The 56,778-nt window shown below is 70.1% G+C and carries 51 protein-coding genes and 1 riboswitch (2 of these 52 running past the window's edge); of the genes, 24 read left to right on the forward strand and 27 right to left on the reverse strand.

Annotated elements, in window-relative coordinates; all coding sequences use genetic code 11:
- Together LR394_RS16485 and LR394_RS16490 are read left to right on the forward strand one after the other, a co-directional pair.
- Nucleotides 1–834 carry the 3' portion of an MFS transporter gene (locus LR394_RS16485; RefSeq protein ID WP_231442799.1) on the forward strand. It extends 696 nt beyond the left edge of the window, so 834 of the gene's 1,530 nt are visible here — the last part of the coding sequence; the start codon falls outside the window, past its left edge; its stop codon occupies nt 832–834.
- The gene (locus tag LR394_RS16490; protein WP_231442801.1) at nt 821–1,492 is read left to right on the forward strand and encodes a TetR/AcrR family transcriptional regulator; all 672 of its coding nucleotides are present in this window, start codon (nt 821–823) and stop codon (nt 1,490–1,492) included. Before LR394_RS16485 ends, LR394_RS16490 begins: the two co-directional genes overlap by 14 nt.
- 15 nt (nt 1,493–1,507) lie before the next feature.
- On the opposite strand, the gene LR394_RS16495 is transcribed toward LR394_RS16490, so the two are convergent.
- The 5 genes from LR394_RS16495 to LR394_RS16515 form a co-directional block, all read right to left on the reverse strand.
- Entirely contained in the window at nt 1,508–2,029 is a 522-nt protein-coding gene (locus LR394_RS16495) for a hypothetical protein (protein ID WP_231442804.1), read from the reverse strand.
- Nucleotides 2,026–2,856, reverse strand: coding sequence for a CheR family methyltransferase (locus tag LR394_RS16500; protein WP_231442806.1), 831 nt, complete (start codon nt 2,854–2,856; stop codon nt 2,026–2,028). The genes LR394_RS16495 and LR394_RS16500 overlap by 4 nt, the downstream gene beginning before the upstream one ends.
- Before the next feature lie 43 nt (nt 2,857–2,899).
- Nucleotides 2,900–3,271, reverse strand: coding sequence for a response regulator (locus LR394_RS16505; protein WP_231442809.1), 372 nt, complete (start codon nt 3,269–3,271; stop codon nt 2,900–2,902).
- A gap of 48 nt (nt 3,272–3,319) precedes the next feature.
- Nucleotides 3,320–4,999, reverse strand: a complete 1,680-nt coding sequence (locus tag LR394_RS16510) for a methyl-accepting chemotaxis protein (RefSeq protein ID WP_231442812.1) — start codon at nt 4,997–4,999, stop codon at nt 3,320–3,322.
- A gap of 290 nt (nt 5,000–5,289) precedes the next feature.
- Nucleotides 5,290–7,470 carry an MMPL family transporter gene (locus tag LR394_RS16515; protein ID WP_231442815.1) on the reverse strand — a complete coding sequence of 727 codons (2,181 nt, stop codon included), beginning with the start codon at nt 7,468–7,470 and terminating at the stop codon, nt 5,290–5,292.
- Between the two features lie 234 nt (nt 7,471–7,704).
- On the opposite strand from LR394_RS16515, the gene LR394_RS16520 reads away from it, so the two are divergent.
- The 5 genes from LR394_RS16520 (at nt 7,705) to LR394_RS16540 (ending at nt 13,643) form a co-directional block, all read left to right on the forward strand.
- Nucleotides 7,705–8,373 (forward strand): TetR/AcrR family transcriptional regulator, encoded by a 669-nt coding sequence (locus LR394_RS16520; RefSeq protein ID WP_231442817.1) that lies wholly within the window; start codon nt 7,705–7,707, stop codon nt 8,371–8,373.
- A 159-nt stretch (nt 8,374–8,532) separates the two neighbouring features.
- Nucleotides 8,533–8,787, forward strand: coding sequence for a DUF3311 domain-containing protein (locus LR394_RS16525; protein WP_231442819.1), 255 nt, complete (start codon nt 8,533–8,535; stop codon nt 8,785–8,787).
- A gap of 3 nt (nt 8,788–8,790) precedes the next feature.
- The gene (gene mctP / locus LR394_RS16530) at nt 8,791–10,434 is read left to right on the forward strand and encodes a monocarboxylate uptake permease MctP (protein WP_269329287.1); all 1,644 of its coding nucleotides are present in this window, start codon (nt 8,791–8,793) and stop codon (nt 10,432–10,434) included.
- Between the two features lie 185 nt (nt 10,435–10,619).
- Complete coding sequence (locus LR394_RS16535; protein WP_231442821.1) at nt 10,620–12,431, forward strand: DEAD/DEAH box helicase; 1,812 nt, start codon at nt 10,620–10,622, stop codon at nt 12,429–12,431.
- Nucleotides 12,432–12,470: 39 nt separating this feature from the next.
- A complete protein-coding gene (locus tag LR394_RS16540) occupies nt 12,471–13,643 on the forward strand; it encodes a hypothetical protein (protein ID WP_231442824.1) in 1,173 nt (390 codons plus the stop codon).
- Here LR394_RS16540 and LR394_RS16545 read toward each other — a convergent pair.
- Nucleotides 13,633–14,487, reverse strand: a complete 855-nt coding sequence (locus LR394_RS16545; protein WP_231442826.1) for an NUDIX hydrolase — start codon at nt 14,485–14,487, stop codon at nt 13,633–13,635. The two genes, LR394_RS16540 and LR394_RS16545, sit on opposite strands and share 11 nt — an antisense overlap.
- 81 nt (nt 14,488–14,568) lie before the next feature.
- Between LR394_RS16545 and LR394_RS16550 the strand changes: the two genes are divergently transcribed.
- Genes LR394_RS16550 through LR394_RS16560 form a run of 3 tightly spaced genes read left to right on the forward strand, consistent with a single transcriptional unit; the run spans nt 14,569 to nt 16,674 of the window.
- On the forward strand, nt 14,569–15,264 hold the full coding sequence (locus LR394_RS16550; protein WP_231442828.1) for a 7-carboxy-7-deazaguanine synthase QueE: 696 nt from the start codon (nt 14,569–14,571) through the stop codon (nt 15,262–15,264).
- 4 nt (nt 15,265–15,268) lie between these two features.
- Nucleotides 15,269–15,865, forward strand: coding sequence for a suppressor of fused domain protein (locus LR394_RS16555; RefSeq protein ID WP_231442830.1), 597 nt, complete (start codon nt 15,269–15,271; stop codon nt 15,863–15,865).
- The gene (locus LR394_RS16560; RefSeq protein ID WP_231442832.1) at nt 15,862–16,674 is read left to right on the forward strand and encodes a sulfite exporter TauE/SafE family protein; all 813 of its coding nucleotides are present in this window, start codon (nt 15,862–15,864) and stop codon (nt 16,672–16,674) included. Before LR394_RS16555 ends, LR394_RS16560 begins: the two co-directional genes overlap by 4 nt.
- 53 nt (nt 16,675–16,727) lie before the next feature.
- Here LR394_RS16560 and LR394_RS16565 read toward each other — a convergent pair whose 3' ends face one another.
- From LR394_RS16565 to LR394_RS16585, 5 genes are all read right to left on the reverse strand, one after another.
- Nucleotides 16,728–17,798, reverse strand: coding sequence for an ABC transporter ATP-binding protein (locus LR394_RS16565; protein ID WP_231442834.1), 1,071 nt, complete (start codon nt 17,796–17,798; stop codon nt 16,728–16,730).
- Between the two features lie 2 nt (nt 17,799–17,800).
- A complete protein-coding gene (locus LR394_RS16570) occupies nt 17,801–18,667 on the reverse strand; it encodes an ABC transporter permease (protein ID WP_231442837.1) in 867 nt (288 codons plus the stop codon).
- Nucleotides 18,655–19,542: an ABC transporter permease gene (locus LR394_RS16575; protein WP_231442839.1), complete on the reverse strand. Its 888-nt coding sequence runs from the start codon at nt 19,540–19,542 to the stop codon at nt 18,655–18,657. The genes LR394_RS16570 and LR394_RS16575 overlap by 13 nt, the downstream gene beginning before the upstream one ends.
- A gap of 1 nt (nt 19,543) precedes the next feature.
- Nucleotides 19,544–20,662, reverse strand: coding sequence for an ABC transporter substrate-binding protein (locus LR394_RS16580; RefSeq protein WP_231443203.1), 1,119 nt, complete (start codon nt 20,660–20,662; stop codon nt 19,544–19,546).
- Between the two features lie 263 nt (nt 20,663–20,925).
- The gene (locus LR394_RS16585; protein ID WP_231442842.1) at nt 20,926–21,897 is read right to left on the reverse strand and encodes an aldo/keto reductase; all 972 of its coding nucleotides are present in this window, start codon (nt 21,895–21,897) and stop codon (nt 20,926–20,928) included.
- 66 nt (nt 21,898–21,963) lie between these two features.
- Between LR394_RS16585 and LR394_RS16590 the strand changes: the two genes are divergently transcribed.
- Complete coding sequence (locus LR394_RS16590; protein WP_231442844.1) at nt 21,964–23,490, forward strand: MFS transporter; 1,527 nt, start codon at nt 21,964–21,966, stop codon at nt 23,488–23,490.
- On the opposite strand, the gene LR394_RS16595 is transcribed toward LR394_RS16590, so the two are convergent.
- Nucleotides 23,450–24,241, reverse strand: coding sequence for an ArsR/SmtB family transcription factor (locus LR394_RS16595; protein ID WP_231442846.1), 792 nt, complete (start codon nt 24,239–24,241; stop codon nt 23,450–23,452). The genes LR394_RS16590 and LR394_RS16595 overlap by 41 nt on opposite strands.
- A 111-nt stretch (nt 24,242–24,352) precedes the next feature.
- Between LR394_RS16595 and LR394_RS16600 the strand changes: the two genes are divergently transcribed.
- Nucleotides 24,353–24,760: a DUF6157 family protein gene (locus LR394_RS16600; RefSeq protein WP_231442849.1), complete on the forward strand. Its 408-nt coding sequence runs from the start codon at nt 24,353–24,355 to the stop codon at nt 24,758–24,760.
- Nucleotides 24,761–25,112: 352 nt separating this feature from the next.
- Here LR394_RS16600 and LR394_RS16605 read toward each other — a convergent pair whose 3' ends face one another.
- Nucleotides 25,113–26,486 carry a lytic transglycosylase domain-containing protein gene (locus tag LR394_RS16605; protein ID WP_231442851.1) on the reverse strand — a complete coding sequence of 458 codons (1,374 nt, stop codon included), beginning with the start codon at nt 26,484–26,486 and terminating at the stop codon, nt 25,113–25,115.
- Between the two features lie 91 nt (nt 26,487–26,577).
- On the opposite strand from LR394_RS16605, the gene LR394_RS16610 reads away from it, so the two are divergent.
- Nucleotides 26,578–26,859 (forward strand): DUF427 domain-containing protein, encoded by a 282-nt coding sequence (locus LR394_RS16610; RefSeq protein WP_231442853.1) that lies wholly within the window; start codon nt 26,578–26,580, stop codon nt 26,857–26,859.
- 1 nt (nt 26,860) lies between these two features.
- Here LR394_RS16610 and LR394_RS16615 read toward each other — a convergent pair whose 3' ends face one another.
- Genes LR394_RS16615 through LR394_RS16625 form a run of 3 tightly spaced genes read right to left on the reverse strand, consistent with a single transcriptional unit; the run spans nt 26,861 to nt 31,134 of the window.
- Entirely contained in the window at nt 26,861–27,550 is a 690-nt protein-coding gene (locus tag LR394_RS16615; RefSeq protein WP_231442855.1) for a response regulator transcription factor, read from the reverse strand.
- Nucleotides 27,550–28,914, reverse strand: a complete 1,365-nt coding sequence (locus LR394_RS16620; protein WP_231442857.1) for a sensor histidine kinase — start codon at nt 28,912–28,914, stop codon at nt 27,550–27,552. The genes LR394_RS16615 and LR394_RS16620 overlap by 1 nt, the downstream gene beginning before the upstream one ends.
- Before the next feature lie 21 nt (nt 28,915–28,935).
- On the reverse strand, nt 28,936–31,134 hold the full coding sequence (locus tag LR394_RS16625; protein ID WP_231442859.1) for an MMPL family transporter: 2,199 nt from the start codon (nt 31,132–31,134) through the stop codon (nt 28,936–28,938).
- Nucleotides 31,135–31,379: 245 nt separating this feature from the next.
- On the opposite strand from LR394_RS16625, the gene LR394_RS16630 reads away from it, so the two are divergent.
- Both LR394_RS16630 and LR394_RS16635 read left to right on the forward strand, forming a co-directional pair.
- Nucleotides 31,380–32,534 carry a TDT family transporter gene (locus tag LR394_RS16630; RefSeq protein ID WP_231442862.1) on the forward strand — a complete coding sequence of 385 codons (1,155 nt, stop codon included), beginning with the start codon at nt 31,380–31,382 and terminating at the stop codon, nt 32,532–32,534.
- Nucleotides 32,535–32,679: 145 nt separating this feature from the next.
- Complete coding sequence (locus LR394_RS16635) at nt 32,680–33,708, forward strand: isopenicillin N synthase family dioxygenase (RefSeq protein WP_231442864.1); 1,029 nt, start codon at nt 32,680–32,682, stop codon at nt 33,706–33,708.
- A gap of 8 nt (nt 33,709–33,716) precedes the next feature.
- Here the strand turns inward: LR394_RS16635 and LR394_RS16640 are convergent, their stop codons facing one another.
- From LR394_RS16640 to LR394_RS16650, 3 genes are all read right to left on the reverse strand, one after another.
- Entirely contained in the window at nt 33,717–33,947 is a 231-nt protein-coding gene (locus LR394_RS16640) for a hypothetical protein (RefSeq protein ID WP_231442865.1), read from the reverse strand.
- Between the two features lie 126 nt (nt 33,948–34,073).
- Nucleotides 34,074–34,550, reverse strand: a complete 477-nt coding sequence (locus LR394_RS16645) for a MarR family winged helix-turn-helix transcriptional regulator (RefSeq protein WP_231442867.1) — start codon at nt 34,548–34,550, stop codon at nt 34,074–34,076.
- A 289-nt stretch (nt 34,551–34,839) separates the two neighbouring features.
- The gene (locus LR394_RS16650) at nt 34,840–35,013 is read right to left on the reverse strand and encodes a CsbD family protein (RefSeq protein WP_231442869.1); all 174 of its coding nucleotides are present in this window, start codon (nt 35,011–35,013) and stop codon (nt 34,840–34,842) included.
- A gap of 173 nt (nt 35,014–35,186) precedes the next feature.
- On the opposite strand from LR394_RS16650, the gene LR394_RS16655 reads away from it, so the two are divergent.
- Together LR394_RS16655 and LR394_RS16660 are read left to right on the forward strand one after the other, a co-directional pair.
- Nucleotides 35,187–36,086 carry a hypothetical protein gene (locus tag LR394_RS16655; RefSeq protein ID WP_231442871.1) on the forward strand — a complete coding sequence of 300 codons (900 nt, stop codon included), beginning with the start codon at nt 35,187–35,189 and terminating at the stop codon, nt 36,084–36,086.
- The gene (locus LR394_RS16660; protein ID WP_231442873.1) at nt 36,083–36,541 is read left to right on the forward strand and encodes a DUF2089 domain-containing protein; all 459 of its coding nucleotides are present in this window, start codon (nt 36,083–36,085) and stop codon (nt 36,539–36,541) included. The genes LR394_RS16655 and LR394_RS16660 overlap by 4 nt, the downstream gene beginning before the upstream one ends.
- A gap of 1,456 nt (nt 36,542–37,997) precedes the next feature.
- Here the strand turns inward: LR394_RS16660 and LR394_RS16665 are convergent.
- From LR394_RS16665 to LR394_RS16675, 3 genes are all read right to left on the reverse strand, one after another.
- Nucleotides 37,998–39,026: a polyadenylate binding domain-containing protein gene (locus tag LR394_RS16665; RefSeq protein ID WP_231442875.1), complete on the reverse strand. Its 1,029-nt coding sequence runs from the start codon at nt 39,024–39,026 to the stop codon at nt 37,998–38,000.
- 171 nt (nt 39,027–39,197) lie between these two features.
- Nucleotides 39,198–39,983, reverse strand: a complete 786-nt coding sequence (locus LR394_RS16670) for an ABC transporter permease (protein ID WP_231442877.1) — start codon at nt 39,981–39,983, stop codon at nt 39,198–39,200.
- Nucleotides 39,980–40,918, reverse strand: coding sequence for an ABC transporter ATP-binding protein (locus tag LR394_RS16675; protein ID WP_231442879.1), 939 nt, complete (start codon nt 40,916–40,918; stop codon nt 39,980–39,982). The genes LR394_RS16670 and LR394_RS16675 overlap by 4 nt, the downstream gene beginning before the upstream one ends.
- A 163-nt stretch (nt 40,919–41,081) precedes the next feature.
- Between LR394_RS16675 and LR394_RS42995 the strand changes: the two genes are divergently transcribed.
- Together LR394_RS42995 and LR394_RS16685 are read left to right on the forward strand one after the other, a co-directional pair.
- Complete coding sequence (locus LR394_RS42995) at nt 41,082–42,383, forward strand: sensor histidine kinase (protein WP_231442881.1); 1,302 nt, start codon at nt 41,082–41,084, stop codon at nt 42,381–42,383.
- Between the two features lie 31 nt (nt 42,384–42,414).
- The gene (locus tag LR394_RS16685) at nt 42,415–43,089 is read left to right on the forward strand and encodes a response regulator transcription factor (RefSeq protein ID WP_231442883.1); all 675 of its coding nucleotides are present in this window, start codon (nt 42,415–42,417) and stop codon (nt 43,087–43,089) included.
- Nucleotides 43,090–43,101: 12 nt separating this feature from the next.
- Here the strand turns inward: LR394_RS16685 and LR394_RS16690 are convergent, their stop codons facing one another.
- Nucleotides 43,102–46,644 carry a hypothetical protein gene (locus LR394_RS16690; RefSeq protein WP_231442885.1) on the reverse strand — a complete coding sequence of 1,181 codons (3,543 nt, stop codon included), beginning with the start codon at nt 46,642–46,644 and terminating at the stop codon, nt 43,102–43,104.
- Nucleotides 46,645–47,149: 505 nt separating this feature from the next.
- On the opposite strand from LR394_RS16690, the gene LR394_RS16695 reads away from it, so the two are divergent.
- The 3 genes from LR394_RS16695 (at nt 47,150) to LR394_RS16705 (ending at nt 50,181) form a co-directional block, all read left to right on the forward strand.
- Nucleotides 47,150–47,887 carry a metal-dependent transcriptional regulator gene (locus LR394_RS16695; RefSeq protein ID WP_231442887.1) on the forward strand — a complete coding sequence of 246 codons (738 nt, stop codon included), beginning with the start codon at nt 47,150–47,152 and terminating at the stop codon, nt 47,885–47,887.
- Nucleotides 47,888–48,351: 464 nt separating this feature from the next.
- Nucleotides 48,352–48,522: riboswitch (cyclic di-AMP (ydaO/yuaA leader) on the forward strand.
- A 125-nt stretch (nt 48,523–48,647) separates the two neighbouring features.
- Entirely contained in the window at nt 48,648–49,310 is a 663-nt protein-coding gene (locus LR394_RS16700) for a C40 family peptidase (protein WP_231443205.1), read from the forward strand.
- Nucleotides 49,311–49,686: 376 nt separating this feature from the next.
- Entirely contained in the window at nt 49,687–50,181 is a 495-nt protein-coding gene (locus LR394_RS16705) for an HNH endonuclease (protein ID WP_231442889.1), read from the forward strand.
- 317 nt (nt 50,182–50,498) lie between these two features.
- Here LR394_RS16705 and LR394_RS16710 read toward each other — a convergent pair whose 3' ends face one another.
- Nucleotides 50,499–51,326, reverse strand: a complete 828-nt coding sequence (locus LR394_RS16710) for a D-hexose-6-phosphate mutarotase (protein ID WP_231442891.1) — start codon at nt 51,324–51,326, stop codon at nt 50,499–50,501.
- A gap of 291 nt (nt 51,327–51,617) precedes the next feature.
- On the opposite strand from LR394_RS16710, the gene serS reads away from it, so the two are divergent.
- Entirely contained in the window at nt 51,618–52,907 is a 1,290-nt protein-coding gene (serS, locus tag LR394_RS16715; RefSeq protein ID WP_231442893.1) for a serine--tRNA ligase, read from the forward strand.
- Here the strand turns inward: serS and LR394_RS16720 are convergent, their stop codons facing one another.
- Together LR394_RS16720 and LR394_RS16725 are read right to left on the reverse strand one after the other, a co-directional pair.
- On the reverse strand, nt 52,908–53,321 hold the full coding sequence (locus LR394_RS16720) for a PPOX class F420-dependent oxidoreductase (protein ID WP_231442895.1): 414 nt from the start codon (nt 53,319–53,321) through the stop codon (nt 52,908–52,910).
- 181 nt (nt 53,322–53,502) lie between these two features.
- The gene (locus tag LR394_RS16725) at nt 53,503–54,495 is read right to left on the reverse strand and encodes an acyl-CoA desaturase (protein ID WP_231442897.1); all 993 of its coding nucleotides are present in this window, start codon (nt 54,493–54,495) and stop codon (nt 53,503–53,505) included.
- A 163-nt stretch (nt 54,496–54,658) separates the two neighbouring features.
- Here LR394_RS16725 and LR394_RS16730 point away from each other — a divergent pair, with 163 nt between their 5' ends.
- A complete protein-coding gene (locus LR394_RS16730) occupies nt 54,659–55,966 on the forward strand; it encodes a N,N-dimethylformamidase beta subunit family domain-containing protein (protein ID WP_231442899.1) in 1,308 nt (435 codons plus the stop codon).
- Nucleotides 55,967–56,064: 98 nt separating this feature from the next.
- Here the strand turns inward: LR394_RS16730 and pdxH are convergent, their stop codons facing one another.
- Nucleotides 56,065–56,778 carry the 3' portion of a pyridoxamine 5'-phosphate oxidase gene (pdxH, locus tag LR394_RS16735; protein WP_231442902.1) on the reverse strand. Its footprint extends 15 nt past the window's final position, so 714 of the gene's 729 nt are visible here — the last part of the coding sequence; the start codon falls outside the window, past its right edge; the stop codon is at nt 56,065–56,067.

A 56,778-nucleotide genomic window follows, 5' to 3' on the forward strand; every position in this document is an offset into this window, starting at 1 on the left:
GGCTGGGGTTCGGTCGAGGTGCTGGGCCTGCTGGCCGCCTCGGCCGTGCTGGCCGGGCTCTGGGTGCTGGCCGAGACCCGGGCCAGCACACCGCTGATCGACATGCGGATGATGCGGCGCCGGCCGGTCTGGACCGCCAACCTGGTGGCTCTGCTGCTCGGGGTGGCGATGTACGCGGTGTTCGGGTTCCTGCCGCAACTGCTGCAGACCCCCCTCGAGGCGGGGTACGGCTTCGGCGCCGGGATCACCGCCTCCGGGCTGCTGCTCGCCTCGCAGTGCGTGGTGCAGCTGCCCACCGGCATCCTGTCCGGCAACCTCTCGGCCCGGTTCGGCGGCAAGTGGTTCACCGTGGCCGGTACCGCGGTCACCATGCTCTCGCTCCTGATGTTCGCCTTCCTGCACGACAGCCGCTGGCAGATCGTGCTCGGCGGCGCGGTCTTCGGACTCGGTATGGGGCTGGTGTTCTCGGCGCTGTCCGGGCTGATCGTGCAGGGCGTGCCCCAGGAGCAGACCGGGGTGGCCAGCGGGATGAACGCGAACATCCGGACCATCGGCGGGGCGATCGGCTCGGCGGTGATGGCCAGTGTGGTCACTGCGCACGCCGGGCCCGGCGGGTTCCCGCAGGAGTCCGGCTACACCGTCGGTTTCGCCCTGCTGGCGGTGGCGCTGCTGCTGGCCACCCTGGCCGGGCTGCTGATTCCCGACCTGAAGCCGGCCGGGCCGGTGGTCACCGCGGTGACCGTGGCGCCCGGCCCGATGGGGGAACTGCCGGTGCTACGTCCGGAACCGGCGCTGCCGGTGGGCGGTACGCTCGTGGGTGATGAACCGGATTGACGGCCCGGCTGGGGTGAGCGCCGTGGGAACCATCGAACGCCCGATGCGTAAAGACGCGGCCCGTAACCAGGAGGCCGTGCTGGCTGCGGCCCGCGAGGTGATCTCCGAGTTCGGCGTGGAAGCCGGCATGGAGCTGATCGCCTCCCGGGCCGGGGTCGGCGTGGGCACCCTGTACCGGCACTACCCGAACAAGCAGGCGCTGGTCGACGAGCTGGTCCGGATCATCCTGGACGAGCTGATCAGCACCGCCCGGGCCGGCCTGGCGGACGAGGCCGGCAACGGCCTGGAGACCTTCCTGCGGGCCTTCGGCCGCTCGCTGGCCCGCCACCACGGCTACTCGGCCAAGCTGTTCAGCCCGGGCAACTCCGACCACCAGCAGCAGCTCAACGCGCTGATCGCCGAGCTGCACACGCAGGCCTTCAAGCACGGCCGGATCTCGCCCGACGTGAGCCTGGGCGACGTCCGCGCGCTGATGTGGGCGTTGCGCGGGATCGTCGCGGTGACCGGGCAGAACGCCCCGGACGCCTGGCAGCGCCACCTCGACCTGCACCTGGCCGCGCTGCGGATCGAGCCGGTGCCCAGCGCCCGGCCCTCGGTCACCGACGAGCAGCTGCGCCGGATCGCCGAGGCGCAGCGCGCCCAGCGGCCCACCCGGTGACCGAAGCCCGCGCCCTTACAGCGAGCTGACCTCCGCCTCGTGCTGCGCCGAGCCGGAGGGCCAGCGAGTCTGCGGATCGGCCGCCGGCAACGGCATCACCACCAGTTCCATCACGTTGCCGAGCAGCCCGGCCGCGGCCCGGATCGCGTCCGGCGCCTCACCGCTCTGCTCGAACACCAGCTGAGCCGAGGGCAGCGAGAGCTGACCGTTGTGGCACAGCAGCGACTTCACGTTGCCCCCGGCGATGTTGCCGAGTTCGGCGATCACGTCGAGCATGTCGTCCGGCGCGGGCTCGGCCACCCCCAGCAGGGTGGCGGCCAGCGTGGTGATCAGCGTGCCCTCGGCCCGCACCTCGATCCCCAGGAAGCTGCCGTCGTTCGCGTCCTGGATCACCAGCCGGGAGACCGCCAGCCCGACCGCGGGCGGCAGCCGCTCCCCGGTCGGCTCGGCCTGCTCGCCGAGCACCGAGGCGATCATCTCGACCAGCAGCATCTCCAGATCGGGCTGGGCCGCCGCCAGTTCGGCCGGATCGATCACGAGCCACCTCCCAGGTGCTGGAAAACCACCGCTCGGTCCACGTCGAACCGCTTCCAGTTCGGGCCCAGTGAGGGCGCGGTCTCGGCGCCGCCGAGCACCAGGTAGCCGCCCGGGCGCAGCACCGAACGGCAGTTCTCGATGACCTTCTTCTTGGTCGGCGGATCGAAGTAGATCAGCACGTTGCGCAGGAAGATGACGTCGCACTGCGGGTGCCCGACCGGGGCCTGGGCCAGGTTGCCCCACTTGAACGAGGCCAGGTCACGGACCTCCTTCTTCAGCACCCAGTCCCGGCCCACCTGGTCGAAGTACTTGACCAGGTAGGGAACTCGCAGCCCTCGGTTGATCTCCAGCTGCGAGTACTTGCCCGCGCTGGCCCGCTCGATCATCCGGCGGGAGATGTCGGTGCCGATCACCTTGGCCTCGTAGCCGGGGTTCTTCGGCAGCCAGTCCAGCAGCAGCATGGCCAGCGAGTACCCCTCCTGGCCGGAGGAGCAGGCCGCCGACCAGATGGTCAGCCGCTTGGTCGAGGAGGTCCGGGCCACGTCCGGCAGCAGCTGCTTGGAGAACACGTCGAACGGCGCGGTGTCGCGGAACCACAGCGTCTCGTTGGTGGTCAGCGCGTCGATCACCAGGTCGATCAGTTTCTGGTCGCCGCGGCGCAGCCGGCCGACGAACCCGCCCAGCTCGTTCTCCCCGTGCACCCGCATCAGCGGGACCAGCCGGGACTCCACCAGGTACTCCTTGCCCGGCTGCAGGTCGATGGCGCTGCGCTGGCGGACCAGGTCGGCCACGAAGCTGAAATCGGTGCTGGTGATGGGAGTGTTCACCACACAGACCCCCGTTCCCTCACCAGGTAAAGACTTTCGTGGTTCACCGGGCGATCAGCCCCAGCATCTCGAGCTTCTCGGCGATGACCTCGTCGGTGAACGGCTTGATCACGTACTCGTGCGCCCCGGCCGCGAGGGCCTGGACGATGTTCGAGTGCTCGCTCTCGGTGGTCACCATCATCAGCACGACGTCCCGGTAGTCCGGGTTCTGCCGGCACTTCTTGATGAAGGTCAGACCGTCCATCACCGGCATGTTCCAGTCCACCAGGGCGACGTCCGGGCGCGCCCCGGCGTCCAGCGCGGCCAGGGCCTCGGCGCCGTCACCCGCCTGAACCACGTCGAAGTTCAGGTCGGTCAGGAGCCGCGTGAGGATGGTTCGCATCACCCGCGAGTCGTCGACGACTAGTGCCTGCATGATCCGCCTATCTGTGTTGTGCTGCTGCCTGATTCTTCGGTGCGCCGATCAGAGCCGGAAGCGCGAGACCAGCTGCCGGAGTTCGGTGGAGATCTCGGCCAGCCGGCCGGAGGCCTGCTCGGCCTGGCCGATGCTGTCGCTGGAGGCCCGGGCCGCCTGCGCCACCGAGTCCACGCTGGTGGCGATGCTGGCCGAGCCGGCTGCGGCCTCGGTGATGCTGTGCGAGATCTCCGAGGTGGTGGCGGTCTGCTCCTCCACCGCCGAGGCGATCGTGGTCTGGTAGGCGTTCACGTCCTCGATGGTCTGCGAGATCCGGGCGATCGCGGCGACCGCCTCCTGGGTGTCGGCCTGGATCGTCTCCACCCGGCGGGAGATGTCCTCGGTGGCCCGGGCGGTCTCCTGGGCCAGCTGCTTGACCTCCTCGGCGACCACCGCGAAGCCCTTGCCGGCCTCCCCGGCCCGGGCCGCCTCGATGGTGGCGTTCAGGGCCAGCAGGTTGGTCTGCTCGGCGATCGAGGTGATCGCCTTGACCACGTTGCCGATCTCCTCGCTGGAGTCGCCCAGCTTGGCGACCGTCGCCCGGGCGGTGACCGCCTCGTTCACCGCGCTGGCGGCCACCCGCACGGCCTCGGCCGAGGAGGAGGCGATCTCCCGGATGCTGGCGCTCATCTCCTCGGTGCCGGCGGCCACCGTCTGCACGCTGCTGGAGACCTCGCCGGCGGTCCCGGCCAGACCGGAGGCCTGGCTCGAGGTGCCGTCGGCGGTGGCCGCGATCTGCGTCGAGATCGAGCTGAGGTTGCGCGAGGAGTCGGCGAGAGTGCCTGAGGTGACGCCGATCTGGACCATCGCCGCGCGCAGCGAGGTGGTGGCCTGGTCCAGCGCCTGGCCCATCTGGCCGACCTCGTCCCGGCTGTTCACGTCGGCGGAGGCGGTCAGGTCGCCGTCGGCCAGGGCGACGAGCGCCTGGCGGACCCGGTTCACCGGACCGGACACCAGCCGGGCGAGGCCCACGCCGATGCCGATCACGAGCACCGCGCCGAGCGCGGTGAACAGCCAGATCCGCAGCACAGCGGCCCGGGCGGTGTCGGCGGCCGTGTCGGCCTCGGCGGTGAGCTGCTGCTGCAGGCTGCCGGTCAGGGTGGCGATGTGGTCGCGGACGCTGTCGGCCAGCGGGTCGAACTGGGTGGCGACCCGGTTGGTGTAGGAGGCCAGCTGACGCGGGCCGAGGTCGGTGCGGGCGGCGATCGGCTGCAGGTCGGCCTGCCACACCTGCCAGGCCTGCTCGGCGGCCGGGATCAGCTGCTGGGCCAGCAGGGCCTGGTCGCTCGCGCTCAGGTCCATGGCCTGCAACTGCTTCAGTGCCGCCAGCGCCTCGTCGTAGTTCTCCTGGGCGCCGGCCAGGGCATCCTGGCGGGCCTGGGCGTCCTGGGCCAGCGCGGCGCTGTAGAGGTAGCGGCGGAATCCGCTGAAGTTCGCCCGGGCGTCCAGGACGGTGGTGCTCGCGCGCGCGGTGACGTCGGCCAGTTGCTGCGTGGTGCCCTGGACGTTGTTCACCGCCTGCTGCCCGGTCAGGCCGATCCCCACGGCCAGCAGCACGGCGAGCCCGGACAGGATCAGGATCTTGGCACCGATCCGCAGGTCGGCCAGAAAACGCAGGGGAAGGACCGACCCGATCGCCGCAGCGCCGGTCCGGGGTCGTGCACGCAGGGTCTCGCCAACAGCGGTCATCGAAGCGGTCCTAGGCCTTCCGGGTCAGGCTCCGGCCGTGGGGGGCGGCCGGCCGAGCGGTGGTGCACAGCGGTGGTTCTGCCTCGTCGGCCCGGCCGCAGGGATGGTCCCCGGACGGATCGTCCAGTCCCCATCGGCAGCCGGTGGCGATTGCTGAAACACTCACCGTGTTCATCGGCCCGGAGTGCGTGACCTCCTCACCCGTTCGGGCGCCGACCTGCGCGCAGCCCCCGGACGCTGTGTGCATCCGGGGGCTGCGGTCTTCCTGATCGGCTACGCCGCGCGAGTGATCAGACCGGGCTGGCCTGCTTCGGCTCGGTCTGCTCGAGCCGCTTCTGCAGCCCCTCGCCCTCCACGTCGAGCTTGGGCAGGATCCGGTCCAGCCAGCCCGGGATCCACCAGGCCGCCCGGCCGAGCAGCGCCAGCACGGCCGGGACCAGGATCATCCGGACCACGAAGGCGTCGACGAACACCCCGACCGCCAGGGCCAGCGCGATCGGCTTGATCTGCGAGTCACCCTCGGGCACGAAAGCGGCGAACACCGAGACCATGATCAGCGCGGCCGCGGTGACCACCCGCGAGCCCCCGGCGTAGCCCAGGTGCAGGGCCTTTCGGGCGTCGCCGGTGCGCACGAACTCCTCGCGGATCCGGGCCACCAGGAACACCTCGTAGTCCATGGCCAGGCCGAAGAGCACGCCCATCAGCAGGATCGGCATGAAGCTGATCACCGGGCCGACCCGCTGCACCCCGAACGCCTCGGCCAGCCAGCCCCACTCGAACACCGCGGCGACCACCCCGAACGAGGCGCCGACCGAGAGCAGGTAGCCCAGGGCAGCCTTGATCGGGACGGCGACCGAGCGGAACACCGCGCCCAGCAGCACCAGCGACAGCCCGACCACCAGGATGCCGAACGGCACCAGGGCATCGGCCAGCCGGTCGGAGACGTCGATCGCCATCGCGGTCTGGCCGGTCACCCCGATCTGGACGCCGTACTTCTGCTCCAGTTCGGCGTCCCGGTCGCGGATCGCCTTGACCAGGTCGGAGGTCTCCTGCGAGGCGGCGCTGCTGGCCGGCACCAAGGCCACCACAGCGAGGTCACCGTCGGCGTTGACGGCCGCGGAGCTGACCCCGAGCACCCCCGGCGTGCCGCCCAGGTCCTGGGCCAGCCGGCCGAGCAACTGCTGCGGGTCGGTCCCGGCCGGCAGGTCGGCGGTGACCAGCAGCGGGGCGTTGGCGCCGGGGCCGAAGTGCTCGGCGACCAGGTCGAAGGCCTGGCGCTGGGTGGTCTCGGTGGCCGCGGTGCCGTTGTCCGGCAGGGCCAGGCGCAGGTCCTTGGCCGGCACCGCGAGCAGACCCAGGCCCACCACCACGAGCAGGACGGTGACGACCGGCCGGCGGATCACCGTGCGCAGCCAGGCGTTGGCGAAGCGGTGCCGGTCCTGCGCCCCGCCTTTGTCCGCGGGCACCAGCCGGGCGCCGAGGAAGCCCAGCAGGGCCGGCAGCAGGGTGATCGCGACCAGCACGGCCACCAGCACCGCCCCGGCCGCGGCCACACCCATGACGGTCAGGAACGGGATGTCGGCCACGGCCAGACCCACCAGCGCGATGATCACGGTGAGCCCGGCGAACACCACCGCCGAGCCGGCCCGGGCCACCGCACGGGCGGCCGACTCCTCCGGCTCCAGCCCCTCGCGCAGCTGGTCACGGTGGCGGGAGACGATCAGCAGCGCGTAGTCGATGCCGACCGCCAGGCCGATCATCAGGGCCAGCAGCGGAACCGTGCTGGAGACGTCCACCACGGGGGTGGCCAGGAAGATCGCCGCCATCGCGACGCCGACCCCGAGCAGCGCGGTGAGCAGCGGCAGCCCGGCGGCCAGGATCGAGCCGAAGGTGACGATCAGGACCACCAGCGCGACCACCACCCCGAGCGCCTCGGTGGGCGTGACCTCGGGCAGGGCGACGGCGAACACCTCACCGCCGAACTCGACGGTGCCGCCGGCCGCCTCGATCGGCTGGGCCGCGGCCTCGATGTCCTCGCGCAGCGCCTCGGCGTTCTCCCGCCAGTCGGCGCTCACCTGGACGGTACCCAGGGCCACCTGGCCATCCGCCGAGATCGCCCCGGTGACCTGCTCGTTGTACGGGTCGATGACCGCGGTGACGCCGTCGACCTGAGCGATGGCGGCCAGCGAGGTCTGCACGGCCTGCTGCATCTGCGGGGTGGCCACCGACGAGCCTTCCGGAGCCACCGCGACCAGCTGGGCCTGGCCGCCGCTCAGCTCGGGAAAGCGATCGCTGAGGTCGTCGAGGGCTTCCTGGGAGGCGGTGCCCGGGATCCGGAACTCCTCCTTGGTGCCGGTGCCGAGGGTGGCGGCCCCGACGGCGAGTGCGATCAGGGCCAGCACCCACAGACCGAGCACCAGGCGCCGGCCTCGGTAGGCGCGCCGGCCGAGCGCGTAGAGCAGCGTGGACATAGGTCTTCTCCCTCACCGCCGCGTGGGCAGCAGGCGGCTGAACAGGTTCGATACAGGAATGTATTCGATACAGTAATGTATCGAACGGGAGATGGACACCCTGGCAGCAGCATCCGGACCGCAGGAGAGTTCGCTCGCCGCACACCGCCCGATGGCGCGAACTGCGAGACACTGTGCGCTCACCCGTCTGGCAGGGGCGGGTGTCAGGGTTGACCAGGAAGCCGAGGAACGACCGTGAGCGTGCAGCAGACCGGCAGTGGCCCGAAAGCATCTGCGGCGGCCCCGATCACCGCCCGGCGGGCCGCCACCCGGCAGCGTCTGCTCACCGCAGCCGCCGCAGTCATCGCCGAGCGGGGGGCCAACGGCGCCAGCGTGGAGGCGATCTGCGAGGAGGCGGGCTTCACCCGCGGCGCCTTCTACTCGAACTTCTCCACCAAGGAAGACCTGCTCTACGCCCTGATGCAGGACAAGCACCAGTTCCTGCTGGACGGCATCCGCCGGATCCTGGACGAGACCGCGCACGCCCCCGTCCCGGCCGGTGCCGACGTGATCGACGACCTGGTCGACAAGGTGCTCGCGGCCAACCCGGTGGACCGACAGGCGCGGCTGATGGAGACCGAGATCGGGCTGTACATGGTGCGCAATCCGGAGCAGGCGCCGGTGCTGCAGCAGGTGATGCAGCCCTTCCACGACGAGCTGGCCCGACTGGTGATGGAAGGCCTGGCCCGGGCCGGCCGGCGGCTGACGGTCAGCACCGAGGACGCCCTGACCCTGCTGATCGCCGGCTACGAGACCGGCACCACGCACCTGTGGTTCGGCCCGCACCCGGGCGAGCAGTCCGAACTGGACGCCTGCCGGCGCGCGCTGACCCTGATCATCAAGTCCATGTCCGAGCCGGTCTGACCTCGATCATCGAGTTCGAGGCCGGAACCGGGCCCAATCCCACCCGAATAACGTTCGGATCTCACTCACGGTCGATACCCCACAACCCTTGGCGGGCAAAGTGTGACCTGATAGACAGACCTTCGCCCTGGCCTGTCCGCGAGTGAGGGGAGCCGGACGATGTCGTCCTCGCCACCTTCGGAGGAGCACCAGCCCTCCGGACCGCAACGCCCGACCGTGCAGCGCACCGACAGCAGCCCGTGGAACTGGGTGCTGCTCGTCCCGATCGTGATCCCCCTGCTCACCCCGCTGTTCAACCACGCCACGCCCACGCTCTTCGGCTTCCCGCTCTTCTACTGGCTGCAGCTGGCCTTCGTGCTGCTCGGCGTGGGCTGCACCGCGCTGGTCTACAACCGCACCAAGCGGAGGGGCTGAGCGATGCCGCAGGCTTCCGACCACGTGGTCGAGATCGTCGTCTTCGTGCTGCTGTTCACCCTGGTCTCGGTGATGGGGTTCGTCGCCGCCCGCTGGCGGCGCGCCGATTCGCTGGACCACCTGGACGAATGGGGGCTGGGCGGGCGCAACTTCGGCGCCTGGATCACCTGGTTCCTGCTCGGCGGCGACCTCTACACCGCCTACACCTTCGTCGCGGTGCCGGCCCTGGTGTTCTCCGCCGGGGCCATCGGCTTCTACGCCGTGCCCTACACGATCCTGATCTACCCGCTGGCCTTCCTGGTGCTCACCCGGCTGTGGTCGGTGAGCTACCGGCACGGTTACGTCACCCCGGCCGACTTCGTCCGCGGCCGGTTCGGCTCCCCCACCCTGGCCCTGCTGGTGGCGATCACCGGCATCGTCGCCACCATGCCGTACATCGCCCTGCAGCTGGTCGGGATCGAGGCGGTGCTGAAGGTGATGGGGGTGCACGGGCACCTGCCGATCGTGATCGCCTTCCTGATCCTGGCCCTGTACACCTACAACTCGGGCCTGCGCGCCCCGGCGCTGATCGCCTTCGTCAAGGACACCCTGATCTACCTGGTGATCATCGTCGCGGTGATCGTGATCCCCTACAAGCTCGGCGGCTGGGACGCGATCTTCGGCGGTGCGGAGGCGGCGCTGTCGCAGGAGAACCCCAACACCGGCCAGCCCAAGGGCAGCCTGCTGCTGAACGCGAACAACCAGCTGCAGTACATCACCCTGGCGCTCGGCTCGGCCCTGGCACTGTTCCTCTACCCGCACTCGCTGACCAGCGTGCTGGCGGCCAAGAACCGCGACACGATCAAGAAGAACATGTCCGCGCTGCCGGCCTACAGCTTCCTGCTCGGGCTGATCGCGCTGCTCGGCTACATGGCCCTGGCGGCCGGGATCAAGCCGGTCACCAGCGACGGCAAGACCGACACGAACACGATCGTCCCGTTGTTGTTCGACCAGATGTTCCCGAGCTGGTTCACCGGCGTCGCGTTCGCCGCGATCGGCATCGGGGCCCTGGTACCGGCCGCGATCATGTCGATCGCCGCGGCCAACCTGTTCACCCGCAACGTCTACAAGGAGTACCTGCGCAAGGACGCCACCCCCGCCCAGGAGGCCCGGACCAGCAAGATCACCTCGCTGGTGGTCAAGGTCGGCGCGGTCGCGGTGATCCTCTTCCTCGATCCGCAGTTCGCCATCGACCTGCAGCTGATCGGCGGGGTGCTGATCCTGCAGACGCTGCCGGCGGTGGCGATCGGGGTGTACACCCGCTGGTTCCATCCCTGGGCGCTGGCCAGCGGGTTGATCGCGGGCCTGGCGGTGGGGATCGGGATGCTCTACCAGATCCCCAACCCGAACAACGGCAAGGAGCACTTCGGCGGCTCGGCCTACAAGCTGTCGCTGGCCGGGTTCGACAGCGACAAGCAGATCTACGTGGGGTTCGTGGCGGTGCTGGCCAACCTGATCGTTGCGGCGCTGCTCACCCTGATTCTGCGGCGAACGGGAGCCCCGCAGCTGCCCGACGCCACCCGGGCGGACGACTACACCGTCGACCGCACCGAGCAGTCCCCGCCACCGGCCGCATCGGGTGAACCGGCTGCTCTGGCCGGGGACTGACAAACCTCGCAACAGCCCGCAAACCGCGCGGTGAGCGCGCCGGAATCGCACGCTCACCGCGCCGGGCCGGGGGCACACGCTCCGCGATGATGCAAACCACCAGCACGATCGCGACCCGGTGAGCAACTGGGTTCGCATCCCCCGCGTTGTGCACTTAGCGCCCGGGCTCCGTAGATTGGTGGGCGATGAACACCGATCCCGCCGTCCGCGACACCCCGGAAGAGCCCGCGGACTCCCCCGAACCCACCGCCGAGGCACCGGAGGCAGACGCGAGCCTGCCCACGTTCGCCGACCTCGGGATCGACGAGCGGGTGCTGCGCGCACTCAGCGACGTCGGCTACGAAATGCCCTCGCCGATCCAGGCCGCCGCCATCCCGCCGCTGATGGAGGGCCGCCACCTGGTCGGCCTGGCCCAGACCGGCACCGGCAAGACGGCGGCGTTCGCGCTGCCCGTGCTGAGCCGGATCGACCTGAGCCAGCGCGCCCCGCAGGCCCTGGTGCTGGCTCCCACCCGGGAACTGGCGCTGCAGGTGGCTGAGGCGTTCGGCCGCTACTCCCACCACATCCCCGGTCTGCACGTGCTGCCGATCTACGGCGGGCAGAGCTACGGCGTGCAGCTGGCCGGCCTCAAGCGCGGCGCCCACATCGTGGTCGGTACCCCCGGACGGGTGATCGACCACCTGGAGAAGCGCACCCTCGACCTGTCCCAGCTGAAGTACCTGGTGCTGGACGAGGCCGACGAGATGCTGCAGATGGGCTTCCAGGAGGACGTGGAGACCATCCTGGCCACCACGCCCGAGGAGAAGCAGGTGGCGCTGTTCTCGGCCACCATGCCCCCGCAGATCCGCCGCATCTCCAAGCGCTACCTGACCGACGCGGCCGAGATCACCGTGGCCAACCGCACCGCCACCGCGGCCAACGTGCGCCAGCGCTACATCTTCGTGGGCCACCAGCAGAAGCTGGACGCGCTCACCCGGGTCCTCGAGGTGGAGAGCTTCGAGGCCATGATCATCTTCGTGCGCACCAAGCAGGCCACCGAGGAGCTGGCCGAGCGGCTGCGCTCGCGCGGGCACTCGGCCGCCGCGATCAACGGCGACCTGGCCCAGCAGCAGCGCGAGCGCACGATCGGGCAGCTGAAGTCCGGGGTCCTGGACATCCTGGTGGCCACCGACGTGGCCGCCCGCGGTCTGGACGTCGAGCGGATCAGCCACGTGGTCAACTTCGACATCCCGCACGACAGCGAGTCCTACGTGCACCGGATCGGCCGCACCGGCCGGGCCGGGCGCTCGGGCGAGGCGCTGCTGTTCGTCACCCCGCGGGAGAAGCGACTGCTCGGCTCGATCGAGCGGGCCACCCGTTCGACGATCGAGGAGATGCCGCTGCCCTCGGTGGACGACGTGAACTCCACCCGGGTCACCAAGTTCACCGACTCGATCAAGGCCAACCTGGACAACCCGGAGACCGCGATCTTCCGGGGCCTGATCGAGGAGTACATCGCCGAGCACGACGTGCCCGCCGCCGACGTGGCCGCCGCCCTGGCCGTGATCGCCCAGGACGGCAAGTCGTTCCTGCTGCCGCCCGACCCGCCGCCCTCGGCCCGGCGCCCGGCCCGCGACCCCAACCCGCGCGACCGCAACGGCCGTCCGGCTCCACGGGTGGCCGGCCCGCGTCGTCCCCGGGGCGACGTGCCCCTGGCGACGTACCGGATCTCGGTCGGTCGCCGGCACCGGGTGCAGCCGGGCTCCATCGTCGGGGCGATCGCCAACGAGGGTGGTCTGGGTCGCGGTGACTTCGGGCACATCGACATCCAGGCCGACCACACCCTGGTCGAACTGCCGGCCAACCTCTCCCGGGAGACGGTCGAGGCGCTCACCCAGACCCGGATCTCGGGCAAGCTGATCCAGCTGACCAAGACCGACGGCCCGCCGCCGCAGCGTCAGCGCAGTGGGTTCGACAACAACCGCAAGCAGTTCCGCAAGTCCTACCCCGGTAAGTAAGGGGTCAAGCCGGCCGGGCCGGTCGCCGACCTTCATCGGGTGGCGACCGGCACCCTGGCCGGGCTCGGGCAGCATCTGCCCGGGCTCCGGGCCCCGCTGCAGACCCTGACCCGGCTGCGCTGGCTGCTGTGCCTGATCGGCGCGGTGCAGGGGGCCGCCCCGGTGTTCAACGGCATCCAGCCGCCCGACCTGGTCCGCTTCGCCGGAGCCGGTCGGGCGATCCTGCAGGGCCGGCTCGCCGAGGTCTACGCCGATCCCTGGATGCAGGCCGGGCCGTTCGAGCTGCTGGCCAGCTGGATCCTGTTCCCGTTCGGCTACCAGCACCAGTCGGACTACCTGAAAGCCGGTATGCACGGCCAACTCTGGCTGCGCGCGGCGATCGGGGCGGCCCTGACCGCCGGAGCCGTCCTCCTGGTCCGCCACCTGCGCCGAGTACACGGCGAAAACCCCTCCCCCGAAATGGAACTGGCCGCCGCAGTCACGGCCGTCCTGACTGCGGTGCCGTATGCCTTTCTGGTCGGCGGACATCCGGCCCAGTACGGCATCGCCCTGATGTGGGTACTCGGAGCCTCACTGGCGGTACGCGGGCGCAGCGTTGCGGCCGGGCTGGTGATCGGTCTCTCGGCGGGCTGGGAACCCTGGGGTGTGCTGGCCGCCGGACTGCTGCTGGTCGAGCGCCGCCCGTCCCGACTGCTGGCCGGCTGCGCCGCCTTCACCACCGGCGCCCTGGCCTGCTACCTGCCGTTCGTGGCCACCGGCCACTTCGAGATGTTCAGCCTGGAGTGGCTGATCCTGCCGCACACCCCGATCGGCACCCTCTTCTCCGACCTCACCGCGTTCGGCTGGCCGCTGCGGCTGCTGCAGGGCCTGGCCGCCGGCTCGGCCGGGATGCTCGCGGCTCTGGTCCTGGGGAAGCGGCGGGACCTGATCTGGATCGGCCCGCTGGCGGTGCTGCTGACCCGGCTGCTCCTGGATCCGTTGATGCTGCCGTACTACTGGTACCCGATGCTGATCGCGGTGGTGATCGGCGTGGGCCTGCTGCATTCCTGGTGCTCGATGCCCCGAACCGCACTGGTGCTGGCCCTCACCGGCTTGGCGATCGTCCGTTTCCGGGCCCCTGACATTTCGGCCGTGGCCGTGCTCGTGGCCGCCTGCGTGCTGCTGAGCGCGCTCGTCCTGAGGCTGCGGCGCGAAGAACCGCTCAGTCCCTGACGATCCGCACCCGGTCACCGACGACCTCGAAGCCCGGCTGCACCACCCGGATCTCGCGCTCGGCGGCCAGCGCCTCGGCCACCGTGGCATACCGGGCCAGCTCGCTGAGCGCGGCCCGGGTGGGCGGCATCAGGGTCAGATCGGCCCGCAGAGCTTCGGCCGGACGCAGCCAGACCCGCAGATCCGCCTCGGTACCGGCCTCGCGGGGTTCCTGTCCGGGTGGCAGGGCAGCCACGAAGAATCTAGTGTCGAAGCGGCGTTGTTCGAGCTCAGGGGTGATCCAGTGCTGCAGTGGAGCCATCCGGTCGGCTCGCAGAACCAGCGCGTGCCGGATCAGCAGGTCGCGCAGACTGATTCGGCCGGCCTCCAGGTCGGCCCGCTCGGTCTCGCTCACCTCCGTGGTGGGCCGGTTTCCAATGATGGACGAGGTGGCTGGGTCCCCGGGCAAAGGCGCGGCCGACGCGGTGGCCGGGTTCTCACTCACGGACGAGGCCAGCAGGACTCCCGCTTCCTCGAAGGTCTCGCGCACCGCCGCGCGAACCAGCCCGGCCGCGGTGCGTTCATCAGTTCCGAACCAACCGGCCCAGATCTTCGGCCCGGGACCCGCCCAAGGCGCGTCGGGCGTCCGTTGCTCCAGGTCCGAGGCATCCACCGAACCACCTGGGAACACGTACATGCCCGCGGCGAAGGCCAGCTTCGGCCGGCGGCGCAGCAGGTAGACCTCCGGACCCCCTGCACCGTCGCGGATCAGGGCCACGGTGGCCGCGGCCCGGGGCGGCACCGGCTCGAGCTCGCCGGACAACAACGACCGGGCCCGGTGCAGCAACTCAGCATCGACGTCCACCCAGGCATGGTGACACGATGATCCGTCGCGCAGACGAGCCGAACACGAGCGGGGCGTAATGGGTCGATCCGAGTCGCCGTCATGACCGGCGACCTCACCCTTTCCGTGGCCGGTGTGATCGGGCCGGTGGTCCACGGCCAGGGTTCGGCCTCCGGCCGGCGTACTTCGGTGATCCAGCTGGGCGGGTGCAACCTGGCCTGCTCCTGGTGTGATTCCGCGTACACCTGGGACGCGGCGCGCTACGACCTGCGCCGTGAGCTGGAGATGTGGACGGTCTCGGAGATCGCCCAGGAGGCGCTGGCCTGCCGGCCGAGCACCGTGGTGATCTCCGGCGGGGAGCCGCTGATGCAGCAGGGCACCCCGGCCTGGCCCTATCTGCTGGCCGCGCTGTCCACCCACGAGATCGGGCTGGAGACCAACGGCACGATCGCTCCCAGCGAGCAGACGCTGCGCGGGGTCAGCTGGATCACCGTCTCGCCCAAGCTGGCCCATTCCGGTGATCCGGCCCGGGCCCGGATCAACAGCGACGTGCTGGTGCTGTGGGGGCGGCTGGCCCGGCGGCTGGACGTGGACTTCTCCGTCGTGGTGCAGACCGCCGAGGACATCGCCACGGTCTCCAGCCTGGTCAGGGCACACGGCCTGCCCCGGGAGCGGGTCTGGGTGAGCCCCGAGGGCACCCGGGCGGCCACGGTTCTGCCCACCCTGCAGGAGATCAGCGGCCCGGCGCTGGAGGCCGGCTTCAACATCTCCCCGCGGCTGAACGCGCTGATGCCGTGATGGAATGTCGCTCGTGCCCGCGGTCAGTCAGCTCGTCCGGTCCCATCTGAGCACCGCCTTCCCCGGCCCGGTCGCCAGTGCCTCCGTCACCTTCCTCGGCACCCAGCCGCTCGAGGTCGACCGCTTCGGCCCCGACGAGTCCGGCCTGGTCCGCTACGCCACGGTCGGGGTCAGCGCCGCCCCGATGCATCCGCCCACGGCCACCGTGCTCGATCCGCTGCGGGGCCCGCGGGCCGAACTGGTGCTGAGTCTGAGCTCGCCTCGCGACCAGGTGCTGCGATCGCTGGCCGTGCTCGCGGCCACTCCGCAGGTCGAGGGTCTGGTGCTGACCGCCGGGGCGACAGTCGATCTGCAGCAGCCTTTGTGGCCCGGGGCGCGGGTCACTGCGGTGTTGATGGGAGACGCGGGCGGCCTGGTTCCCGACCTCGACCTGCCTTCGGTGGGTGAAGGGGCAGAACCGGTGCGGTTCTACCCGGTGCTGCCGATGACGCCGGACGAGGCCGCGCTGGCCCGGGCCCGCGGCGCGGCCCATCTGCGCCAGCTCTGGCTGGATGCCGGTACCGATCTTCGCGATCCGGAGCGAGTTTCGGTGCTGCGATGAGCCTGACCCTGTGGTTCCTGCTGGTGCTGGCCGGGATCGGCGGTGGCCTGTCGGGCAGCATCGCCGGGCTGGCCTCGCTGGTCAGCTACCCCGCGCTGCTGGCCGCCGGGCTACCAGCGACCACGGCCAACGTCACCAACACGGTTGCTCTGGTGGCTTCTGGAGCGGGCACCGTGCTGGGATCCCGGCCCGAGCTACGCGGCCAGGCTCCCCTGGTGCGGCAGTTGCTGGTCTGGGCCATTCCCGGCGGCATCCTGGGCAGCGTCCTGCTGCTGCTCACGCCGTCCGAAACCCTGGAAAAGCTGGTGCCTTTCCTGATCGGCGGGGCCGCCTTGGCCGTGCTGGTCCGAACCACGCCGGCCGCCTCGGCGCAGCCGCTGGGCGACATTCCGGCCGATGAGATTCCGCACACCGCGGCGGACGTCAGCCCGTACCCGCCGAAGGTTCAGATCTCCAGGCCTTTCCGGATCGGCACCTTCGTGGTCGGCATCTACGCCGGGTATTTCGGTGCCGCTGCCGGCGTGATGCTGCTGGCCCTGATCCTCGGCTTCACCGGGCTCAGCCTGGCCCGCTCCAGCGCTGTCCGCACCGTGGTCCTGACCAGCGCGAACGTGGTGGCCGCGATCTACTTCGCACTGTTCGGCCCGGTCGACTGGATGCACTGCCTGCCGCTGGCGATCGGCTTCCTGGCCGGCGGGCGGATCGGCCCGCTGATCCTGCGCCACGCCCCGGCCGGCCCGCTGCGCATCCTGATTGCGCTGACCGGGCTGGGCCTTTCGGTCAAGCTGGGCCTCGACGCCTTCGCCTGATCCCAAGAGGACGGGCCGGGCCAAAGGCGACCCGACCCGTCCTCTGCTGGAAATCAGGCCTTGACCACCAGGATCGGGGCGGGCCGGAAGGTCAGCCGAGCCCGGTCACCGGTGCTGAACCCGGCCGCCTGCGAAGTCGGCATCTGAGCCAGCACCTTGCCGTGCGTGCCCAGATCGACCGTGATCCGGGTGACCGCGCCGAGGAACGAAACCGCCACGATCGAACCGGTCAGCGGGTCGTCGGAGCCGGCCGAGTCGACCGCCACCAGATCCACCGCCTCCGGGCGCACCAGCGCCACTCCGGGACCACTGACCGAAGCCGCAACGGTCGGCAGGGAGGCGCCCAGAACGTCTGCCTTCGAGCCCGAAACGGTGGCCGGAAGCCGGTTGGACAGCCCGACGAACTCGGCCACGAACGGCGTGGCCGGCTGCCCGTAGACCTCGGTCGGGGCGCCCAGTTGCTCCAGCCGTCCCGCGTTCATCACACCCACCCGGTCGGCGACCGCGAGGGCCTCCTCCTGGTCGTGCGTGACGAACAGCGTGGTGATGCCGACTTCCAGCTGCACCCGACGGATCTCGTCGCGCAGGCTGGCCCGGACCTTGGCGTCCAGGGCCGACAGCGGCTCGTCGAGCAACAGCACGGTGGGCTGGATGGCCAGGGCCCGAGCCAGCGCCACCCGCTGCTGCTGACCGCCGGACATCTGGTGGGCGTAACGATCCGCCTGCGCGGAAAGCCCGACCAGCTCCAGCATCTCGCCCGCCCGCCGGTTGCGCTCGGCCTCGCCGACCTTGCGCAGCCGCAGCCCGAAGGCCACGTTCTGCCGGGCGGTCATGTGCGGGAACAGCGAGTAGGCCTGGAACACCATGCCCATGTCCCGCTTGTTGGTGGGCAGGCCGGTGACGTCCTTGCCGCCCACCACCACCCGTCCGCCGTCCGCGTCCTCCAGGCCGGCCAGCAGCCGCAGCGCGGTGGTCTTGCCGCAGCCGGAAGGGCCCAGCAGCGCGATGAACTCGCCCGGCTCGATGGTCAGGTCGAGGCCGTCCAGCGCGGTCACCGCACCGTACTCGCGGCGCAGCCCTTCCAGCCGGACCTCTACTCCGGCCCGGGTGAGGGATTCCGTCACGTCTACTTCCCCTTAGCAGTTGACCGGCGCCGGCCGACGAACGACAGCGCGAAGAGCAGGATGAACACGAAGATCAGCGCCGCCGCGGCGAGCGCGACCGAGACACCCACGCTGGCCTGCGCCTGCAGGTTGATCGCGACCTGCAGGTTGTCGTAGTTCAGCAGCGAGGCCACGGTGAACTCGCCGAGCACCAGCGCCACCGCCAGCAGCGAGGCGTTCAGCACGGCGGAGAACACGTTCGGCAGGATCACCCGCACCATCACGGTGAACCAGCCGGCACCCAGGCTGCGGGCCGCCTCGCTCAGTGTGCGCACGTCGATCGCCTGCAGCCCGGCGTCCAGCGCCCGGTACATGTACGGCATCACCAGCACCACGTAGGCGAAGGCCAGGACCAGGGGCGAGGAGTCGTACTCGGCCGGGGTGAAGTAGGCGATCCACAGGTAGATCGGGCCCAGGCCGACCACCAGCACCAGGGCCGGGATGGTCAGCGGCAGCAGGCAGAGGAACTCCACCACCCGCTGCAGTTTCGGCAGCCGAAGCCGCACCCAGACCATGGTCGGCACCAGCAGGGCCAGCGCCACCACCGAGGTGATCAGCGCCAGCAGCAGCGAGTCGCGCAGGGCGATCAGCAGGTCGGGGTTGTCGCCGATGGCCCGCCAGTACTCCAGCGTGCGCTCGCCGTAAAGGTCGCTCGAGCGCGTGCTGAACTCGATCAGGGCGATCAGCGGGACCGCGAAGAACAGCCCGAACGGCAGCATCGCCAGCACCCGGATCACCCGGGTCCGGCGGGCCGAGCGGGCCCGCAGCCCGATCCCGTTGCGGCGCGGGGAATCCCCGGTCTTGGTCAGTTCGGTCGTCACTGCAGCCATCGGGCGGACCTCCGCTGCATCCAGGAGTACAGGGCCATGGCCACGGCGACCACGATCACCATGCCCAGCGCCAGGGCCTTGGCCACGTTCTCCTGGCCGAGCACCGTCTCGCTGGTCATCGCCGCGCGGATCTGCAGCGGGATGATGATGCCGCCCTGGCTGATCAGCGCGGCGGCGGTGGCGTAGGCGGCGAAGGCGTTGGCGAACAGCAGCAGGAACGCGCCCATGAACGGCGGGGCCAGCAGCGGCGCGGCGACGTGCCGCCAGTAGGCCCAGGTACTGCCGCCGAGGCTCTCGGTGGCCTCCCGCCACTGCGGCTTGACGCCGTCCAGGGCGGGCAGGAAAACCAGCACCATCAGCGGGATCTGGAAGTACAGGTAGACCACGATCAGGCCGGACAGCTCGTACAGCCACCCGCCGCTGACCGAGATACCGGTGTCCTGCAGCAGCAGGGTGACCAGACCCTGGTTACCTACGCTGACCATGAACGCGAAAGCCAGCGTCACCCCACCGAACTGGGCCAGCACACCGGCGACCGCGGTGACGGTCCGGCGCAGCAGGCCGTCGGCCGGGCCGCTGACCACCAGGTAGGCCAGCAACGCGCCGAAGATCGCGCCGATCGCTGCGGTGGCGAAGGAGAGCTGGATGCTGCGCCAGAAGGCGGTCAGCACGTAGCTCTCGCCCAGCGCCCGGATGTTCGACAGGGTCGGCTGCCCTTCGGGGGTGCCGAACGCCTGGATCACCACCAGGCCGGTGGGCAGCAGCAGAAAGAGCCCGACGTAGGCGAAGAACGGCACCACGCCGAGCCAGCTGAGCGAGAACCGCCGGCCAGTCCGGGTGGACTGGCCGGCGGGTACACCAACGGTGGACGTCACGTCAGCCGATTGCCTTGGCCCAGGACTCGGTCAGGGTCTTGGTCGCGGCCTCGGTCTGCTCGGTGGTCAGGAACACCGGCTCACCCTCGACCGCGGGCAGTGCCTCGGCCAGCGCGGCGTCGATGGTGCCGGCCTCGGTCATCGCGTCCATCCGGACCGGACGGGCGCCACCCTTCAGCCACAGGTTCTGGCCCTCGTCCGAGAACAGGAACTCCTGCCACAGGCGCGCGGCGGCCGGGTGCGGGGCCTCCTTGTTGATCGCCTGGTTGTAGTAGCTGCCCAGGACGACGCCCTCGGGGACGACGACCTTCCAGTTCGGGTTCTCCGAGACCTGGGCGGCGTTCAGGTAGTCCCAGTCGAAGACGACCGGGGTCTCGCCGCTCTTGATCGTGGCCGGGCTGGCCTGGACCGGGACGAAGTTGCCGGCCTTCTTCAGGTCGGCGAAGAAGTCGACGCCCTTGCTGATGTCGTCGGCCGAGCCGCCGTTGCCCAGCGAGGCCATCGCGACACCGGCGAACGCGGCACCGGCCTGCGTCGGGTCACCGTTCAGGGCGACGCTGTTCTTGAACTTCGGGTCGAGCAGGTCCTTCAGCGAGGTCACCTCGGGGAACTTGCTGGAGTCGTAGCCGATCGACATGAAGCCGCCGTAGTCGTTGACCCACAGGCCGTTCGGGTCCTTCTGCGCGGCCGGGATGTCGTCGAACGTGGCCACCTTGTACGGCGCGTACAGCGCGGTGTTGGCCAGGGTGACGGCGCCGCCCATGTCCAGCACGTCCGGGGCCGAGCTGCGGCCCTTCTCGGTCTTGACCGCGTTGATCTCTTCCTGGCTGGCCGCGTCGGGCTTGTCCGAGACGACCTCGATGCCGTACTTCTCGGTGAACTTGGCCTTCAGCTCGCCGTAGTTGGCCCAGTCGTCGGGCAGCGCGATGGTGTTCAGCTTGCCCTCCTCCTTGGCCGCGGCGATCAGGGCGTCCATCCCGCCGAACTCCTCGGCGGAAGTGGCAGAGGCAGCGGACACGCCCCCCTCGCCGTTCGCGCTGCTGTCGTCGTCGCTCGGCGGCGCGCAGGCAGCCAGGGCCACGATCGCGCCCACTGCCACGGTCGCGCCGATACCGCGCATGATCTTCACGTGTTTCGAGCCTCCTCAGGCTTCAGTACCCCCGCGTAGTTGAACGTTGAACACGGTGCCACGGACGCGGGCCGCTTCACCGGGGGGCCGGGACGGCGAAGGGCTGACCGAATGGTGAACGCAGGGGTAACCCCCTGTCATCATGCGGACAACCAGAACAACGCGTCGAGACCATTTCGTTACGGAAAGCCACATCGGCGTGAGCTGTCGAACAACTCGCGACCAACCGCGCGAGCCACCCTTGCCTTGCCCGGCTACTCGTGCCCGGCGATCGGCCGGGCGGTGTACGGCGCCTCCAGCTCGGCCACCTCCTCGTCGCTCAGCTCGAGAGTCAGCGCCTGGACGGCGTCGGTCAGGTGCTGCGGTTTGGTCGCCCCGATGATCGGCGCGGTCACCGCCGGATTACGCGCCACCCAGGCCAGGGCCACCTGCGCCCGCGGCACTGCGCGGGCCGCGGCCACCCGGGCCACCGCCTCGACGATCGCGCGGTCGCCCTCCTGGTACAGGTCCTTGCCCACCGCGTCGCTCTCCTGCCGGACGCTGCCGGTGTCCCAGTCCCGGGTCAGCCGGCCGCGGGCCATCGGGCTCCACGGGATCACGCCCACGCCCTGGTCCAGGCAGAACGGCAGCATCTCGCGCTCCTCCTCGCGGTAGAGCAGGTTGTAGTGCGGCTGCATGCTGACGAACCGGGTCCAGCCGTTGCGCTCGGCGGCGAACTGGGCCTTGGCGAACTGCCAGGTGTACATCGAGGAAGCGCCGATGTAGCGGGCCTTTCCGGCCCGGACCACGTCGTGCAGGGCCTCCATCGTCTCCTCGATCGGGGTGCCGTAGTCCCAGCGGTGGATCTGGTAGAGGTCCACGTAGTCGGTGCCCAGCCGGCGCAGGCTGTTGTCGATCTCGGCCAGGATCGCCTTGCGGGACAGGCCACTTCCGTTCGGGCCCGGGCGCATCCGGTAGAACAGCTTGGTGGCCACCACCACCTCCTCGCGGCGGGCGTAGTCGTTCAGGGCCCGGCCGACGATCTCCTCGCTGGTCCCGTCGGAGTACATGTTGGCGATGTCGAAGAAGTTGATCCCGGCCTCGAGTGCCGCCTTGATGAACGGGCGACTGGCCTCCTCGTCCAGGGTCCAGGGATGGGTCCCCCGCTCCGGAACGCCGTAGCTCATGCAGCCCAGGCTCACTCGGGAGACGTCCAGTCCGGTACGACCGAGCTTCACGTAGTCCATGGTGGCCAGCCTAGGCTCGACTGCGGGTTAAAGGTCGGGCAATCTCGGTTACATGAGTGGTGACCGATGAAGGACGAAGTGGGCACCTCAGTCTCGAACGACGGCTCCGGGGCCGGCCAGGCGCAGTTGCGGCTGGCCACGCCGGCCGGGCGCTGGGTGCTGACCGCGGCGGTGCTGGGCAGCGCGGTGGTGAGTCTGGACGCCACGGTGGTGAACGTGGCCCTGCCCACGATCGGCCAGGACCTGGACGCCGGGGTGGCCGGGCTGCAGTGGACGGTGAACGGTTACGCCCTCACCCTGGCCGCGCTGATCCTGCTCGGCGGCTCGCTGGGCGACCGGTTCGGCCGCCGGAGGATCTTCGTTCTCGGGGTGGCCTGGTTCGGGCTCGCCTCGCTGTTGTGCGGGCTGGCTCCCAACTTGGAGACGCTGGTGCTCGCCCGAGCGCTGCAGGGTGTGGGTGGCGCGCTGCTCACCCCGGGCAGCCTGGCGATGATCTCGGCGTCGTTCTGCCGGGAGGATCGGGCCCGGGCGATCGGAGCGTGGTCCGGCCTGGGCGGGGTGGCCGCGGCGGTGGGCCCGCTGATCGGCGGGGCGTTGCTGGAGCAGTCCTGGCGCTGGATCTTCCTGATCAACCTTCCACTAACAGTTTTCGTGATCTACCTGGCGGTGCGGCACGTCCCGGAGACGCTGGACGCCGACGCCCCGCGCCGGCCGGATCTGCTGGGCTCGGCCACCGGTGCGATCGGGCTCGGCGGTCTGACTTACGCCCTGATCGCCGCCCCTTCCGGCAACCAGCCGGTGGTCTGGATCGCCGGCCTGGTCGGCGTCCTCGGTTTTGCGTTCTTCATCCTGACCGAACGCCGCAGCCCGCACCCCCTGGTCCCGCTCGACGTGTTCGCCAACCGGCAGTTCACCGCCGCCAATCTGGTCACGTTCGCCCTGTACTCGGCCATCTCCGGGGTGTTCTTCCTGCTCGCGATCGTGTTGCAGGTGGTGGTCGGGCTGAGCCCGCTGCAGGCCGGCACCGCCATGCTGCCGGTGACCCTGCTGATGCTCACGCTTTCGTCCCGCACCGGCGCACTGGCCGCCCGGATCGGCCCCCGCCGTCCGATGACCTTCGGCCCGCTGATCATGGCCGGCGGCCTGCTGCTGATGCTCCGGATCCAGCCTGAGGCCGGGTATTTCAGCAACGCCCTGCCCGGCATTCTGGTCTTCGGCACCGGCCTGACCCTGACCGTGGCTCCGCTCACCGCGGCAGTGCTGGCGGCCGCCGAGGACCGCCATGCCGGAGTGGCTTCCGGAGTGAACAACGCCGTGGCCCGCACCGCCGGCCTGCTCTCGGTGGCGGTACTGCCGCTGCTGATGGGGCTTTCCGGTGACGACTTCGCCCGGCCCGGTGCTCTGGCCGACGGCTTCCACATCGCCGTGCTCTGCTGTGCCGTCCTGATGGCGCTGAGCGCCCTGATCGCCTGGTTCGGCGTGAAAGATTCGTCTGCCGAACCGGTTCCGGTGCACACGGAACCGGTTTACCACTGCGCCGTGGACCAGCCCCCTACTGCTCCAGAGGGGATCCGGTCTCCAGCAGGCTCTTGAGACTGGCCAGGGTCTGCGGCCAGCCCTGCTCGACCATCTCGACGATGCTGCTGCCCGGCTTGCCGGTGTGCAGCAGACTCAGCTTGGTGAAGCCGCCCTCCTGGGGTTCCAGGGTGAAAGTGGCAGTGGTGCGAGGCTCCTCGCCGAGCTTGGCCCGGGTCTCGTCGTCGATCCCGACCTTGGCCGCGAACTCCGGGGTGATCGCGTGCCAGGTGAACGAGAGCCGCTCGAACGGCGTGGACTCGATCACCACCTGCTCCGGATCGGCCATCTCGATGCCCTGGAACTCCCAGACGATCGGACTGCCCGGCTGCCAGTCGGTGCGGAACTCCACTCCCCAGTACTGCTTGGTGAACTCCGGCTCGGTGATCGCCCGCCAGACCTTCTCGGGCGTCGAGCGGATGTACGTGACATAGACGAAATCGCTACTCTCGGGCATGTTCTCGTCCTCCAAGGCTCGCTTCAGACCGGCCAGCGCACGGGCCCGGCCGCGGTCGTACTTGGACATCCAGCGATCGGCGATGGCATTGATCGGCTCGGCGTTCAGGTAGTGCAGCAGCTCCCGCCCCCGGCGCATCGTGGTGACCACCCCGGCCGCCACCAGCACCGCCAGATGCTTGCTGACCGACTGCCGGGTCATCCCCAGCCCGGCGCTCAACTGCTTCAGGTTCTGCCCGTTCTGCCCCGCCAGCCGGTCCAGCAGTGCTCGCCGCACCGGATCGGCCAGAGCCCTGAACACCTCGTCGTCCATCGCCTCCAGCCTAGGGGCCGCCGGCGCAAATAGGCAACTCATCGGCTGCCTATGCTGGGTGAAGTGCATCGTTTACGGTGGTCAGGTTCGCCTGACCGGATTGAGGTACCCGTGAACTACCTGAGCTCGTTCATCAGCGTCGCCGAGGACAGCAAGGCCACCGAGGCCAGCGTGCCGCCGGCCCGAGGCACCGGTCGCACCGTCGCCCAGATCCAGTACGAGCTGTTGCGCGACGAGCCCTACGCCCACACCCAGGAGGACGTGCTGTTCGCCTCCTGGTTCGAGCGCCAGGGTATGGAGAACGTCTCCGGCGCCGAGATGGCCCAGCTGCGCGCCGAGTTCTTCGCCAAAGACCAGCCCTGCCTGCGCACTTCGCCGCTGGCCCGGACTTACGGCTGGGGCCTGGTGTTCGACGAGAAGGGCGGCGTGGCGTTGTGCGCCATGGAATCGCCGGAGTACCAGGAACTCCTGCACTCGGACCTCAAGCAGATCAAGGCCATGCGCAGCAAGCGAGCCTGACCCCGAGCAGTTCATGCTTCCGGCCGGGGCGCCATTCCGCCTTCACCTTCCCGCCGCACCGCCAAGTCCCACAGCCCCTGCCAGCCCCACCTCGCGGCCGGAAGTCGCAGCTCGCCGCCGCCAGCCCCAGCTCGCGGCCGGAAGTCGCAAAAACCAGCTGAATGAAAGCTTTCAAGTGCGACTAGCGGCCGCCAGGTGCGATTAAGCGCCGCCAACTGCGACCAAGCACGCAGCCCGGCAACCCGGCAGCAAGTTCCGTACCCAAACCTTGCGCAGCCTGTTATCACCCGCAAGGGAGATTGGGAGGACAAAGACCGCTATGACGTCGTTTTGTCTTCCCGATCAGGCCGGGCTAGTCGTCGACAGGGTCCGTGCTGTCCGGGGTGCTGATCCCCTTGCCCTTGACCGGTGCCTCTTCGCCGCAGGTCTCGGTGGGCTCCGGATCGGTCGGCGTCGCGGTGGGCGTCGGCGTGACTTCCGTGGGAGTGGGGGTCGGCTCGTCCGTTGGTGTTGGTGTGACGTCCGGGTCCGGAGTGCAGGAGTCCGTGGGGGTGGGGCTAGTGGGCTTAGGCGTGGTGGTGGGCGGCGCCGTGGTGGTCGGTGGCGCCGTGGGCCCGCTGGTGGGTGGCCGGGTGGCGGTCGGGCGCGGCGTGGTCGGGTGTGGCGTGGTGGGGCGCGGGCTGGTCGGGGTAGGCGTTTTGCTCGCCGTGGGCTTGGGCTTGCTCGAGGTGGGCTTCGGCTTGCCGGTCTTGCTCGGCTCCGGCGCCTTCTTCGGGGGCTTGGGCAGAGCCGGAGGCGGACCGGGAGCCGTGCCGGGCGGTTCGGTGTTCGTGGCCGAGGGGGTAGGCGTGTCCGGCTTGGGGTTGGGCACGTTCTGCGGCTGACCGGTGGCATAGGCCGTGGCCAGGGAGAGCACCAGCGAGACGTAGCTGTTGCTGCGGTTGTAGCGGTACACCGCTGCGGCCTGCCCGGACTTGGTGCTCAGATCCGCATTTCCGGCGCACAGGTAGCGGCCGGCCGCCAGCGCCGCGTTGTTGATGTTCTGCGGGTCGCCCTTGCCGTACGAGGCCCAGGTGCCCGGCAGGAACTGCATCGGGCCGACCGCGCGGTCGTAGGCGCGGTCACCGTCGTAGCGGCCGCCGTCGGAGTCGCGAATGGTGGCCGTGCCGGCCATCGACCCGTCCAGCCGGACTCCCAGGATCGGCGGGCTGACCTGGCCGGTAGCGGTGATCCCGGCACCGCCGTGCCGGCCGTGATTACTCTCCACCCGGCCGATCGCGGCGATCAGGCTCCAGTGCACACCGCACGAGGGGTCGGTACGGGCCAATTCGGCGGCCGCAGCCTCGTACGCCCGCTGCGCCCCCACCGGGATGCCGGACGACGTCAACCCGTCGGTGCGAGAGATCCCGTACGCACCGCCCGACGACGAATCGCCTGAACCGCTTGACTTTTCCGCGCTGGGATAGGCGGATGAAAAGGTGGACGAGCTGGGCTGGGTACTGCCGTACAGGTCACCGGAGTACCCCTCGAGCGGGGTGGAACCGACGGGTGGGGTGCCGGTGGGCGCCACCGTTTCCCCGCCGGCCGCCGTCTTCGGTTGTGCCGCAGTGGATCCGGACACCATGAAGACGACCGTGACGGTGAGCAGGAAGGCCAGGACGGCGGCGGCACGGCGAAGCGCCGTGGCACCACCCCGGACCAATCTGGACGAACCGGGCCATCGCACCCCATGACCTTAAGCAGAAATAGCCGAAAAGGCAGCCCGGTTCCATCAAGGGATCGAGATTCACAGCTACCGCGAACCAGGAGAACCAGCCATGCGCGCCATCTGGAACGGCACCGTGATCGCCGAGTCCGACGACATCGTGGAGGTGGAGGGCAACGCCTACTTCCCGGCCGAGTCGGTGCGCCGGGAACTGCTCACTCCCAGCGACACCCAGACGTTCTGCCCGTGGAAGGGCACCGCCTCGTACTACTCGCTCACCGTGGACGGCACCGAGAACCCGGACGCGACCTGGTATTACCCAGCGCCGAAAGAGGCGGCAGCACAGATCAAAGACCGGTTCGCGTTCTGGCGCGGGGTGACGGTCGAGGAGTAGGTCAGGCCCGGGCCTCGGGGGTGGCGCTGACCAGACCGCTCTGGTAGGCAGCCACCACCAGCTGGGCCCGGTCCCGCGCCCCGACCTTCGTCATCGCCCGGTTGACATGGGTTTTCGCGGTCAGCGGGCTGACGAACAACCGTTCGGCGATCTCGTCGTTGGACAGGCCGAGCGCGACCAGGGCGGCCACCTCCCGCTCGCGCTCGGTCAGCGCCGCGAACACCTCCGGCACCTGTACCCCGGGGCTGCTCGGCTGAGCCAGGAACTCGGTGATCAGGCCGCGGGTGGCGCGGGGCGACAGCAGCGCGTCGCCGCTGGCCACGGTGCGGATGGCGGTCAGCAGCTCGTCCGCCTCCACGCCCTTGCCGACAAACCCGCTGGCGCCCGCCCGCAGCGCCGCCAGCACGTACTCGTCGATCTCGAAGGTGGTCACCACCAGCACCTTGACCCCCGCCAGGTCGTCGTCGGCGCAGATCAGCCGGGTGGCTTCGAGGCCGTCCAGTTCGGGCATCCGGATGTCCATCACCACCACGTCGGCCCGAGCCGTGCGGACCAGGTCCACGGCCTGCCGGCCGTTGCTCGCCTCGCCCACCACCTCCAGGTCGGAGGCGGAGTCGATCAGCACCCGGAACCCGGCCCGGATCAGGGCCTGGTCGTCGGCCAGCAGGACACGCGTTCTCTGGTTCGTCATCACACACTTTCCTGAGTGATGCCCGGGGTGGGCATCTCCTTGCCGGGCCGGGCGGCGAGCCGCCGGCTGATCGCCCCGACCGCGCCGGCCTCCAGGGCCAGCGGGATCGCCAGAGCCTTGCCGATGTCCGCCACCCCGCACGAGGGTTCGGCCGGAGCGGGCGGTGGGGCCGTGGGCGGCTCGGCCCGGACCGGCAACTGGGCCTGGACCCGCCAGGTACCGTCCGCCGCCGGCGCCGCGCGCAGGCTGCCGCCGACCGCCAGCGCCCGCTCGCGCATCCCGATCAGGCCGTAGCCCCCGAGCAGAGCATCGTCCTGAGTACCCGGCCGGGCCGTCGCCCCCTGCTCGTTGACGATGTCGATGTGCAACGCATCCGCAGCGAACCGGACGTCGAGGGTGGCCGTACCGGAGCCGTGCTTGTGCGCGTTCGTGAGCCCTTCCTGGACCAGGCGGTAGGCCACCAGGTCCAGTGCCGGCGGCAGTTCCCGGCGCTCGCCCCGCACCGCCCAGACCACCCGCAGCCCGGAGGCCTCGAACGAGCGGATCAGCTCGGGCAGGTCGGCCACCCCGGCCGCGGGCTCCACCGGCGTCTTGCTCTCGCCCGGCTGCCGCAGCACGCTGAGCAGGCCGGTCAGCTCGTCCAGCACGGTGCGGCTGGACCGGCGCACGTGCCCCAGCGCCTCCTTGGCCTCGGCCGGTTTCTCGGTGACCAGATGCTCAGCCACCGACGTCTGCACATGGATCACCGCGATGTGATGGGCGACCACGTCGTGCAGTTCCTGGGCGATCCGCAGCCGCTCCTCCGCCACCCGGCGCCGGGCCTCTTCGTCGCGGGTGTGCTCGGCCCGCCGGGCCCGCTCCTCGACCGCGGCCACGTAAGCCTTCTTGCTCTCGACCGCCTCACCGACCGCCGCGAAGAAGCCGACCCACAGCAGCGTGCCGATGTGGGCGCCGATCTGCAGCCCACCGTGCGCCGCAGCCTGCGCGGCGATCACCACCGCGCTGGCCGCACTGGCGCACAGCAGGGTCTTACGCCGATCGCCCTGACCGGCCACCGTCACCATCGCGGCCCCGGCGGCGATCACCATCGGCGTGGCGATGTCCCCACCCAGGTGCCAGATCATGAAGGCGGTACCCAGCGCGGTCACCGCCAGCACGGTGCAGGGCCACAGCGTGCGCAACGTGAGCACGGCGAACAACCCGGCCTGGGCGGCCAGCACGATCGGGGTGCTGGCGGCCGGATGATCCTGCCCCACCTTGACGGTGATCAGCGTGGCCACGACCAGCAGGAACAGGGCCAGAAGGCCGTCCCTCACCCGGGGGTGGTGGACGGCCTTCAGCCGGATTCGCTGGGACATCCGCATCACAGCACTCTAAGCCGGTGTCTAGGGCCGGGAAACCAGCTCGGGCGAGGACTCCTCGGCGACAGGCAGCGGCTCGTCGGCCGGATCGACCGACAGGTGCGGCAGGATCCGGTCCAGCCAGCCCGGCAGCCACCAGTTGGCGTTGCCGAAGGCGTGCATCAGGGCCGGGACCAGGATGGTCCGGATCAGGAAGGCGTCGATCGCCACGGCCGCGGCCAGGCCCACCCCGAACTCGGCGATCACCCGCTGGCCCTCAAGGATGAAGGCGGAGAACACCACGATCATGATCAGCGCGGCCGCGGTGATCACCCGGCCGGTCTCGGCCTGGCCGACGAAAACCGCCCGGGCGTTGTCACGGGTGTGGTGCCACTCCTCGTGCATCCGGCTGACCAGGAACACCTGGTAGTCCATCGAGAGCCCGAACAGCACCGCCAGCATGATCACCGGCAGGAAGGCCTCGACCGGGCCACCCGGCCCGGCGCCGATCAGCTCCGAGCCCCAGCCCCACTGGAACACCGCCACCAGCACGCCGAACGAGGCGGCGGCCGCGATCAGGTTCATCACCGCGGCGGTCAGCGGCACCACCACGCTGCGGAAGGCGATCAGCAGCAGCAGGAAGCCCAGGCCGATGATCACCCCGATGAACAACGGCAGCTGGCTGGTGAGCTCGTCGGCGAAGTCGTCGAAGATCGCGGTCGCGCCACCAACGTAGACGTCCATCGTGGTGCCGCTCTCGGCCGGCGGGATCACGTCCTGGCGCAGCCGCTGGATCAGCTGGCTGGTCTCCTCGTCCTGCGGCGAGCTGGTCGGGATCACCTGGACGATGCCCAGCGGCGCGCCCGGTTCGACCGGGGCCGCCTGCACTGCGGCCACGCCCGGGGTGCTCTCCAGCGAACTGGCCAGCGCGGTCAGGGCCTGGGCGTCGGAGTCCGCGCCGAGCTCGGCCACCAGCAGCAGCGGGCCGTTCGAGCCGGGGCCGAAGCCCTCGGCGAGCAGGTCGTACGCCTGCCGGGTGGTGCTGGACTCCGGGTCGTTGCCGGAGTCGGACAGGCCGAGCCGGACCGAGAGGGCAGGCAGCGACAGCACCAGGATCAGCGCGGTGGCGACCACCCCGAAAACCGCCTTGCGACTGGCGATCCGGTTCGCCCAGCGGCCCCAGAAGCCCTCCTGCGCATGGCTGGCCGAAGGCCCGTCCTCGGCCATCCGCTGCCGCTCGCGACGGCTGAGCAGACGCATCCCGAAGAAGCCCAGCGCGGCCGGCAGCAACGTCATCGCGGCCAGCACCGTGGCCAGAACCGTTACCGCAGCGCCGATTCCCATCCCGGCCAGGAAGTCCACGCCCAGCACGAGCAGACCCAGCAGCGCGATCACCACCGTGCCGCCGGCGAACAGCACCGCCCGGCCCGAGGTGTTCAGCGCCCGGATCGCCGCTTCCTCCGGGTCAATTCCGGACTTCAGGTTGTTCCGGTAGCGGGTCACGATGAAGAGCGCGTAGTCGATCCCCACACCCAGGCCGATCAGCGCGGCCAGGGTCGGGGCGATCGTCGAGAGCGTCATCCCGAAGGAGAGCTGGCCGATCGTCAGAATGCCCACGCCGACGCCGAAAAGCGCCACCAGGATCGGCATCAGGCTGGCGAAGAACGAGCCGAAGGCGATGAACAGGATCACCGCGGCCGCGGCCACCCCGATCAGCTCGGCCGTGCCGCCGATCTCCTGCGAGGCAGCCTGGATCACCTGGCCGCCCAGTTCGACCTGCAGCCCGTCGCCGTCGATCGCCTGAGCGGTGTCGATCACCTCCTCGACGTCCTCGACCGGGATGTTCGCGGCCTGGGTGTCGAACTGGATGTTGGCGAAGGCGATCGTGCCGTCCGGGCCGACCTGCCCGGCCCCGGCCTCGTCGTACGGGCTGGTCACCGCGGCCACGTGCGGCAGTTCGGCGATCTCGGCCAGCATCGGGCTCACCCGCTGCTGCACGGCGGCGTCGGACACCAGGCCGTTCTCGGTGTGGAACACGATCTGCCCGGTGTCCCCGGCCTGGGCCGGGCTGGCCTCCTCGAGCAGTTCGAGCGCCGTGAAGGACTCGCTGCCCGGCAGGCTGAAGTCGTCCTGGTACGAGGTACCGCGCACGGCGGTGGTGGTGCCGAGGGCGACGAGCAACGCCACCCAGAGCCCGAGAACTACGTACCGGTGCTGATAGCACCAGCGAGCGAGTGCGGACATGACGAAATCGCCCCTCCAGATGGATTGCCTGAGACCCGGCTCCCGATCGGCAGTGATCAGCGGCACCGGTCTTTAGCAAGGATCGTGATCACGACCGCCCGGCACATCGTCCAGGCATCGACATCTGGGACTACTGCATGCGCGGTACGACCCCGAGCCGCGCAGTAGGGTCACAAGGCAGACTTGTGACGAGCCAGGTGCGGAACCCGTTCCCGGCGAACGGGAACCGAACCAGACTCGACCGTGTGACCGTGACCGCTCCCTTACGCCCCGTTCCTGCTCCTGCTCCTGCTCCCGCCCGGGCCGGGCTCGCCGCCTCGGTGGCGCCCAACTGGTTCGCCGCCGTGATGGGAACCGGGATCGTCGCGACCGCCGCCGTCGCGCTGCCCAACGGTGGCGAGATGCGCGCCTTCGCCACCTGCGCCTGGCTTCTGGCCACCGCCCTGCTGCTGCTCTTCGCCGGTGCGAGCGCAGCGCAGTGGATCGGTCACCGGGCGAAGGCTCAGGCCCATCACCGTCATCCGGTCATTGCGCACTTCTACGGCGCCCCACCGATGGCCTTACTCACCGTCGGTGCGGGCACCCTGCTGTTCGGTGACGACCTGATCGGGGCCCGTGCCGCCGTGACGATCGCCTGGACCCTGTGGGTTCTGGGCACGGCGCTGGGACTGGCCAGCGCTTTCGCCGTCCCCTATTGGCACTTCACCGGTGCGCTCGGGCAGGCCTCCCGGAACCCGGACGCGGCCTTCGGCGGCTGGCTGATGTCGGTCGTGCCACCGATGGTCTCGGCCGCGACCGGTGCTGCACTGTTGCCGCACACTCCGGCCGGCCAGGGGCGGCTCACCTTGCTGCTGGCGCTGTACGGCCTGTTCGGGATCAGCCTGATCGCCTCGATCGTGCTGATCACCCAGCTCTGGACCCGGCTGGTGCAGCACGGTCTGCCGCCGGCCCGGCTGGTGCCGACGCTGTGGATCGTGCTCGGCCCGCTGGGTCAGTCGGCCACCGCGGCGAACCTGATCGGCCGTCAGGCAGGCACCGCGATCGAGGATCCGTACGCCACCGCCCTGCGTGCCTTCGGCCTGGTCTACGGCCTTCCAGTACTGGGTTTCGCGCTGCTGTGGGCAGCCCTGGCGCTGGCCCTGACCGTCCGCACCGCCCGCTCCCCGCAGGGCCTGCCGTTCGCCCCGACCTGGTGGGCCTTCACCTTCCCGCTCGGCACCTGTGTCACCGCCGCTGCGGCCCTGGGCACCGCCACCGGAGCCGTCGCGCTCGGCTGGCTGGCCGCCTTCCTGTTCACCGGGCTGCTCAGCGGCTGGCTGATCGCCGCGGTCGGAAGCCTGAATTCGCTACGCGCGAACAGCCGCAAATCCGCACCTCCGGTCTGGGGTTACACGATCTGAGCGGTCCGCCTGAACAGCAGGCAACCACAGTGAAATCCTCGGCCCAACGGCGTAACGCGGTGTTCATCGCCGACCCCTACCTTCGGAGCTTCGGCACCAGAACTTCGGCGAGAGATCTGGCGTGACGGAGGGGAAGATCAGGCGCATGAACACAGCCCGCACACCAGACGGTCCGCTGGACGTCCCCACGATCGATCTGTCCCGGTTCCGCGAGGGCTCTGCGGCCGAGCGCGCCGCGGTGGCCGCCGAACTGGACCGGGCTGCGTCCACCATCGGCCTGATGCGGGTCTCCGGGCACCGGATCGACGCTTCTGTGGTGGCCGGACTGGGCGCCGCGATGGACGGTTTCTTCGGCCTGCCGATGTGGCAGAAGAAGGCCCTGCGCCCGGCATCGGCGGAGTACAACCGCGGGTACACCCCGCCCCGGGCCGAACGGCTCAGCCTGCAGCCGGGGGCGAGTTCACCCGCCGAGGAGTTCGAGGCCTTCAACGTCGGCCGCAGCGCCGAGGACTTCCCCGGCCTCGGTCTGGACGAACTGCAGTACGCGCCCAACCTCTGGCCGCTTCGCCCAGAAAGCTTCGAGACGGGGGTGATGGCCTGGTTCGGCGAGGCCGCCCGGGTGGCCCGCGAGGTCACGTCGGTGATGGCAGTCGCCCTCGGCCTGGACGAGAAGTTCTTCGCCGGCTACCAGGATCACGCCCTCGAGGTGCTGCGGCTGAACAACTATCGGGTTCCGGCCGGTGAAACCACGACGAGCGGCGAGCCGGTCGGGCTGGGCGCCCACACCGACAGCGGCATTCTCACCGTGCTCTGGGCCGATCCGGACATCCGAGGCCTGCAGGTCCTGGATGATTCGGGCGTCTGGCACGATGTGATCGCCTCACCCGGAACCCTTCTGGTTAATCTCGGCGACCTGCTGGCCCGCTGGACGAACGACCGCTGGATCTCCGCCCAGCACCGGGTTCTGGCTCCCACCGATCGCGAAGGCCTTCTGGTGCGCCGCCGTTCGGCCGCCTTCTTCCACGACGGCAACGCCGACGCCGTCATCTCGGTCCTGCCCGGCTGCGCCACCGGTGAGGAACCGGTCCACTACGAGTCAGTCACCGTCGCCGATCATCTCGCGGCCAAACTGCACGCCCCGAGAACGCCCCTGGACGAACGCGTTCCGGGCTGATCAGCCGGTCAACGCGAGAACGCGGCGGGCTGGGTGTCCATCAGCAGCACGAACATCTCGTCCCGCCAGTCCCGCGCTCCGGCGGGGTAGTTGCGCATCTGGTCCCAGTACTCGTCCACTGCTTCCCGGGCCGCCGCAGACAGCCGCGAACCGGACGGATCGTCGATCTGGTCGCCGAAAGCGGCAACCCCCTCGGCAATTCCGAGCAGGCGTTCGAGCAGGACCGCGGAGGGGTTCATGCCCGGAGCATCGGCAAACGGGTGAACGTCCTTGACGCTTCGCCGCTGCAGTTCAAGGGCAAATGGGGGACGTTGTGACTGGCTACCGCCGACGCCGTCCGGTTTTCGACGGGTTCGGTCGGCACCTCACTTCAGGGTGATCTTGTCCTGCACCCGGCGGCCGATCTCGGTGAGCTGACCCAGCTGCTCGGCGGTGAGTTGCTCGATCAGCATCTCCCGCACGGCCCGCACGTGACCGGGTGCGCTGGCGGCGAGCTTGGCCCGCCCGGCCTCGGTCAGCTCCGCGTTCATCCCCCGGCGGTCCTCTTCGCATTCCACCCGGCGCACCCAGCCGGCCTGCTCGGCGCGGGTGACCGCGCGGGTGACCCCGCTGCGGGTGGAAAGGGTCAGGTCGGCCAGTTCACGCATCCGCAGCCGATTGTTCGGTGCCTCGGACAGCCGGACCAGGATGTCGTAGTCGGTGAGCGTGAGGTCCGAATCCGCCGCGAGCTGACGGTCCAGCGCCGCGAACAGCATCCGCGTACTGTCCAGGAGGGCCCGCCAGGCCGCCTGCTCGGTACCGCTCAGCCAGTCGGTCTCGCCAGAGCCTGATTCGTCACGCACCCGGTCGAGTTTAGCGATATTAGTTGACGGCGCAATGACCTCGGTGGCAGCATGGTGGTTGCCGGTGCAACGACTACGCGCGCATCACGTCTTCCCCCAAGGCGTCGCGCCGCGACTGCACCGGCTGCTGCAAGTACCGCTTGCCGTCCTGCCTACCCCCCTCCGAGGCAGGACGGCAAGCGATCTTTTGCGCCCGCTCCGGCGGGTACGACGAAGGCCCGGACCGAGTTCTCGGTCCGGGCCTTCGTCGCACTCCGAGTGGTTTACTCCTGCTCAATGCCTCGGCGGCTCAGCGCTTGAAGGCGTCCTTCACGTTCTCGCCGGCCTGCTTCACGTCGGCCGAGGCCTGGTCCGCGCGACCCTCGTTCTCGAGGCGCTCGTTGTCCGTGACCTTGCCGACGGCTTCCTTGGCCTTGCCGGCCACGTTCTGGGCAGTGTTCTTGATCTTGTCGGTGGCGCTCATCGACAGGCCTCCTCAACATCTTGGCGACTCAGGTGCATCCGGGACGCCGGGCGTCCCTCTGAACCTCACTCTGCCCCGCCTGGCCGTTCCCGCAACTCAGGGAGGTCACCCATACGCGCAGAAGTAGAAAGTCAGGGTTTCCAATCTCGGAAGTCTGAGTTTCACTATTGCCCATGAGTGACGAACTGGAAGCGATTCTCAGGAGCGTCGCCTCGGGGGAGATGAGTCCCGAAGCGGCCATGAAGGCGATGGACGAGCAGAAGGCCCGCGAGGCGCAGGCCGCCGCCGCGCCCAGCCGGCCCGCCCCGGCTTCGCCGATCTTCGGCTCGGCCAAGTCCGCCCCCTCGTTCCGGGCCGGAGGCACCCCGCCGGTCAACGGCCCGATCACCGGGATCCGGGTGCTCGGCTCGTACCGCTCGGTGCAGATCGTGGCCGATCCGGCAGTGGCCCAGCTGTACGTGACCGGCTCGCACCGGATCACCCAGGAAGGCACCACGCTGATCGTCTCCGGCACCGGCCCGCTCGACGAGCCGAGCGCCGACCGGCCGCCGAACAGCGGCAACCTGTTCGGCAACTTCAGCTTCAGCGACCTGCCCAAGACCATCACCTGGGCCCGGTCCTGGAAGGAGCACCAGCTGGAGATCCGGGTCAACCCCGAGCTGCTGGTCGAGCTGGAGACCACCGGCGCCGAGGTGAAGCTGAACGGCCTGGTCGGTGGCCTGAAGGCACGGGTGGTGGCGAGCTCGCTGAAGGCCGACAAGCTGCGTGGCCCGCTCGACCTCGAGGCGGTCTCGTCCTCGGTGAAGGTCAGCGCCGTGCCGCTGGGCGAGTCCCGGCTGACGGCCGAGTCCTCCTCGGCCCGGCTGACCCTGCTCGAGGGCAGTGACCTGCGGATCTCGGGCAGCAACCGGATGGGCCGGCTGCAGCTGCCGGACCGCCCGGTCAGCACCCTGCCGCTGGACGACCAGGTCACCGAGAGCGTCGTCGGCAACGGCCGCGACCTGCTGCGGGTCGAGGCGGTCATGAGCTCGGTGACGGTCGGCGCCCAGGTCTGGGACGAGGTCCCGCTTTGAGCCCGACCACGTCCGGCCGCTCCGGATCGCCCGACCATCCCAGCTACCGGGCACCTCACCAGTGCCCGGTCTGCGCCGAGGACCTGCATGTGACCCAGCTGGGCTGCGACTCCTGCGGCACCGGGCTCAGCGGTCACTTCGAGCACTGCGACTTCTGCGCCCTGGAACAGTCCGAGCTCGACGTGCTCCGGGTCTTCCTGGCCTCCCGCGGGAACATGAAGGAGCTGGAGCGCCACCTCGGTGTCAGCTACCCCACCGCCCGCGCCCGCTTCGACGACCTACTGGCCAAGCTCGGCCTCAAACCCACCTCCCCCGCCGGTCCCGCTGGCCCGGCAGGTGCGGCCGGGCCCGCCGAGCCGGAACCGCAGGACGAGCAGACCCGGCTGAACACCCTGCAGGCCCTGGCCACCGGCGAGCTCGACGTGGCCGCAGCCCGCAAGCTCCTCGGCACCTGAACAGTTTCCGGTCGACCGATGGGACAGGTGACCACCAAGTGCGGGGGTGTACCAGCCGCCTGCCCCATCGGACCGGAAGAATTGCCCCTTGGTGTCGCCTGCCTCGTCCAGTCCCAGCTCGACGAGGTCGGCAGATCTGCCGGCATTCCGCGGGCCCGCCACGCCCGCAGCCGGCGGACGGCATTCGTTCGCATCAGCAGATCCGGTGCGACCACAGCCCTCGAGCGGGTGCACGGCCGGAGCCCTCGGGCCACCGGAGGGGATGTCCCGCCGGCCCCTGACCGTGCACTCGCCCGTGCGGCCCGATCCACACCGGGTTTGCGATGCAGCCTCACGCCGGACCGCTCAGGGCCATGACGCATGGTCAGCGATGCAACGCCGCGTGCTCGAAAGCCGGTAGGAGGGTTTCCCGCATTGCGTACATCGAGTACGCCCGGAACCAGGTGTACACATTTCGTGGGAGGCGTTCCTGGTCTCGCCGAACCTCGCACCGCAGATGGTGAAGGCCTCACGTGCTCCGGCCAGAAGAGGAACCCGGTTCGCCCAGATGTCGGCCGATGTGGCCGGTGGGACTCCTCGCAATGGTTTTCCAGGCCGGACGCAGTCAGACGGCGTCACTCGTAGCCTTGAACTTCCCGGGCCTCCGATCCACTTCACCGGTGCTGGCCGACCTTGGTCGAGGCCGCTGCGGCCGCCTGTCGGCCGATCCGGGAGGAGCGTCTCAACCTGCTGAAACATAGTGGACGGAGGGCGAATACAACGGTTCCGACTGAATGGCCATGGCCCACCTCGAGGTAGGGTGATGGACACTGGCTCTGCCGGAATCCTTTGGTAGTTGTACGGTTGCGCCGCCGTGGCCCGAGAGGAACGACCGGCCAACGACATCCGGCGTCCTTGGCTACTGGCGGAACCCGACCAGCCGAAACAATGCGCGCACCGGCTGTTTAGGAAATGCCTTGGCATCCGCTGCAGTAGCGAGGAGATGCCCGGGGCGTCGGCTGACGTGGCCGGTGGAGCCCCTCCCAGCAGCGTTCTACGTGGGGCAACAGCGAACACGGTCAGATGGTTTCACGAGTGCCTGTAGTAGACATGGAATTTCGAACGGCTATAGGTGCGGACCCATGGATACCACGGTAGGTGTGGCAGTGAGCACGCCCCTGGGTCCGGCTGTGAGCCCCCTTGGAGGCGTGGCCCGAGAGGTACGGCAGGAGGTGCGCGGCCCGCGGGAACCGCGGTAGGTGCGGCCCGGGAGCGTCATGTCCAGGGCGTCGGCGGTGCCGCCCACCGCCTCGTCGGTCGCGTCGTGACTGTGTGGCGAGTTTGGACACGACTGTGGTTACGGCCGTAGGCGCGGCCCGCGAGCACTGCCTGCGAGTGCAGCCTACGGAGGTGACCTAAAGGTTGTGGCCCACGGTGTGGTTCTGGGGCGCGGTGTTTGGGGTTGTGGTCGAGGCGGTTACTGGGTCTGCGAGAGGTCGATGCCGTCTTCGGTGGTGGTGCCGTCCTGGCTCTGGTCGCTCTGGTCGCTCTGGTCCTGGCCGAACTGCTGGCCGAAGCCCTGGTCCTGACCGAACTGCTGACCGAAGCCGCCGTCCTGGCCGAAGGGCGTGGTACCGGAACCGCTCTGGCCCTGGGTGGTCTGGTCCTGACCCGTCTGGCCTTGATCCGTCTGACCCTGCCCCGTCTGACCCTGACCTGTCTGCCCCTGGTCGGTCTGACCTTGCCCGGTCTGGCCCTGGCCCTGCTGTCCTTGCTGACCCTGGCCGGTCTGACCCTGACCACCGGGCATCTGGCCGCCGAAGCCGCCCATGCCACCTCCGCCGAAACCGTTCTGCCCGTCGGTGGTGCTGGAGACCGATGAACTGCCCTGGTCGTGGCCGACCACGTATCCCGTGGCGAAACCGACCCCGAGCAGAAGGATTCCGCCGATGACGGCGGTGGCCAGAGGCGTCTTCAATTTCTGGACGAAACTGCCTTGCCGCCCGGGCTTCTGCCCCACGGGGGCCTGGCCGAGGTGCTCCTGCGGCACCTCGAAGGTCATCGAGGGTGCGGCGTTCGGCTGGCCGAGCGGGGCGGCGGTGGGCTGGTGCGGCGGGAAGGCCGGCTGAACCGCAGGTGCGACCGGCGAGGTCAGCGGCTGGCCCGATGACTGCGCCGCAAGCTGAGCCGGCTGCTGGGTCGGCTGGTGGCTGGATGGCTGGCTCAGCTGCTCGTTCGGGCCGGCGAGAGAATTCTGGCCGGCGAGCGAGTTCTGGCCTGCTAGCGAGGTCTGACCAGCGGGCAAGTTCGAGCCGGCGGGCAAGTTCTGGCCGGCGGCCGGGGCGTCGGAGCCCGGGTGCGGCGGCGCCCACATCATGTTCGGGCCGCTCGGCTGCGTCTGGCTCAGCGCCTGGTCCTGCACTTGAGTCTGTGCCTGCGCCTGGTTCTGGGTGGCCGGCTGGTTGCTCACCGGCGCGGCGATGGTCTGCCCCTGGTTGTCTGCCATGCGTCCCAGAGTTCGGTCTGCGGATGGGCAGAGGCCGGATCCGGGCTGTGAACGAGCTATGAAGCTCCCACTCACCCACCGGCCCGAACCACACAAAGGTGCGCACCCCGTCCAAAAGCAAGAAGCCGGTGGCCACCCTCCAATGGCCACCGGCTCCCCTTCGGGAAAGCTCTACTTCACTTCGCGGCGCATCGTGCGGACCGTGCCGATCACCAGCGGCAGCACCACCCACAGCAGCGAGGAGGTGAAGATCTTCAGCCACTGGTCACCCGTGGCCCCACCATCACCGAGCTCAGCCGTGGTGAGGCTGAAGTTCAGCCAGTCCTGCGCGTTCTCCAGCGCGGAGACCAGGCCGAGCAGGATGAAGGCGTTGGGCAGGATGAAGAAGCTGACGATGGAGATCGGGGTGTTCCCGAACAGCAGGCCGAAGCCGACCCCGCAGGCGAAGTAGAGCAGCATGTAGGCGAGCAGTTCGCCCAGCACCCGGGCGGACAGGTCCCAGGCCCCCCGCTCGGCCCCGGCGAACACCGTGGCCAGCGCGGCGATCGGGATGATCACCGCCAGGGTCAGGGTGGCCAGGGCCATGGCGGCCAGGAACTTCGCCGCGATCACGCGGCCGCGCTGCGGCACCAGGGTGAACGTGGTCAGGGCGGTGCGCTGCGACCATTCGCTGGTCACGGTCAGGATCCCGAGCACCGGGCCGAGGATGGCGATCGGCTGGAACGCCATCTGGATGTAGGTCTGGACGGTCCGGTCGCCTTCGCCGAAGTACGCCAGGCCCCCGATCATCACGGCCGAGAGCAGAGCCACGACGGTGAGCAGCCAGCGCCCGGCCCGGGTGTTGCCCATCTTGCGCAGTTCGATCCAGGTCAGCCGGGCGATGCCGGGGCGGCTGACCTTGGTGTCCTGGGTGGCGCCGGGGACGGCCCAGGCCGGCAGCGTGGTCGGGGCGCTCATCGCACGGCCTCCATCGGGGTGTTGGTCGGGTTGATCGCACCGGCCGGTGCGGCAGCGTTCGCAGAGGCGGTGAGCTGGAGGAACAGCGCTTCCAGCCCGGCGCCGTCGGCGGTGCGCAGTTCGGTCAGGACCGTTCCGGTGGCAGCAGCGGCGCGCCCCACCTGGAGCGGTTCGGCATCTACCAGCAGGGCGCCGTCGGCGGTGGGGGTGACGTTGTGGCCGGAGCCCTGCAGAGCCTGGGCCAGCTGGTTCGGCTCCACTGCCCGGACCAGCGTGCCCGCCCCGGCCAGCAGCTCCTCCTTGCTGCCGTTGGCCGCGATCCGGCCGTTGCCGATCACCACCAGCCGGTCGGCCACCGCTTCGACCTCGTGCAGCAGGTGCGAGGACAGCAGGACCGTGCCGCCCCGGTCGGCGTACTCGCGCAGCAGACCGCGCATCCAGAAGATGCCTTCCGGGTCCAGGCCGTTGGCCGGCTCGTCCAGCACCAGGGTGGACGGATTGCCGAGCAGGGCGTGGGCCAGGCCGAGGCGCTGGCGCATGCCCAGGGAGTAGTTGCCGACCCGCTTGTCCGCGGCCTTCTTGTCCAGGCCGACCAGCTCGAGCATCTGGGTGACCCGCTCGCGGGGCAGGCCGAGGACCATGGTGCCGAGGGTCAGCACCTCGCGGCCGGTGCGGCCGGCGTGCTGGGCCGAGGCGTCGAGCAGGACCCCGACCGAACGGCCCGGGTTGGGCAGCGCGCGGTACGGGGACCCGTCGATCAGCGCGGTACCGCTGCTGGCCGAGGTCAGACCGCACAGGATTCGCATCGTGGTGGACTTGCCGGCGCCGTTCGGGCCGAGGAAACCCGTGACGGTGCCGGTCTCGCACCGGAAGGAGACGGCATCGACGGCCGTCTGGGTGCCGTATCTCTTCGTCAGGTTCTCGATCTCGATCACGGGAACCATCCTTCCGAACCGTCCCCTACTCGCGCGTCCGTCTTGCGAACGATCCAGTGACGCCGGGGGATGGCTCCGAGTCAGACGAAAGTAGGTCCGGATGAGTACCTCGGTATTCCTTAGGTCGTGGTGACGCATCCGGTCGGGTGCCTACCGTGGTGCCGTGAGCCCGTCCCCCTCAGCCGGCCGAACGCCGCTGCGCCGGAAGCTGGCCGGCTGGCTGCCGGCCGAGTTCGGCGAATCGGTGCCCGAACGACCGGCACCCCGCTCGGTGCGCGACTGGATCGTCGACGTCAATCTGTTCGTGCTGTTCGGGTCGCTCGGCTTCCTGTTCTGGTGGCTGCAGCGAGACGCCTCACCACCGCAGGTACCCGAACCCGTCTTCTGGCTCGACCTGGTGCTCGGGGTGCCCTGCCTGGTGCTGATCTGGTGGCGGCGGCGCTGGCCCACCCGGATCGCGCTGCTGATGCTGCCCGCGGCGCTGATCTCGACGATCGCGGCGCTGCCGGCCCTGCTGCTGGTCTACACGGTGGCGGTGCGGCGGCCGCTGCGGATCCTGACGGTGGTCGCCGTGCTTCATATCGCCGCGGTGATCGGCTACACGATGCTCCGGCCGGATGAAGGCACCTCGGCCTTCACCGCGATCACGGTCAGCGCGATGGCGGTGTTCGGGGTGGTGGCCTGGGGTTTGTTCGGCCGGGCCCGGTACGAGCTGATCCTTTCGCTGCGGGACCGGGCCGAGCGGGCCGAGTCCGAGCGCAACCTGCTGCTGGAGCAGGCCCGGCACTCGGAGCGCACCCGGATCGCCCGCGAGATGCACGACGTGCTGGGCCACCGGATCTCGCTGATCAGCCTGCACGCCGGGGCTCTGGAGTTCCGCGCGGACAAGGCCGGGCCGGAGGTGGCGGAGTCGGCGGCGGTGATCCGGGCCAGCGCTCGCCAGGCTCTGCAGGATCTGCGTGAGGTGATCGGGGTGCTGCGGGCCGGGGGCGAGGAGGATTCACCGGATCGGCCGCAGCCCACGCTGGCCGATCTGCCCGGCCTGGTGCAGGAGTCCCGGCAGGCCGGGATGAACGTCCAGCTGAACTGTGATTATCCGCCGGACGAGCCACCGTTCGCCTTGATCGGCCGGACCACCTACCGGATTGTCCAGGAGGGGCTGACGAACGCCCGCAAGCATGCTCCGAACACGGCTGTGCGGGTTACGGTCTCGGGCCGGCCGGGGGTGGGGCTGGATGTGACGGTGGTGAATCGGCCTCCGCTGGATCCGCCTTCGGGGTTGCCGGGAGCCGGGCAGGGCCTGGTCGGGCTGGCCGAACGGGTGAGTCTGGCTCAGGGCCGGCTGGAGCACGGGTGGACGCCGGTGGGGGACTTTCGGCTGGCGGTCTGGCTTCCGTGGCCGGCCGGGGACGAAGAGCAACAGCAACGGACGTCGGTGCGCGAGGAGGCGGAAACGTCCGGGTGAGTAGTGGCAGGGTTGAGGGGTGGAGGACGCCGTGAGTACTGAACCGCCGGTCCGGGTGCTGATCGTGGACGACGACGCTCTGGTGCGGGCGGCGCTGAGGATGATGCTGTCCGGCAGTGAGCACGTCGATGTCGCCGGTGAGGCCGAGGACGGGTCGCAGGTGCCCGAGGCCGTGCAGCGGCTGCGTCCGGACGTGGTGCTGATGGACATCCGGATGCCCCGCGTGGACGGCCTGGCCGCCACCGAGCACCTGGCCCGGACCCCGTCACCACCGCAGATCATCGTGCTGACCACGTTCGACGCCGACGAGTACGTGCTCCGGGCGCTACGGGCCGGAGCCAGCGGCTTCCTGCTGAAGGACACTCCCCCGGCCGAACTGGTCCGGGCCATCCGCACGGTGGCGCAGGGCGAGGCCATGCTCTCGCCCACGGTCACCCGGCGGCTGATCGATCACATGGGCGCGCCCGCCACGACCGGGGTCACCGATCGCCGCAAGGCCGCCCGCGAGCGCCTGCAACTGCTCAGCGAGCGGGAACGGGAAGTGGCGGTCGCGGTCGGCCTGGGCAAGGCCAACGCCGAGATCGCCGAGGACCTGTACATGAGCGTGGCCACGGTGAAGGCGCACGTGTCGCGGGTGATGACCAAGCTGGACGCCACCAACCGGGTCCAGATCGCCATCCTCGCCCACGACGCCGAACTGGCCTGAGCCGGACCGGGCTCAGTCTTCGCAGTACCGGTTCCAGGCGGCCTCGGCCTCGTCGTCACGCCCGGCTCCGCCGAGCACGGCGGCCAGGCGGGCGCCCAGGCCGTGGGTCTGCTCCTGCTCACCGGCCTGGGCAGCGCCTTCGGCGGCCTCGCGCAGGTCGGCCACTGCACCCTCCAGGTCACCCAGCTCGGCCCGCAACTGCCCGCGCAGACCCTGCAGGTCGCGCGCCGACCAGGCATCGTCGAGCCGGCGATAGTCGTCCACCAGCCCGTCGGCCACCTCCATCGCCTCCGCGAAGTACCCGGAAAGGGCCAGCAGCCGGGCCTTCTGCTCGGCCACCGCGACCCGGTGCCAGCGCATCTGGTGCTCGGCCATGGCCAGCTCGGCCGGCTGCAGCCGCCGCCCGGCCAGTTGCTGGCCCCAGGCGTCCAGCGTGGCCTCGGCCTCGTCGAGGGCTTCCAGCGCGGCCTCATCCCCCGCCGCCGCCCGGACCGGGGTGACTCGTTCCCGGCGGCAGGTGGTGGCGCGGGCGTAATCGCCGCCGGACTCGGCCAGTTCGGCGGCCCGCAGCAGGTCGGCCGCCACCCGTACCGGAGGGCCGGGCAGTCGCGCGGCCAGCTGCCAGGCCTCGGCCTGACCGATCGGGTTGCCGTTGCGGGCGTGCCACTGCGCGCTGCGGATCACCAGCCGCCGGACCGGGCCGACCGGTGTTCCGGCCGTCGAATTGGCCTCTGCCGCAGCGAAGGCCGCCGCTCCGGCCAGGTGCATGCGCGAGGCCACCTCGATCGAGATGTCGCCGGGGACCGGCTCCACCTCGTCGGGAGCGGTGCCCGGCAACTTCAGCGGTGCGGTCTCCAGACCTTCAGCCCGCAGCACGTCCACCACATCGGCCAAGGCCGCCTCGGCCGCCGCAGCCGCCGCGAACGGACGATCGAGAGCAAGCAGCACGCGGGAGAGGTCGACCCGGCACTGCCCGGCGAGCGCCGGGGGCGCGTACTTGTCCAGCAGCGGCACGGCCCGGGCCAGGTCGGCAGCGGCCAGCGAGGTCTCGCCGGAGCGGTGGCGCAGCATGGCCGAAGCCGCCAGCAGGGTACCGAGAACCGGCCCTTCGCCGGACCTCTCGGCGTCTTCCACCGCGGTGTGCCAGACCGCCAGGGCCGCGCCCGGATCGGTCTCGGCCAGCAGGGTGGCCAGATCGGCTCCGGCCTGGGCCCGCTCCAGGGGCCGCAGGCCCTCCGGCAAGGTGGCCACGGCCTGCATCAATGTGCTCACGGCGTTGTGCCGCGGTTCGTCCCGGGCCCGCAACCGCAGCATCCGGGTGAGCGCCCGCAGGTGCCGGTGCTCAAGGCGTTCCGGTGGCACCGAGCGCAGCTGGGCCACCGACGTCTCCAACGGATCGAAGTTCACCAGGTCGAGGGTCTGCGCCAGCTCACGCAGTTCCTCCGGTGACATCTCGGCCCGCAGCTTCTCCATCGCGTCCAGCCGGCGCCGCGGCTGCTGGATGTCCTCGCCGTCCGAGAACGGGCGCTGGCCGGGCGAGTTCAGCGGCGTCACCGGGATCGGGGTGGTCATGAAGGGCCCGATGAGAGACGTCGGCATGGACACCGGCCCGAACGGCTCGGCAACCATCGGGTCGTGGATCGGCTGAACCTCGGCCTCTTCGTCCGCCTCCGGCTCGGGCTCCGGTTCCGCCTGCTCGGCGGCCGGCGACGAGACCGGCAGCAGCCCGGTGACCGCCTCCGGCACCGAGCCGTGCACCGGGACCAGCTGCGAGATCTGTTCCGGCACGGGCACTCCGGCCGAGGCCGCGATCTCCCGGGCCAGCACCAGCCGGGACAGTGCCTCCCCGAGATCCGGGCCCGGGGCGAGTCCGGCCACCTCGGCGGTGATCTCCTCGATCCGGTCCATCGCCGGGCCCGGCTCCATCAGCCGGTTCTGCGCGGAGGCGAGCACACAGGCCTGGTCGTGCAGCAGCGCCTCCAGGGTCAGGCCGGCGTCCCGCAACCGCCGCGTGGCCGTCTGCGCCGCCTCCAGCAGGACGGGCGCCTCCAGCGGCAGGCCGAGCGCGGGATCGACCGGGTGCGAAGAGATCTCGTCCAGCGCGAGCCAGCCGTCCAGCCGGGCCGCGGCCTGCTCGGCCTCGGAGTCGCCCTGGGTCTGCGCCGTGGCTCGCAGCTGGCGCCAGGCGGTCAGCACCGTCTGCATTGCCTCGACCGCGTCGGTCCGCAGCCCGTCCTCGAATTCCTTGGCCAGCACGGTGATGTCGGAAGGAACCCCGTCGCCCTCGGCCCGGCGACCGGCCCGCACCGGCGGCGCCCATTCCTCGCGCCCGGCCCGGTCGAAGGCCTCCAGCGGCATGTCCGGCAGGGCGCCCGCGCCGAGCGTCTCGCGCAGCCGGTCGCCGATCGTCGAGGTCTCGTTGCGCTGATCGAAAAGAGCCGCCAGGCGAGCGCTCTCGGCCAGCGCCTTCTCGCCCAGGCGGGCCACCGTGAGGTCCTGGTCGTCGGCCAGTGCCGGGGGCAGCGTGCTCGCCCGGGCGGCGGGCAGCACGATCTCGCCGGAGCGCCCGGCCTCGGTCAGCCCCCAGACCAGCCGGGTGATCGCCGCCGTGGTGTTCAGCTGCTCGAGCGGTTCGGGTGCGGCGGCCAGCGCGGGCAGCCATTCGCGCAGCAGCTCCAGGCCGTAGCGCAGCCGCCCGGACCGGGCGCAGACCAGGATCTCGTCGGCGGCTGCTGTTCCCCGGATCGCGTCGGCGGCCAGCACGTCGGCCGCTGCCTCACCGGCGATCCCGGCCGCAGCCGCCGCCGTGGCCAGCTGGGCCCGGATCAGACGGACGGCCCGGACGTGTTCCGAGGCCGCCGCCCCGACCGCACCGGTGCGCAGCAGGGCCGGCAACGCGGCCCCGATGACCCCGGCCGGTTGCGCGACGCACTCGAACGCCGGCGCCCGCAGGGCCGGACCGGCGTGCTCGATCGCCCGCTGGTAGGCGCCCAGCTCCACCAGGTAGCGCACCTGTTCCGCCCGCTCGCACTCGGCACAGCCGATGCCGACCGGCGAAGGGCCCGCCGCCAGCCAGGCCTCGAGCAGTTCCCCGGTCGCCTGGATGCCCTGCACGTGCTGGGCGAACAGGAACCGCGCCCGCAGCACCGGCCCGGGGTGCTCCCCGGCGTCGGCGTAGCGCTGCTCAGCACCGGTGGCGAGGTGGTTCAGCAGTGAGCGCGACACGTCCGGGTAGGGCAGCAGCCCGACGGTGGCCGCGGCCAGGTCGGCCAGCACCTGGCTGCGCAGCTGGTCGGCCATCCAGCCGGGCGCCTCGTCGTAGCGGGCGGTCAGCCAGGCCAGCAGCTCCGGCACCCGGTCGGGCCGGCCTCCGCTCAGGCAGGCGGTCAGCAGGCGGCTGCGGATCTGGGTGCCCAGCCGGCCGACCTCATGCGCCCCGCCGGCCCGGGTCACCGACGGCAGCAGCCCGTCCAGGGCCCCGATCCGCTCGGGTCCCGCGGGCAGGCTCTCGGCCGCGGCCAGGGCCGCGCGGATCTCATCGGACGCCGTGCTCACCCGACCGATCATGCCCTTTCCGGGCGTCTCGTGTGCGTCGAGGAGGCCAAGAGACAGGTCCGCTACGCCAAGGGAGAAAACCCGTTGCCCCCGGTGGGCGGCGGTACGTACCTTCGTGGCACACGGGAAGGGAGGTGGTCCGAAAAGTGATTTCACATCGGACGCGTGAGGTGACGGCCGCCTAGGCGCCGTCGTTCCGGACGGACTGCTCTCGAAGCCCGAGAGTATTTCCTGGTCGACGAGCGACCGGCGAAATCCAAGGCAGTCACCGCAGCCCGCAGGGGTCCGCTTCGTCCAGCGGACACCGCCGGAGAATCCGGCGAGCCTGCGGGCTGTTGCCTGCCCGGGGTTGTGGTTCCTGACCAGAACCGCCGCCCGCCTCCTGACCAGAACCGCCGCCCGCGGACGTCCCCGATTGCGATCCGTCTGCGTACGGTCGGTGAAGTAATCCCTCTCAGACCCCTGGTGGATGGTGCCTGCTGGCCCGGTGTCCGACAATGGCCCGGTGAGCGACCTCATCGACACCACCGAGATGTATCTGAGAACGATTTTCGAGCTCGAGGAAGAGGGCGTCGTCCCGCTCCGGGCCCGGATCGCAGAACGTCTGGGTCACTCGGGGCCGACCGTGTCCCAGACCGTCGCCCGGATGGAACGGGACGGCCTCCTGCACGTCACCGGGGACCGGCACCTCGAGCTGACCGAGATCGGCCGGGCCAAGGCGACCCGGGTGATGCGCAAGCACCGCCTCGCCGAGCGGCTGCTGCTCGACGTGATCGGCCTGGAGTGGGAACTCGTGCACGACGAGGCCTGCCGCTGGGAGCACGTGATGAGCGACCACGTGGAGCAGAAGCTCCTGAAGATGCTGGCCGGGCCGATGGAGAGCCCGTACGGCAATCCGATCCCCGGCCTGGAGGAGCTCGGCGGTCCGCAGGCGGCCCCGGGCGCCTTCCGCGAGGGGGTGCTGAGCCTGCCGGACGCGGTGGCGGCGAGCGCGTCCTCCGCCCCGGCCGGTCACGAGCTGATGATCCGCCGGCTCGGCGAGCGCCTGCAGATCGACACCGAGCTGATGAAGCAGCTGCAGGGGGCCGGCATGGTCCCGGGCTCGCGGGTGCAGGCGCAGCGCACCCCCACCGGCTACCTGATCAATGTGGTCAAGGTGCCACAGGTGCGCTCGGCCGAGGCCGACGGTGGGGTGGCCCTGCTGGCCGACGTGGCCCGGCACGTCTTCGTCGAAGCCGTCTGAGCCCCACCAGACCCACAGCTCACACAGGAGCCTCGTTCCGGACGCCGGAGCGGGGCTCCTCGGCTTTGCGAAGCACGCGGACGGAGAACAGAACAGCCTTCCGGACGGCCCCCTTGCTGCACCGCCCCACACCGCTCGATCGGGCCGGAGAGCTACTATCAGAAGCTCCGCAGACTGGTCAAAGCCGGACGGCCGGATCCGAGGTTTCCGCAGCGTGTCGAGCTGAACGCGGGGTTACAGATGCTTGTGAGGCTTCTGTGGATCGCCGGAACGGTCCAGCGCCGAGGTCCGATCGAGCTACCGATGGTGACCCGAAGGGGTGAACTCAGTCACTAAACGTAAAGTTTTGTGGGTGGGCCGTGACCCAGACGTGACATGACTTCGCCGGGTCAGGTAGCTTCACGTTCGCTTCTCTCCCTCCGAGAGGCCCCCGAGGTGGACGCCTAGCTCTGCCACCACCCCGGGGCAAACGAACACCGCATGGCAGAGGCGGGGGACCCATTTCCGGGCGTCCGTAGTTCAGGACGTCCTTGGGGTGAAGCCGCGACACCGCCTGTGAATCAGGTGGATCCGGCCGGGTGACTTCTCCCACCCGAACCCGACAGCTGACCTCGTAGGCGTCCCGGAGAGGTAAACCGTGACCACTCGCGCCACGGCGCGCCATCGCGCGCCCGTTCGTGCTGCAACACCCCTGACGTCCCTCGGGACGGCCGTCACCGGACAGATGTCGGTGATCGGTCGAGGCGGGGCCGTGATCGCCATGTCCGGCGGTCTGGTCGCCTCGATGGGCATGTCCTCGCAGGCATCCACCCGCACCGCTCCCGGTGCCGAGGCCGCGGCTCCGGCCACTGCCCCGATCGCCGTACAGCCCGCCGCCGCCTTCTCCAGCGCGCTGATCGCCGCGCCGGGCAGCGCGCAGACTTCGTCCGTACCCCTCACCGCTCCGGTCGCCGCGACGGTATCCTTCGAAAGCAGTGATTTCACCGCAATACCGAAGAAGGTCGTTGTCTCCGCCGCGAGCGGGGAGTTGTCGACGGGTTCGAACGTGTCCAGTTCTTACGGCAGTGCCGCGGGAGCCTCGGTGCTCTCCGTGGCCTCCCGCTACATCGGAGTTCCGTACCGTTACGGCGGCCTCACGCCGAGCGGCTGGGACTGCTCCGGTGCGATGCAGCACATCTACGGTCAGATCGGGGTGAAGCTGCCCCGCACGGCCAACCAGCAGATGCTGGCGTCCAAGGCGATCCCGCGCTCCGAGGCGCAGCCGGGCGACCTGGTCTTCTTCAGCAACGGTGGCGCGGCCTACCACGTGGCCATCTACGCCGGCGGCAACCTGATGTACGACTCGGGCCGGACCGGCAAGTCGTTCAGCAAGCGGGAGATCTGGACCAGCGCGGTCACCTTCGGGCGGCCGCCCTCGGCCTGACGGCCTGATCCGTGAACCAGCACAAGCCTCGCCCCCACCGGCGGGGCTTGTGCTGTTTCCCCAGACTTCATCCCGCGGTGACGTGTGCGGCGCAGATCACTGGGAGAAAGGGAGTGATCTGGTCCGGGGTTGCCGCTTACCCTGTCTCCCAAGGTCCGACAAGCTGGCATACCGGTGAGGAGGTCGCAGTGGCTCATCACATACGCGACTTCTTGTCGGCCAGGGCGCGGGCCCATACCGGGTTACCGGGGCAACACCGGCAAGTCCGCACCACCAGCTCGTTCGAGATACCAGGCGGCCGTGTGCCGCCCACCCAAGGCGTCGTTCCTCACGGAACGGCGCCTTTTGTCGTCCGGGACCCAGGAGGTGGCCGCTCATGCGCACCCTCGTTCTGAACGCCGGCTATGAGCCGTTGGCCGTCGTCTCCTTCCGCCGGGCCGTCGTGCTCGTCCTCGCCGGCAAGGCCGCCGTGGTCGAGAGCGGCCCGCATCCGGTGATCAGCGAGATGCTGACCGTTCCCCGGCCGTCGGTGATCGTGCTGTCCAGATACGTCAAGGTTCCGCACGGGCGGGTGATCCCGGTCAGCCGGCGCGGGGTGCTGCGGCGGGACGAGCATCGCTGCGGGTACTGCGAGGCGCACGCCACCACCATCGACCACGTGCTGCCGCGCAGCCGGGGCGGGCAGGACACCTGGGAGAACCTGGTGGCCTGCTGCATGCGGTGCAACAACGTCAAGGGCAACCGCACGCCGGAGGAGATGGGCTGGCAGCTGTCCACCCGGCCGCGGCCACCGCGCGGGCCGGCCTGGGTGGTCCGCGGTGCGGACGTGCGCGAACCATCCTGGGAGGAATACCTGGGTTCAGCCGCCTAGGACCAAAGCACAGACCGCCCCTGCTGAAGTTTCAGCAGGGGCGGTCTGCGACTGCCACGGTCTGATCCAGTGAGTCCCTCCAACCTCTGGCTCAGACCGGGAGATCCATCTGCGAGAGCACTGCGGTGGGACGCCACCAACCGGCCAAGAATTGCCTGACCGGGCTGGTGAGAAGATTCTGGTGCACCGGCGCTCTCGGCGCCGGTGCGTCGAAGAGCCTGCCACACTGATGCTGATTTAGCAAAGTGTCATGACTGCACGTAATCGTGCATTCGATCTCGGCAGGTCATCCGGACCGACCGATACGTAAAGCGAAATCAGCTGTCCGCCGAGTGCCCGCCCGCATCGAGCCGCATCGAGCCGGTCCAGTCCGATCCGGGCGTCAGCTCGACCGGCTGCAGCACCGCCGGCTCGATGCAGACCCAGCCGCGCTCGGCCCCGTCCGGCACGTCGCCCAGCCCGTGCCCGGCACCCGGGTTCCAGACCACCCGGTCGGGAAAACCGTTGGCCGTGACCACCAATCGCCCCAGCTGCGGGTCCTCCAGAGCGACCGGATCGCCCGCCCCCTCGATCGCGACGTCCCGAGTGGTGAGGGCCTCGATGGCGCCGCCGGGCTCGCCCAGGACGAACTCCGGACCACCGGTGCTGTCCGCCGCCACCCGGCCGCCGAGCCCGGTGATCACCGCAGCAGGGTCACCGACTGTGAAGTAGCTGTGCAGGGCCGCGGTAAAACTCCAGGTCTCGTCCGACGGGTTGCGCGCGGTCAGCTCCAGGTCGAGGGTCTGGCCCTGCGCCCGGGCGGTCAGCTCCAGCTCGAAGGCGTGCGGCCAGACCTTGCGGGTTTCCTCGTCGTCCACCAGTCGCGCGCTCCACACGCCCGGTCCGGCCTCCACCTGGGTCCAGGCGCGGTTGCGGGCCAGGCCGTGCTTGGGCAGCGGACCCCGGCCGGCGAACTGCGGGAAGATCACCGGCACGCCACCCCGAATAGCCAGCCCCGGGCCACATTCCGCGGTGGGGCTGAGCCACAGCCGGGGCCGGCCACCGGCCGGGGTCCAGCCGGTGACGTGCCCGCCGTGGGTGCAGACCGTCAGCTCGGCGCCGTCCGGCGCGGTCAGGGTCTGCGAAGTACATGGATCGATTGCCATGTTCAGCATTCTGGCTGGCGGCGAGCCTTGGTCCGAGCCCGCCGCGCTTTAGGTCGTGTTTTGAAAGTCCATGCCTACTGCGGGGCACCCGGTGGCCGCCTGGACTGCGCCGTTGGAACGCCCACGTAGAACACCGCTACGAGGGCGTCCCAACGGCTTGCCAGACGACCACCGGGCACCTCCTCGCTACGGCAGCGACTTCCAAAACACTCCCTAAACGCGAATGCTGAACGCGTATACCCACCGCTAGCATCGTCGGCGGTAAAACCCTTCCTGGTGAAAGGTCCTTCGATGCACGACCCGCGCGCCCTGCTCGACCCGGGCACCGAGGCGGTCCGACGGCTCGCCCGCCGTGGCTACACCCTCGACGTGCCCGCCCTGGAAGAGCTCCTGTCCAGCCGCAACGCCGGTATCAAGACGGCCGACGACCTGCGCGCGGAGTCCAAGAAGCTGGCCGCGGAGGTGGGGAAGACCGCCAAGGCCGGAGGCGACGTGAGCGCGCTCAAGGAACGCGCCCGGCAGATCAAGGACGAGATCAAGCAGGCCGAGGAAGGCGTCGAGCAGAAGGCCGCCGACCTGCGCGAGTGGATGCTCAGCATCCCCAACCTGCCGCTGGACTCGCTGCCCGACGGCTTCAGCGACGAGGACGCCACCGAGATCCGGACCTGGGGCACTCCCCCGGAGTTCGACTTCACCCCGCTCGACCACGTCGATCTGGGCGAGCGCACCGGCATCCTCGACTTCGCCCGGGCCACCAAGCTGTCCGGCCCGCGGTTCCGGGTCGCCAAGGGGGCGGGCGCGGCGCTGGAGCGCGGCCTGGTCTCGTTCTTCCTCGACACCCACATCCGCGAGCACGGGTACACCGAGTTCGCGGTGCCGCATCTGGTCAGCCCCACGGCGCTGGTCGGCACCGGGCAGCTGCCCAAGTTCGAGGAGGACCTGTTCCGCACCTCGGCCGGCAGCCGGGACCTGTACCTGATCCCGACCGCCGAGGTGCCGCTGACCAACCTGCACGCGGACGAGATCGTCGAGCCCGGTGAGCTGCCGCTGGCCTACACCGCCTGGACGCCGTGCTTCCGCTCGGAGGCCGGTTCGTACGGCCGGGACACCCGTGGGCTGATCCGGGTCCACGAGTTCGAGAAGGTCGAGATGGTGCGGATCTGCGCCCCCGACCAGTCCCAGAACGAGCTGGAAAAGCTGGTGGGGCACGCCGAGGCCCTGTTGCAGAAGCTCGGCCTGGCGCACCGGGTGATCCTGCTGGCGGCTGGCGACACCGGTTTCGGCGCGCAGATGACGTACGACGTGGAGGTCTGGCTGCCCGGGCAGAACGCCTTCCGGGAGATCTCGTCCTGCTCGGACTGCGGCCAGTTCCAGGGCCGGCGGGCCAACATCCGGACCCGCACCGAGGACGGCAAGCGCGAGTTCGTGGCCACGCTGAACGGTTCGGGGCTGCCGATCGGGCGGACCGTGGCCGCTCTGCTGGAGAACGGTCAGCAGGCCGACGGGTCGATCGTGATCCCCGAGGCGCTGGCCAAGTACACCGGTTTCAGCACCATCCACGCCGACGGCAAGACCGACTGATCAGCCGGAGACGTTCGGGCCGACCTCGGTCGGGGTGATCCGGATCAGACAGCGCTGGTCCTTCTCCATCACCTCCCGGTACTCGTCCCAGTCCGGGTGCTCGCCGCTGATGTCCCTGTAGTAGTCCACCAGCAGGGGCATCGCGGCGGGCAGGGCGACGACCTCGACCGGGCCCGCGATCTGCACCCAGTCGCCGTAGAAGGCATCGGTGAAGACCGACAGCCAGGCCCGAGGGTCACGGCGCAGGTGCTTGACCTTGATCGCGGTCTCCCGGCTGCTGATCACCACCTGGGTGCCGTCGGTGGAGACGCCGACGGTCACCGGTGACATCTGTGGACTGCCGTCCTTCTTCAGGGTGGTGAGGACGGCGTGGTGGTTCTCCCGGCAGAACGCGAGTGCTTCCTGGATATCCATCCCGCCATCCTGAACCACAACGGCGCACGCACCACGCGACTCGAGCGGAAACGTCGCCGATCAAGCACCAACCGGGGACGTTCGCGCTGACTTGAGTGGGCCCGTCACCCGTCCCGCATCAATGGGGGACGTTCGTGCGGACCGCGCCCACAAACGTCCCCCATTTGTTTTTTCGAAAGTTCTAGGCGGCCTGTTCCACGCGCTTGGCCTCGATCCGGTTCTCCTTGGGCCACTTCACGTTCCAGACCCAGCCGGCCTTCTCGAACAGCCAGATCACCCGGGCCGAGATGTCGATCTGACCAGGGTCGACGCCGTGCCGGGCGCAGGTCGGGTCGGCGTGGTGCAGGTTGTGCCAGCTCTCGCCGAAGCTCGGGATCGCCAGCAGCCAGACGTTGGAGGCGCGGTCCTTGAGCGTGGTCTTGAACGGCCGCTCGCCCATCACGTGGCAGACCGAGTTGACCGACCAGGTGACGTGGTGGATCAGCGCGATCCGGACCAGGCCGGCCCAGAAGTAGGCGGTGACGAAGCCGTGCCAGGACTGCGTGAGCAGGCCGCCCACGATCGCCGGGCCGAACAGGCTGAGCAGCAGGAACCCCACGAAGTTCTTCTGGATGAAGCGGATGTCCGGGTCGGCCACCAGGTCCGGGGCGAAGCGCCGCGAGTTCGAGTTCTCCCGGGTGAACAGCCAGCCCATGTGCGCCCAGATCATGCCCTTGGCCAGCGCCGGAACCGTCTCGCCGAAACGCCAGGGCGAGTGCGGGTCGTTCTCCTCGTCGGAGAACTGGTGGTGCCGGCGGTGGTCGGCGACCCAGCGGATCGGCGCACCCTCGATCGCCATCGTCCCGGCCACGGTCAGCAGGATCCGCATCGGGCGCTTGGCCTTGAACGCGCCGTGGGTCAGGTAGCGGTGGAAGCCGACGGTCACGCCCAGGCCGGTGAACAGGTACATCACCGCGAAAAGGATCACGTCGGTCCAGCCCAGCCAGCCGCCCGTCCAGGCCACCGGCACGGCCGCGGCGACCGCGACCAGGGGCGCGACGACGAAGAACCACAGGAACGCGATCTCCACGTTGCTCTTGCGGCCGTAGGTCAGCGGTAATTGCGGACGTTGTGGTTTGCGCTTCTTGTCGGCCGCCCCGTTCGCAGGGGTCGGGTCGCTCGTTGCTGCGGACATGCCGGGCCCCTGCTCTGCTTCGTCGGGTGGGAACTTTTGCTTACGTAACCGTAAGCTACGTACCCGTAGGTTGCGCAAGGGTTTGACTCGGGTGAAGCAAGTGACTCGCCGGAAGCCCGTCCGGATTGGCACCTGGTACCCATCGCCCGACACAATCCTTTTCGTGCCGTCTCCGCGCCTGCTCGCCGTGACCGCCCTCGTCGTCCTGGGCGGCCTGGCCGGGGTGATCAGTGCCGGTGGCGACGGCGAGTCCGAGACCCCACCCAGCGCCCAGCAGCCACCCGCGAAGGTCAGCGGGGGCCTGGTCAGCAATCCGGTGCTGGACATCTCGGCCGAGAACCAGCAGGCCGGCGACGACAGTTGGCGGATCGGACCGGCCCGTGACCAGGCGAAAGGTCTGGCCGCCTATGCCGGCACAGATTCGGCCGAGCCCGGCGCGCAGGTTCCGCTCTATCTGCGGGGCCAGGGCACCGTTGAGGCGCGCGCGTTCCGCCTGGGCTGGTACGGCGGCGACGGCGCCCGGCTGGTCTGGGACGGCACCTTCCCGGCCCAGCCGCAGACCGGCCCTCCGGGCGACTGGGTGTCCGGGGCCACGCTCGACACCTCCGGCTGGCCTGAGGGCAGCTACCTGGTCCGGCTCGACCTGGGCAAGGCCAGCCGGTTCGTGCCGCTGACGGTGACGTCCAAGCAGACCTCCGGGCGGGTGGTGGTACTCACCTCCCCGATGACGGCGGCCGCCACCACCAGCAAGGGTTCCGCCGCCCAGGGCCGCGAGGTCAGGCTGGACAAGCCGTTGGCCTCCAGCGCCGGGCCCGCCGCCGCAGCCGGGGTGATCGCGCAGATCGAGAACACCGGCACCGACGTCGTGTACCTAACCGACGCCGATCTGGCGGCTGCGCCGGAACTGCTTGATTCAGCGCGGGCCGTACTGGTGGCGGGCGAAAGCCGTTACTGGACAGCCAAGATGCGCAAGGCAGTACAGGCCTCGGGTGCCGACCTGGCATTCTTCGGCGCCAACACGGCTGGCACCACCGCCACTTTCGACTCTGCCTCCCGCAGCTTCACCGTGCGGGCCTCCGGCAACACCAAGCTCTCCGGCGCCGCGGCCACCTGCGCGGCCAACGGCAGCACCGGGCTCACGGTTTCCGACGCTGCGTGGTGGGGATTCGAGGGCAGCCAGGTCAGCGAGGGCGAGGTGCTGAAGGGCCTAGTCTCCGGCCGACTGGACCAGGCTGCCGCGGGTGCCCAGACCATCGCCTCGACCACCCTGCTCTGCGGCGATACCCAGGCCACCAGCTACCTCGATGCCGAGCCGGCCGTCTTCAACGCCGGTACCGAGGCCTGGGGATGCACGGTGAGCGGCTTCTGCCTGGACGGTCAGGGCCGGCGGGTCAGGGCCGACGCCCGGGCCCAGGAAGTGGCGGCCGCGGTCACCCGCAACATCACCCTGCGCTTCGCCGCCTCCCGCTAAACCCGCTTTCCGCCGCGACAAGCCGGGCGGGCGGCAGGGCAGGCGGCACAGGGCGGTAGGGCTGCAGGGCGGTAGGTGCGGGGTTCGGTGAGGGCGGATCAGGGCTCGCGGCGGATGGTTTGCCAGGCCTTGGGGTCGTCGAGGAGGGGCAGGAGGTCGGGGGTGATCCTGAGGTCGGTGGGGTCGGCGGCGGCGGGCAGGAACACCAGGCGGTCGTGCATGCGCGAGGGCTGGCCCTGCCAGAACTCGATCTCGACCGGACGCACCAGGAAGCCACCCCAGTTCGGCGGCAACGGCACGTCGTCCGGCTGCCCGGTGTCCGGCCAGCGCTCGCTGAATTCCCGCCACCGCTCCACCAAGGCATCCCGGGAGGCGACCACCTGCGACTGATGACTGGCCCAGGCGCCGATCCGGGATCCCCATGGCCGCGAGCGGAAGTACTCGAGGGTCGCGCGCTCGTCCAGCCGCTCGACCACCCCGCGCACCGTGACCTGGCGGTGCAGCGGCATCCAGACCAGGTCCAGGGCGGCGACCGGGTTGGCGGCCAGTTCGGTGGCCTTGCGCGAGCCGTAGTTGGTGAAGAACACGAAGCCCAGGCGCTCGGCGTGCTTCAGCAGCACCGTACGAACCGTGGGCGCACCGAAAGCGTCGACCGTGGCCACGGCCATCGCGTTCGGCTCGCTGACCTCCGGGTGGGCCAGCGCCTCGTCGTACCACTGCCGGAACTGAGCCAGCGGGGAGGCCGCGAGCTCGGTCTCGGCCAGGCCGGGCACCTGGTACGAAAGCCGCTGCGCGCTGAAGGCCGGGTCGAC

The sequence above is a fragment of the Kineosporia babensis genome (genome assembly GCF_021129305.1).
Lineage (GTDB): Bacteria > Actinomycetota > Actinomycetes > Actinomycetales > Kineosporiaceae > Kineosporia > Kineosporia babensis.

Bases quoted from the DNA above. Each gene is read 5' to 3' on its own strand.
- LR394_RS16490 (WP_231442801.1), top strand. From the start codon at position 821: ATGAACCGGATTGACGGCCCGGCTGGGGTGAGCGCCGTGGGAACCATC.
- LR394_RS16505 (WP_231442809.1), bottom strand. From the start codon at position 3,271: ATGCAGGCACTAGTCGTCGACGACTCGCGGGTGATGCGAACCATCCTC.
- LR394_RS16510 (WP_231442812.1), bottom strand. From the start codon at position 4,999: ATGACCGCTGTTGGCGAGACCCTGCGTGCACGACCCCGGACCGGCGCT.
- LR394_RS16515 (WP_231442815.1), bottom strand. From the start codon at position 7,470: ATGTCCACGCTGCTCTACGCGCTCGGCCGGCGCGCCTACCGAGGCCGG.
- LR394_RS16525 (WP_231442819.1), top strand. From the start codon at position 8,533: ATGTCGTCCTCGCCACCTTCGGAGGAGCACCAGCCCTCCGGACCGCAA.
- mctP (WP_269329287.1), top strand. From the start codon at position 8,791: ATGCCGCAGGCTTCCGACCACGTGGTCGAGATCGTCGTCTTCGTGCTG.
- LR394_RS16535 (WP_231442821.1), top strand. From the start codon at position 10,620: ATGAACACCGATCCCGCCGTCCGCGACACCCCGGAAGAGCCCGCGGAC.
- LR394_RS16550 (WP_231442828.1), top strand. From the start codon at position 14,569: ATGACCGGCGACCTCACCCTTTCCGTGGCCGGTGTGATCGGGCCGGTG.
- LR394_RS16555 (WP_231442830.1), top strand. From the start codon at position 15,269: ATGTCGCTCGTGCCCGCGGTCAGTCAGCTCGTCCGGTCCCATCTGAGC.
- LR394_RS16560 (WP_231442832.1), top strand. From the start codon at position 15,862: ATGAGCCTGACCCTGTGGTTCCTGCTGGTGCTGGCCGGGATCGGCGGT.
- LR394_RS16570 (WP_231442837.1), bottom strand. From the start codon at position 18,667: ATGGCTGCAGTGACGACCGAACTGACCAAGACCGGGGATTCCCCGCGC.
- LR394_RS16580 (WP_231443203.1), bottom strand. From the start codon at position 20,662: ATGCGCGGTATCGGCGCGACCGTGGCAGTGGGCGCGATCGTGGCCCTG.
- LR394_RS16585 (WP_231442842.1), bottom strand. From the start codon at position 21,897: ATGGACTACGTGAAGCTCGGTCGTACCGGACTGGACGTCTCCCGAGTG.
- LR394_RS16590 (WP_231442844.1), top strand. From the start codon at position 21,964: ATGAAGGACGAAGTGGGCACCTCAGTCTCGAACGACGGCTCCGGGGCC.
- LR394_RS16595 (WP_231442846.1), bottom strand. From the start codon at position 24,241: ATGGACGACGAGGTGTTCAGGGCTCTGGCCGATCCGGTGCGGCGAGCA.
- LR394_RS16610 (WP_231442853.1), top strand. From the start codon at position 26,578: ATGCGCGCCATCTGGAACGGCACCGTGATCGCCGAGTCCGACGACATC.
- LR394_RS16615 (WP_231442855.1), bottom strand. From the start codon at position 27,550: ATGACGAACCAGAGAACGCGTGTCCTGCTGGCCGACGACCAGGCCCTG.
- LR394_RS16620 (WP_231442857.1), bottom strand. From the start codon at position 28,914: ATGCGGATGTCCCAGCGAATCCGGCTGAAGGCCGTCCACCACCCCCGG.
- LR394_RS16625 (WP_231442859.1), bottom strand. From the start codon at position 31,134: ATGTCCGCACTCGCTCGCTGGTGCTATCAGCACCGGTACGTAGTTCTC.
- LR394_RS16635 (WP_231442864.1), top strand. From the start codon at position 32,680: ATGAACACAGCCCGCACACCAGACGGTCCGCTGGACGTCCCCACGATC.
- LR394_RS16640 (WP_231442865.1), bottom strand. From the start codon at position 33,947: ATGAACCCCTCCGCGGTCCTGCTCGAACGCCTGCTCGGAATTGCCGAG.
- LR394_RS16650 (WP_231442869.1), bottom strand. From the start codon at position 35,013: ATGAGCGCCACCGACAAGATCAAGAACACTGCCCAGAACGTGGCCGGC.
- LR394_RS16655 (WP_231442871.1), top strand. From the start codon at position 35,187: ATGAGTGACGAACTGGAAGCGATTCTCAGGAGCGTCGCCTCGGGGGAG.
- LR394_RS16665 (WP_231442875.1), bottom strand. From the start codon at position 39,026: ATGGCAGACAACCAGGGGCAGACCATCGCCGCGCCGGTGAGCAACCAG.
- LR394_RS16670 (WP_231442877.1), bottom strand. From the start codon at position 39,983: ATGAGCGCCCCGACCACGCTGCCGGCCTGGGCCGTCCCCGGCGCCACC.
- LR394_RS16700 (WP_231443205.1), top strand. From the start codon at position 48,648: ATGTCCGGCGGTCTGGTCGCCTCGATGGGCATGTCCTCGCAGGCATCC.
- LR394_RS16705 (WP_231442889.1), top strand. From the start codon at position 49,687: ATGCGCACCCTCGTTCTGAACGCCGGCTATGAGCCGTTGGCCGTCGTC.
- LR394_RS16710 (WP_231442891.1), bottom strand. From the start codon at position 51,326: ATGGCAATCGATCCATGTACTTCGCAGACCCTGACCGCGCCGGACGGC.
- serS (WP_231442893.1), top strand. From the start codon at position 51,618: ATGCACGACCCGCGCGCCCTGCTCGACCCGGGCACCGAGGCGGTCCGA.
- LR394_RS16720 (WP_231442895.1), bottom strand. From the start codon at position 53,321: ATGGATATCCAGGAAGCACTCGCGTTCTGCCGGGAGAACCACCACGCC.
- LR394_RS16725 (WP_231442897.1), bottom strand. From the start codon at position 54,495: ATGTCCGCAGCAACGAGCGACCCGACCCCTGCGAACGGGGCGGCCGAC.